Origin of the sequence: Halorubellus amylolyticus, assembly GCF_034808145.1 — an archaeon.
Taxonomy (GTDB): domain Archaea; phylum Halobacteriota; class Halobacteria; order Halobacteriales; family Natrialbaceae; genus Halorubellus.
Map to the genome: position 1 here is coordinate 1 of NZ_JAXHGM010000006.1, position 57,671 is coordinate 57,671.

Below are 57,671 nucleotides of genomic sequence, written 5' to 3' on the forward strand. Positions count from 1 at the left end.
CTGAAATGCGCCGTCAGAAACATCGAACTTAGCGTCAGCGGCTCACACCTGTGAAATCACGCGTCTAAACAAGGCCCAATAGTGTGGGACAAGGAGTCGTCCGTTTTCGTTCTTTACACGCACCCGGAGAGTCATACTTTGACGTCCGGGATAGGGGCTTTGAGGAATTGCTCAGCGACCGCTAAACGTCCTTGTTGACCCTGATAGCGATGAGGATTTCATCTCAGCGATACGAATGGTCTCCCATCTTACTTACGATTTTGAAACGCTCTCGGCTGGCCCAAGGTACTCGGTCTTGACGTTCCCCCCATCGCGGTAGACCCGGTACTTGTACGGGCCGTGGGGACACGACGAGCAGTTCTCCTTTCCACATGACACCTCTTTCGCGACGATCGTGCCGTTGTGAGTGCGTCGTACCCCTGCAATCTGGTCTTCGTCGTCCACCACCTGCGAGACCTCCTCTTCGGGAACGAACTCGCGGTGAGTGGCCAGTTCGTGAGCGTAGTCCCCAATCAACCGGAGTGTGGTCGGATCCTGTCTATCGACGGCGTCACGAATGTACTGGGCAACACCCTCCGGTGGCGACGGTGGGGTCGATTCTTGTTCCTCTCCGTCATCAGTCGACGTATCGAGACGTTGCCTTGCCGTTGCGATGTATGACTGGTTTTGATCGAAGCCCACGTAGTCTCGTCCGGTCTGCTTGGCGGCGACCGCGGTAGTTCCAGTCCCGACGAACGGGTCAAGAACCAAATCGCCGGCGAACGAGTACAGCGCGATCAGTCGCCGGGGCAGTTCCAGCGGGAAGACCGCGGGGTGGTCGGTTTCCACATCCGGACTCGGTCGTGGGAGTTCCCAGACACTCTGTGCGTACTCACGCCATTCATCGTTCGTGAGTTTCGATGCCCTGCGTCGCTCGCTGTCTACGGGTGGGAGGTCACGCCGTTCGTGGTACTCTTCGGAGACGTACTTGCGGAAGACGAGGATGTACTCGTGGCGTTGGTTCACGGGGACGTTCGTCGGGTAGGGGTACGACCCGAGGAGCGCACCGTCTCCGTGCGACGTGTACTGATCTTTGATCCAGGCGAACTCGTCGAGGAAATCGAAGCCAGCGTCTCGACATAGTTCCATGACGTGGCTCCGCAGCGGGACGCGTCGGTATCGGCCATCACCCTCAGAGTCGAAGGACGCTGCTATGTTGATGCAGACTTTCCCGTCGGGTGCCGTCGCGCGGAACAGTTCCCTGATGACATCGTCCATCAACTCGCGCCACTCCGCGATTGGCCGTCTATCGTCACCAGCCTCGTCGTAGTCCTTGCCGAGGTTGTAGGGCGGGCTGGTGATCGTCAACTGTACGGTCTCGTCGGACAATTCCGACAGTCGACTGCCGGCATCGCCCACAAAGAGGCGGTTGCGAGGCGACACTTTACTATCGTCTCACAGCCGACGCCTATGAATGTATTTGACCGTCGCAATTGTCTCGACGGCGGCCAGTCTCAGGGCCTCCGGCCATCGTACGCTTCCTCGTGGTACGCCAGAACGTCGCGCACGCGTGCTTGCGACACCACCAGGGGGAGCGAATTGTGAGAGTGCCAGTTCTCGTCCGTGATGTCGCTCATCACCTTCGTTGCAGCCCGTGCAATATCCTCCCGTTGCTCTTCATCGTTGATGTTCCGTCGGATGAAATCAAACAGCGTGTACCAGTCTGCCCCATTCAGACCGAACGCCACGTATCGATTGCCGTGATCGACGATCGGGCGTCGCTCTGCTCCCTCGAACGCGTCATAGCTCTCCTGCACGCGTTCAAGCACGCGGTAGACTTGCGTGGGGTAGAACTCCAGTGCCTCTGCCTCGCGGTGCAGTCGACTCTGGGCGTGCTGGTGGTTCGCAATCACGTCGCGAATGCTCGGGCGTGGGCTGGTCTCGTGGAATGCATCGTGCAGTGTTCGAGCGGGAATCCCATCTAGCAGTGTCTTCGTCGTCTCTGGCTTTGGAATGTCGGTTGCTTCGTCTCGGTCGTCCATTCGGAGCAGTCATGCGTCGAGGCAGTCCGGGCAATAACCATGTCGTCCGAGGGGTCTCCAATCGAACATTCCGACGGCAACAACTACCCTGTATTGGCTTGATCATCGCCCTCTTGTTAACTTTCTCAGATCGAATTGGGGCGGTAGAGGCGATAAAGGCGCGAATCAGGTTGCTTTGGGCTAAGCAGCGCACCACGTCTATGGTTTTAAGTTAACCATCAATATGGAAGAGCGCAATGTCGACAGAAGCCAACACCGCCAGCGTCGAGCGACTGAACAACATCAAACGGCAACTCGAACGGATGGTCGAACGGAAGTGGACGCCGCTCCGTGAGAAGCACGACAGTGAGCCGATGGAAGTCCGGACTGATCGAGAGACCATCCGCGTTGGGCACGTGAACAAGCTCTGGAGTTCGCTTCTTGGCGCGGACGTGATTCGGACGTTCGACAGCGGCTACTACGACTTTTGGAGCGGCACGACGGTCAGCGTCCAGCCGATCTCCGCGTCAGAGTTCTACGAGGCTCCCGAAGGGATGAATGTGCGACGCGCGGCTGCCATCAGGGCGGTCGACGATACCGGTATTCACGTCCCCGTGATTTCCGATTCTGGGAACGCGGTGCGGCTGAAGTACTTCGAAACCGAGGAGGGGGCCCAACGGGCCGCCGCGGTGCTGAAAGACCCCATCGAAACCACGTACGAAGAGATGTGGAACGGGGGTGTCGAGGAACTCGAAGTTCGAGAGGTTGAGGAGCCCCGTGAGTGGCTCGCCCCCGACTCGTGGTATTCGGTTCTCGTCCATTACGAGTGACCGGGTGTCTCATCACGCCGAGGGACGCTTTCATTCGATCCCTCCACTGAGGAGGGTCTCTACCGTCACTTCGCTCGCCAAAATCTCTGCTGCGTCGATGTGGCTGATCTCTCCTTCGACGACATCTATTCGGATACGATAGAGCACGTCTATGGTGTATCGAGCCATCCCGATGACGGATAGCGTACTGAGCCCTACTCCTACAGCGGTAGCGTGAAACAGTAATTCTCGACCTCGGGAGCTAGAGAAATGACCTGTTCACGACGCTTCAGCTCGTTCCGTCGCGTCTCAATCCGTTCTTCGAGCTTTTCGAGTCGTTCCCGCTGCCCGCGGATAGCGATGTTCATGTCTGAACCGGCCTCTGCCTTCCGTTCGTACTCCTCGATGAACGACTCGATTCGCTCTCGTTCGGCTTGCGCGTACTCGTCGAGATTCTGGAGTTCGCGACTCGTCTCCTCATGTCGACTCGCGACGAGATCGGATTTGATCTCGTTGACGCGAGCACTCACATATCGGTCTGCCGCCGATTGCATTTCTTCCTTCGCGTCAATCACCGTCCGAAGGGAATCAATGTCGGGCTTCGCAGAGACTGTTTCCCCTTCGACGACTCGCTCCCCCAGCGCCTGCTGGGCGTCCCGCTGCTCAGCATCGACGAAAACGGGAATCGTCTCCTCTCGGATCACCTCTCCTGTGCCATCTTCGAAAGCGACTCGGTAGTTGTAGGTGATTCCTGGTGTGTCGACGAAGGGAAGCAGCTTCAGCCCGATTTGTCCTCGTTCGTCATCGAGGACACGAGCCATGAGGCGTTGGAGGACGTCGGTATCTGGGGCGAGATAGGTGATTCCCTCATGCTCCATAGCGAAGTCCCGGTCGAAGGTGAATGGGCCGAACGACGCATCGCCGTTTGGCGGCCGAACACCCTCCGGTAACTCAGCGTGGTAGAGGTTGGTGCCCTGCTTCTCGAACTCGCCCCCGAAAGTCGTGACTGCACGCTCGAAGAACTCCCGAATATCTCCTTGGCTGCCGTAGACGTCCTCGGAGTCATCGACGACCTCCTGGATTTGACGGCGACTATCCGCGTCGAACGTGCTGGTTTCGACGAGGCTCCGCTCGTACCATTCTTCGAGCGTCCGCTGACGTTCCTCGATCATCTCCTCGAGTTCTTCTTTGGTCGCACTCGGTGGCTCGTCGTGCTGAATGGAATCCATTATCAGCGAGTCGACGTCGATGTCGTCCAGCATCCCCAACACGTCCGCCGTATTGCCGAGTTGCGAACGAATCTGTTCGACCTTGTTCTGGAGCATCTCGAAGATCTCGCTCTCACGGGTATCCTCGAAAAGGAAGTTCCAGACCTTGACCTCCTTGTCCTGCCCGTAACGATGGATGCGACCAATGCGCTGTTCGAGGCGGTTCGGATTCCACGGGAGTTCGTAGTTCGCCATGATGTGGCAGCTATGCTGGAGGTCGATTCCCTCGCTGGCAGCGTCAGTGGCGAACAATAGCCGGGATTGGCCGTGATTGAACTCGTCTTCGATGCGGGCCCGGTCTTCCTTGTCGACGTCGCCGTGGATGACGAGAATCTCGTCGGCCCACGGTTCGTCCTGTACGAACTCGAGAAGATAGTCGAGCGTGTCTCGATACTCCGTGAACAAGAGGAGTTTCTCGTCGGGTTGCTCTTCGAGGAGCTGGCTGATGAACCGTCGTACTTTCTGGGCCTTCGAATCGACTGGGAGACTCTCTGCGAGTGCAACGAGGTCGCGAAGCGTCTCAATCTCCTCCTGGAGCTGTTGGTCGTCCTGTGCGACAGTCAAGCCAGCAATCTCATCCTCCGCCTGTTGCTTGCCCTCCTCATCCAAGTCCTCGCCGTCGAGGTACGCCTCCGCCTCTTCGGAGAGACCATCTGCGGACGTCTCCTCGTCGAGTAAGTCGTTTAGCCGGCGGCGGAGTGTGGCGTGTATCGCGCCGACGCTGCTCACGAGACGCTTTTGCATCAGTGCCATCGCGAAGCCGACCGCTGGCTCGTTCAGTTGCTCCGAGCGATTGTAGACGTTCTTCACGTAGTCGGTGACGCCACGGTAGAACTGGCGTTCATTGTGGGTCATGCCGACCGAGATCGACTTCACCTCTCGGTCTGGGAAGACCCGATCGCCGTTCTCGTCGTAGATACCCTCCTTTCCACGACGCATCATCACCCGATCGACCGCCTCCTGCGTGAGTTCCCTGTCCTCAGCGACGAGGAACGGATCGACATACTCGACGAGAGAGCGGAAGGCTTCGCCTTTACCATCGTGGGGCGTCGCACTGAGCAGCAACAGCGAGTCAGAATTCCCTGCGACGACATCGACCATTTTTGCGGTCTTACTCGGAGAATCGCCGCGCTTGGCAGCCTTGTGGGCCTCGTCAACTACGACGACGTCCCAGAACGCGTCCTGCAATGCGGGACGGAACTCCTCTTGGCGAAGGAAGGCCATGCTCGTGACGAGCTGTTGCTGATCTTGGTTCCAGATGTTCGCCTCCTCACCGAGTCGTCGACGCTCACCTTCGACCCACGCTCGATCGGCAACAGTGAGATCGACATCGAAGAAGCGATCCATGTCTCGAATCCACTTCTTCTGGAGGTGTGCGGGGACGACGAAGAGGACTCGATCGGCACGGTTGCGGGCGGATAGTTCCTTGAGTATGAGTCCCGCCTCGATGGTCTTCCCGAGTCCGACGTCGTCACCGATGAGTGCCCGCTGGCGGAGCTTCTGCATCACCCAGTTCACGCACGCCAGTTGGTAGGGTTCCAGCCTGACGAGCGAGTTTGAGATGCTCAGCAGTTGGCCCTGTTCGTGGGCGAGTTTGAGCTTCGTCGCCTGCGTGTGGAGGTCGAACCACCGGGCTGAGACCGCATCGTGGTCGGGGTGTAGTTCGTCGAGCTGCTGACCGGAGAACGATTCGAACTGGCTTCGATGGGGTTCGACAGTTACGTCGTCGAGGCAGACCGTTTTGACGCCTTCACCGTCGATGTACACTCGAAGGTACTCGATGTCGCCGACAGTCCGCGTGTGGATGACCTCCGCGGAACTGCCATTGAGAATCACCCGTTGGCCGGGCGAAAGTCCTGTAGTGTCCGTCATCAAGTGATGGATGTGTTAACGAAGCATGGAATCATGAATCTTGTCGGCGGTGCCGTTTCTGAGTTCAGTGTGATTGTTCGAACGATCGGAGTGTCCGCTCGATCTGTGATTCGACGTGGTCGATCTCGTCGGCGTACGCGTTCGTGATAGCGGCGTACTGCTCAGGGATCCTTCCAGCGACGTTTCTGCTCTCGAACTGTTCGGAGTAGGTCTTCAGGAGCGATCCGTTGGCTGCTTCGTTGACGAGCGTTCGCTTTTCGCCTTCGACAAAGCGTGTCAGCACCGGCTTCATCACCTCGTCAGGGATGTCGTAATTACGTTCCTCGTGGAGGATTGGTTCGAACAATCCGCCGGCGAGATGGGGCACCTCTTGGAAGGATTCCGGAAGTTCAGCATCGCGACTCCGAGGCCGTTCGGCGAGGGCATCGTAGAACAGGGGCTGGAGATACTGCGAATAGAAGCTTCCACGAAACCGGTTGAGTCCGTGGTTGTGTTCACTCCATTGATCGTGAAGTGCGACATCCTCGAGGATGCCTCGATCGATCAGTAACTGGAGATACGCCAGTCGGTCGACGAAGAGACCTGCGAAGGCGAGTTCGTCATCTTCGGTGGCAGACGCTGGCGATTCGAGCGAACCGACGAGATTCAATTCGAGTTTATCATACTCTCCGCCCCCAATCAACACTTCCAGATAGAGGTCGTAGAACTCGGAGAGTCCGCCGATTTCTCGACGAACGCCGTAGTGGTTGAGCGTTTGGTAGAAGTCACCCAATACACCGTCGACCGACTCATCAGAACGAATCTTCTCGGTGTAATTCACGAGACCACTGTCTCTGGCGATGCCTCGAATGGCCGGCGTGAGATCCTGCTCGGCAACGACGTCGACGAGGTCTGCTCGGCCGTGGTCATCTGCTTCGACCTCGTATATCGCCCAGCGGAAGCCGTCGGTTGCGATACCGTACTCGTACCGTTTCGAGTCGAGGTACTCTTCGATGTCTCCCTTCGCCTCGGCGAAGTTGTTGATCGACTTGTTCTCTCCGATGACGCGAGCCGCGAGGTTATCGATGCGGAAGTCGGGGCATTCGTTCTCGTCGCCGACCGGATAATATGGGCGAGGAGTGTATTCGAAGCCCAGCGTCTCCAAAGTCGGCCAGATTAGTGCGTCTTCGATGCACCGTTCGGGCTTCTGGCCGAGGTTTTTGCTCAATAGCGTGCCATCGCCCTCGACGATTTCATCGAGTCGCGACTCTTCCATCTGTGCGTCCAATACGGAGAGCAAACTGTCGATATGCTCTCTCATCTCCGAGATTCCGTCTTCAATTTCCTGCGAGGACATATTGGATTTCTAAATCACTTTGTCTTCAACGATTTCAGGGACGATATTCTTCTCCGCAAGTGGCGTAATGTTAATCGCGACGCCGTGCTTCTGGTTGGGTTGATAGCCAGCGGTCGTAATCTCCGACAACGCCCGATCTGACCAATCAGAGGGAATCTGCTTGTAGACCGTCTGGCAACGATCGTCGATTTCTTCGGCCAACGCTTTGAACTCCCATAGCGACGGTAAATCATCGACATCTTCGACCTCTTCGTCGTCCGCGATTTGTTCGATGTACTCTTGGTCGATGATGGACGCGTCATCGATGCCCATCGCGAGCGAGGCGAGCATCCGTTCATCTTCGGTCAGATTGTCGAAGGGCTCTCCCTCCTCGTTCAGAAGGTCATCACCTTCGCGCTCGAAGTAGTAGGTCAGGAAGAGGATGCCCGTGCTGGAGTAGTGATCCGAGCCCTTGAGCCGCCAGTTGAAGTAGTCGAAGAGGTCGGCAAGATGGGCTTCGACCGAGTTGTCGTTTGGTTTGGCGTACTCCTTGCAGGCGTGTTCGAGCTCCTTGAGCGCATCGAGCCACTCATCGCGCCACTTGTCGACTTTGTCCCAGAATCCATCCGAGAACGTATCTTGGAACCACTCTTCGCCGTTCAGTTCGCGGAGTCGTTCGAGCGTCTCGATGCGTTCAGCCGTCTCCTCACGGAACGTCGCTACCTTCGGGGCCAACTCGTCGACGCGTTCGTGGGCGTCGGCGTCGAAGTTACGTTCATTCGTGGCACCGAGTTCTTGCAGTACTTCTTCGAGTTCGGCGATCTGTTCGAGGGCGCTCGAACAGAACTCGAACGTTTCGGTTGCTTCGGTACGGTCGCTCGTGGAGAGTGATTCGTCGGTGCGGCGCTGGTTCGCGGCCGACCGTCGCTTGCGGAGGTCGGCCTTCCGGGGTTCGAGATACTGGTTGCTCAGGCGGTCGAACAGGCTGGCGTCGAGTTGGTGGTAGTCGACGAAGCAGGCAAAGCCCTCGCCCTTCGCGTCGGCGAGCAGCCGTTCCGTGCTAAGCTTCCAGACGATGGGCGTGTTCTCCATCGTGTCGACGTGATACTTGAAAAGGCCGTTATTGATGAACGCCCGAAGGTTAGGGTACGCTTCATCACCCGCAGATTCGGCTCCAAGGATGTCGTCGATTTCAACGAGTCGGTCTTCGGCGTGTTCGCCGTACGTGTCTTCGAACTGCTCGATGATGCGGTCGAGCATATTGGCTTGTTCATCCGACCCTTTCACCGGGATGATACCATCCGGTTCCTCGCGGACGGCTTCCATCGCAAAGTGGTGGACAAGATCTGTGACTTGTTCGTTGAGGTTCTCCGGGATTTGGGGGACTGATTCTGGGTCGGGGAAATCGCGGTCTTCAGGATCCTCTGCAGTCCGGAGGAAGATTTCTGTACGAATGACTTCACGAGATTCTGTTGAGAGTTCCAGCTCATCAAAAATCAACTGATCAATCTCATCAGAAAGACTTTCCAATCGCCTCTGACGCCGTAAACTTTCTACTGTAGATTCCCTTGCAACCTCTCTGACCTTCTCAGATGGCTGAACATGGCCCAGATTGGAGCCAATCAAACTATTTTCGTCACTTGGGTGGGAATGATCGTAGAAAAATTCGTTTTCAGACATCCCTAATAACAGGGTGGGTTTCACATAGTATGGGCTGACAGGGTTTGAAGCCTTGTTTTGAAGCATTGTCGAATATTGCTCCTTTGCAAGCTTGTCCAACCTGTCTAACGATTCCAACTCCGTTATCCAAGGTGCGGCACCAACCTCTCCTGCATTCCATTCACGCTCCCATGTCTGGGAGAGAAATATCGAATGATAAAGATCCGAATTTAGAATCGCCAACGTCTTCCAAAGGGAGATGTCGCTACGGGGGACAAGAAGCAGTCCTTTGAGACTAAACAGTCCAGAGGGGAAGTATCCGAATCGCCGTCCAGTTCGCTTGATATACGTCCACGTTAATCCTTCGTGACCGTACCACTCTTCATTAGGATATCGAGTCTTATTCGGTGACCTTTTAACCTCTCTACCATCTTCCCCCCAGTTGATTGTGTCTAATACTTGGGGTATAACCCATGCATCCGGCCCGCCGCTGGCTATCGGTTTGAATGTGTCTTCCTCATCAGTCTCCCAATGTTTTCTGTAAAACCGACTTTTGTTGCCAGACATAATCCCCAGCAATGCATGGAAGAACGATTCTCCGTCTACATCAGCTGTATCTGCATCAATCTTCGTTTCTCGGAGGTGCAACCTCCTGACGTCAGAGGGCGTAGAATAGCTTAGAGATGCGTTCGGTATATTATCGAACTGGGACAGCTCGGTAGTAAATAATCGCTTGACATCGTCCGGCTCATTTGAAATAGTGTTGACAAATTTGTTCTGCTTATCTTTTCTATCTACATCGTGAAGGCGAATGAAATCGCCAGAAGGTCTGCTGACAGACGATCTAACTACAGTAGCTACGGTCGGAACGGTAGCATTATCCAAAATACCGTACCCGAATTCTGCTAAGAAGTCAAACCCACCTCTATCCCCGATGAAGTCTCTTCGAAATTCCTCAAACTGGTGACGATACATGAACGATCGAGGAACAAGCATCCCAATTCTACCATTATCTCTTGTGAACCCCTCGCAAACTTCAAAGAAATTAATGTAATATTCAGGGGTGTACTCATAGTGGTCGTAAACGTAATTCTGAACCAAATCAGGCATGCGGTTTCGTGACCCATAAGGCGGATTCATCAGCGCCACATCATAATCCTGTGCCAGAACGTCTAGCAGTCGAACGAAGCTCCGCAAGTCCTGCGCTAAGAACGAGTCTTCCTCCTGATGTTGGTCTACCGCCTCACGCAAACTATGGAGAATCTGACCGAGTGTATGGTCTTCACGAGGATCATCGTCCAACGTAATCTGAACACTTCCTTCGTCAACCTCGTCCTCGAAGAGGTCACCAAGCGTTCCACGTACGTCGAGTAGACTCCCGAGACCATGGACTTCTTCAAATGCATTGAGAATCTGCCGTAGGGCGCTTTCGATATCGGATTTCCCCTCTGCGACCTCGTCGAACACCTTCTCAACACCTTCGATGTCGGCCACCTTTGCATCGGCACAGACGATGCCGACCTCCGGCATGTCGAAGCCGTTCGCACCCTCGGCTTCGGCACGCGTCCGGCCCTTCAGATAGAGGTTGAACGCAGCGAGCTGGCAGGCGCGCATGTCGAGGTCGACGCCGTAGAGGTTGTTCCGCAGAATCTCGCGAGGAATCTCCGCGTGGTCAAGGTCGGTCTCCGCTCGCCAGATACGCTCCAAAACGTCGAACGCATACAGCAGGAAGTGGCCGCTCCCACAGGCCGGGTCGATGACGCGGATGTCCTCGGGGCCTTCAAATGCCGGTGGTTCGCCTTCCTCCTCTGAGGGTACGAGATATGTGCAGAAGTCCGTGATATCGGTTGACTCGTCGGGCGAGAGCGGTCGATTCTTACGCTCGTCTGGAGTGAGCGACTCCTGTGCCTCGACGGCGTCACTCAACTCGCCTGTATCTTCGAGATAAAGTTTGCCGAGTGAGTTGTCGGTGAGCATCCGCACGACCCAGTGGGGCGTATAGAACTGGTTCGCCGCCGGTACGTCTTCTGGGTTAAGCCCATCGCGGTCGCCTTTCTGACGGAGGTCGTCGAGGAGTTTGACGTTGTAGTACTCGTAGACCCAGCCCAAGACGTCGTCGGCCCGCCAGACCTCGTCGGCGACTTCGTCAAGCTTCCCACAGAGGTCTTCGTAGGTGTCGTCGTCGGGGTCGATGAGGCTGTAGGCTGTCGAGCGGTCGAAGAGGATCTCGATCTCCTCGGCGAGACCGTCGCACGCGTTCCGGTAGGCTTCCAGGACGGCCTCCTCTTCTTGCATGAACTCCTCGTTGACCAGCCGAGCGGCTGCCGGCGTGAGTCCATCCTCGCGGAACACCGTGACTTCCTCGTTCACAAAGTCTCGGACTTCCATGCAGCGGAGTGCAGCCAGCCGATTGACGATGGTGTAGCCGACACCGGTGATGTACTGTTCGTAGCCGTCATCCCAGTCGTTGCCGTCGACGGCTTCGAGCTCGATCGCTTCAACGAGGTCATCTTTTTCGTCGCCCAGGGATGCGTCCTCGCTGGGGCGATTATCAAGGTCGTACTCTTCGAGCTGGTAGCGAACGTTCGCCTCGACGCGGTCGCGCATCTCGGTGACGACATCCTCGAGATGCTCGCGCTCTTCCTTGTCGAGTTGGGCCTTTCGCTGGGTGGCAGAATTTCCGTCCATAGGAGAGTTAGTGATACTTCACTCAGAACCACGGGGACGTCTTGAAGATTGTCCATGCCCTGGGACGAATCCATCACCCCTGTGTAATGCTGATGAAATCCAGAACGAACTCCTGTGGTAGCAGTCCACCGTGATAGAAGCGGGCGTCACCGAGCCCTTGTTTGCTGAATCGTTTGAGTGGGCTTGCGAGGACGCTTACGTCGGCGTCGAGGTACCCCAATCTGGCACTCGAATCGAGCAACACGCCGGGTGCGTCTTCGTCAACGTCTTCGCCGGCGATCCAGCGTCGCCCAGAGTCCGTCGCTTCGGGTGGACGAGAGATCTTCTCCGGCGTGACGTGGTGAGGAAGGAGGACGAATCCGTGGTCAGTCAGGATGTGGGCCTGATCCCACTCGCCTTGTTTGAGCTTGCTGCTGATGAAATCGGCGAGCGTCTGGACGCGTCGTGAGAGCATCTCCTCGAGGTCGCTGAGTTCCTTCTCGCCGATGTTGTCGAGGTCGTTCTTGTAGTAGGCGACACGTGTCGACTGCCAACCATCGTTCTCGTCACGTGTGACTGTCCAACCGTCGCCGTTCAGGAGGGATTCACGACGGTTTGGTGTGACGCGTCGGTTGTTTCGAAGCGGTTGCAGCTCACCATCGACGAGAGAGATGTCGAACATCTGGACTTCGCCAGGCGTGAGCGCGGCTTTGCCGAACTCGGTCTCCGATGGGAGTGCGCCCAGCCAGACGCTCTCGTCGATGGCGAACTCGGGAACCTCGGCGGGCATGGACGCGACGTATTCGCGTAGTTCGTCCGCGAGCTGTCGAGCGAGGTCGAGTCGGAGGGCGTCGATAACGAAAATTGCGACCGTCTGGCCGCTCTCAAGTCCGGCGGACTCCTTGGCGAAGAACTGATAGGCGTGATCCTCCTCAACGAACGGAGCGCCAGCCTCGACGGTCTCGGTAACGAGGTCGCCCAAGTCTTCGAGGTAGTCGACGTACTCTGACTGGAGTTCGGCACGAATATCGTCCAAGGCTCCGGTCGCCGGATGTTCGTCCGGCAGCTCCGTTTCCGGTTCTCCGGAGACGACGAGATTGAGGACGGCGTTGTCGATCTGCCACGTGCCGTCGTCCTCGTCAGCGTATAGCGAGACGACATCGTCGGTCGCACGCTCGTCCCACGTGTCGAGACGGTGTGCCAGCCGAGCGACTTCGGTTGCTTGCTCCCACGTCTTCGTCCAGACGTTATCTGGGCCATAGGCGCCTTTGTACCCACCGTGGTATCCCTTGCTTCCCCGGAGTTCTTCGAACCGTTCTTCGGCCCATTCGAGGCACGTCTCGTAGTCCGCCGCTTCGAATCTCGTCTGCCATTCGTCCCAGATCCGATGTTCGAGTGCGCCGTCGACGAGGCAGTCAGCGAGTTCCCAGGGGTCGTCGATGTCGCTGACTACCGACGGCCAAACCTCTTCGCCTAGGTACCGGTCAGCGATGAGGTTGGGGGCGGACGTGTTGTTCAGTACGGATTTCAGTTCGGGTAACTTGTGGGCGCCGGCGGCCTCCGTTCGGAATTCCTTCGGGAAGAGGTCAGGGTCGGCGCCAGCGTGAACCAGCCATTCTGCAACGGCCCAACGACGCGTCGCCGTGACGATTCCCTCCGGATCGGTTTCGGTGGCGACTGCGTCGACGCCCTCGCTGGTCAGCAAGTCCTGCATCTGTTCGATGGTGTCGGGGCTGTCGTCGATGTCGCCCCAGCCGTTCTCCAGGACGAACGCGACCGGGTCGGTGTAGCCGCCGGTGACGATCTGCGTGCGGAGTTGTTCGAGCGTCGGGAGCTGCCCGCCTGTGAGTTGGTCGTGGAGGATTCGCGCAATCTCCCGTCGCTTCGCGGGGTCGTCAGTCTGCGTCGTGGTTTTCAGCTCCCACGCATCGAGTTGCCCGCGCTCGAACGCGTGAACGGTGAGGTCTTCGATGCTCATCTCCACCTCGCCGCCCGTATGCTCGACATCACGGAACCAGTCGTAGTCGCCCTCTGTGTGCTCTGGCTCTTTGACGTGTGGGACGTACCAGACCTGTTCGCCATCAACTGGGTCGGCACGGAGCTCCAGTGGCGTCTCCTCGGCGATCTTTAGCGGAACGTCGAGTTCGTCGCAAGCCTGCGCGATGATGTCCTCGAGGTAGTTCCCGTCGTCCCACCAGAGGACGATTGGGTCGGACGACTCGGCCCGGTCGAACTCGCTTTGGATGCTGTCTTTCGCGGCGTCGGGGAGGGTCTGTTTCGCTTGCATAGTTCAGAGAACCTTGTCCTCGACTACCTCCGGAACGATGTCCTTCTCCGCGAGCGGTGTGATATTAATCGCTACGCCGTGCTTGTGGACAGGCTGGTAACCCGCTGTCGTGATCTCAGATAGCGCCCGTTCCGACCAGTCCGAGGGAATCTGCTTATCCACCGTCTGACAGCGGTCATCGATCTCCTCAGCGAGCGCCTTGAACTCCGCTAGCGGTGGTAAGTCGTCCACATTGTCGACGCCTTCATCGTCCGCAATCTGCTGGAGGTACTCTTCGTCAAGGACGGATGCGCCGTCGATGCCCGTTGCGAGTGAGGCGAGCAGCTTCTCGTCTTCGGTGAGGTTATCGAATGGCTCACCATCGTCGTTGAGTAGGTTGCTCCCCTCGCGCTCGAAGTAGTAGGTCATGAAGAGGATGCCCGTACTGGAGTAATGATCCGAGCCTTTGAGTCGCCAGTTGAAGTAGTCGAAGAGGTCGGCGAGATGGGCTTCGACGGGCTCGCTTCTGGGCTTGGCGTACTCTTTACAGGCGTGTTCTAGTTCCTCAAGTGCGTCTACCCACTCGTCGCGCCACTCGTTGACGGCGTTCCAGAAATTATCGGAGAAGGTTTCTTGGAACCACTCCTCGCCATTCATCTCGCGGAGTCTTTCCAGCGTCTCGATGCGCTCCGCGGTCTCTTCGCGGAACACGGCGACTTTAGGGGATAGCTTGCTGACGCGTTCGCGATTGTCGTCGTCGAACTCGCGCTCAGTAGTGGAACCGAGTTCCTGCATCACCTCTTCGAGTTCGGCAATCTGTTCAAGCGCACTCGAGCAGAACTCGAACTCGTCAGTCGCCTCAGCGCGTTCGCTCGTGGAGAGTGACTCGTCGTTCCGACGCTGGTTCGTTGCCGACCGACGCTCGCGGAGATTGGCCTTCCGCGGTTCGAGATACTGGTTGCTCAAGCGGTCAAATAGGCTGGCATCGAGCTGGTGGTAGTCGACGAAGCACGCGAAACCTTCACCCTTTGCGTCGGCGAGGAGCCGCTCCGTACTGAGTTTCCAAAAGATGGGCGTGTTTTCCATTGTGTCGACGTGGTAGGTGAAGAGGTCGTCCTCGATGAACGATCGGAGGTTGGGATACGCCTCGTCTGCGGCGGATTTAGATCCGAGAATGTTGTCGACTTCGACAAGACGTTTTTCAGCGTACTCGCCGTATGCGTCTTCGAATCGATCGATGATACGGTCAAGCATATCCGCCTGCTCGTCCGTGCCATCGAGTGAAATGATTCCGTCGTCTTCCTCGCGGATAGCCTCCATTGCTAAGTGGTGAACCAATTTCTCTGTTTCTTGGCCAACGAACTCATCTAAATCATTGAAACTCTCACGTGTCAAGATCCTCTCCTCTTTGGGCACCTCAGAAGTTCTCATCAAGATTTCCTCATAGACCTGAGTCTGCGCCTCTTCACTTATTGAGAATTCTTCATACACTAACTGGTTAATTTTCTCGGATGTTTCTTCGATGGTCTGATTTCTATCTATTTTACCCTCAACTATCTGTTCGCACAGCTGTTCTATTGGCTGATCCACATTCTTGAGGCCGATGCTTAATTCGTGGGACGACGTTTTCGTATGGGGATGCGAATAGTGATATTCTGATAAATAGTTCTCTGGAAGAAGCTGCGGCCCGATATAATATGGGCTCGTCGGATTATCTGCTCTTTCTTCAATCTTTATACTATATTGTTTTTTGGAAAGACTCTCAATTTCACTCTCATCGTCCAGAGAATCAAACCAAGGAATACTACCGACTTCGCCAGCATTCCAATGTCGTCCAGTCGTTAACGACAGAAAGAGATCATGGTACAGATCGCTATTCAGAACACCCATCAGAGCCCATAAGGACTCTCCGTTTGTTGGTATGAAGATATAGCCGTTGTCACTAAATAGCCCTCCCTTAGGGAACAGACCAAACCGACGACCTGTTTGCTTAATCCTTGCCCACGTTAGTCCACTTTTGCCATAGAGCTCCTCATTCGGAGTTCGTACCGTATCACTAGTTCGCTTAAGTTCTGTACCGTTATCGTTCCATTTTGCCACCTCAGATACTCTCGGGAGAATCCAAGCATCTGATCCTCCCCTCGCAATTGGAGAATATGTATCAAAATCTACTGTTTCCCAATGGAGACGGAGGAATCGATCGTTGTTCGTCGTCGCTACACCCTGTTTTGCAACACCGACCGAGTCAGAGTCAAGACCTGCTTGCTCGGCATCCAATTTCAGTTCAGATTTATGGAGCTCTCTAACTTCTTCAGGTGTAGAATAGCATATCGAATTGCCGGGAACATCTGCAAAGGACGATAAACTTGCGTCAAACCACCTCTTAACGTCCTGATCAAGACCAGATATTAAATCAATGAATCTGGCTTCTTTTTCGCCCTTGTCTATATCATATAGTCTAAAGAAAGTCCCCTCTGTCTGTCGGTTGTCCTGTGATCTAATGACCGTCCCCGCGGTATTCACTGTCGCGTTATCCAGTATGCCAATACCAAATTCTGCTAAGAAGTCAAAAGAAGACTTACCGTTGACAAAGTCCGATCGGAAGTCTCTGAACCGATGCTTGAACATAAACGTCCGTGGAACAAGCATTCCAATTCGACCGTCTGATTTTGTGATACCTTCGCCAATTTCATAGAAATTTATGTAAAATTCTGCAGAGTATTTGTAATGAGACTCAATATATTCTTGAACCGAATCAGGCATACGGTTTCGAGTTCCGTATGGGGGATTCATTAGAGCCACATCGTAATCCTGAGCTAGAATATCCAATAGTCGGACGAAACTCCGCAAGTCCTGCGCGAGGAATGAGTCGGCTTCTTGATGCTCCTCTACAGCCTCGCGCAAACTGTGTAGTACTTGGCCGAGTGTATGGTCTTCACGTGGATCATCATCTAGGGTGATCTGGACGCTGTCATCATCCACATCGTCTTCAAACAGATCGCCGAGGGTGCCGCGCACGTCAAGCAAGCTTCCGAGCCCGTGGACTTCCTCGAAGGCATCGAGGATGCGGTCAAGCGCATGCTGTATCTCCGGGTCGTCACCAGCAACTTCGTCGAATACCGATTCAATACCCTCTACATCGGCAACCCTCGCGTCAGCACAAACAATTCCCACCTTCGGCATGTCGAAGCCATTTGCTCCCTCGGCCTCCGCACGCGTCCGCCCCTTCAGATAAAGGTTGAACGCCGCGAGCTGGCAGGCCCGCATATCGAGATCGACGCCGTAGAGGTTATTACGGAGAATTTCTCGGGGTATCTCGGCGTGATCTAATTCGGTCTCGGCCCGCCAGATGCGCTCCAGAACGTCGAACGCGTACAGCAGAAAATGTCCGCTTCCACAGGCCGGGTCGATGACGCGAATGTCCTCAGGGCCATCAAACTCCGGTGGTTCTCCTTCCTCTTCAGATGGGACGAGATAAGTACAGAAGTCCGCAATACCCGGAGATTCGTCAGGGGGTAGTGGGCGATTCTTACGCTCGTCGGGCGTCAGTGAGTCCTGTCTATCAACCGTCTCCTGCAGCGTTCCGTTGTCTTCGAGATAGAGCTTCCCCAGAGAATTGTCGGTAAGCATCCGCACGACCCAGTGTGGCGTATAGAACTGGTTCGCTGCCGGTACGTCTTCGGGATCTAGCCCCTCACGATCACCCTTCCGTCGAAGATCGTCAAGGAGCTTGACGTTGTAGTACTCATAAACCCAGCCCAGTACGTCGTCGGCTTGCCAGACCTCGTCAGGCACCTCATCGAGCATCCCACAGAGGTCTTCGTAGGTGTCGTCGTCAGGATCGATCTGGCTGTAGGCCGTCGAGCGGTCGAAGAGAATATCGATTTCCTCGGCGAGATCGTCGCACGCGTTCTGGTAGGCTTCGAGAACGGCCTCTTCTTCGAGCATGAACTCCTCGGTGACAAGCCGGTCGGCTGCCGGCGTGAGTCCATCGTCGCGGAAAGCCGTGACCTCGTCGTCGATGAAGCCCCGAACCTCCATACAGCGGAGTGCGGCCAGCCGATTGACGATGGTATAGCCAACACCCGTGATGTACTGCTCGTAGCCGTCGCCCCAATCGTTCCCGTCGACGGCTTCGAGTTCGATAGCCTCGACGAGGTCTTCCTCCTCCTCGCTCAGCGATGCGTCGTCGTTCGGCTTCTCGTCGAGGCCGTACTCGTCCTCGAGCTGGTAGCGAACGTTCGCCTCGACGCGGTCGCGCATGTCGGTGACGACGTCCTCGAGATGCTCGCGCTCTTCCTTGTCGAGCTGGGCCTTTCGCGGGGTGGCAGAATTCCCGTCCATAGGAGAGTTAGTGATGCTTTGACCAGACCCACCGAGATGTCTTGAAGATTGTCCATCACACTCTCGAAATCTGACTGAATTATAACCCGGCATGAGCGCGAATGTAATCAGGAAAGCTGATACAAAACTGACTTTGACCTCGGCATAGAACAATCCGAACCTAATGGGGCGCATTCCGAGTTGGGCCAAGATCATCCTCTTCTTGAGCTCCTACAGCCCACTCTTCGCAATCGTTGCGCTTCGCGCCCACGATGCAACCCACACGATATTCGGGTATCAACTGAACCCCATCGGGTTCGGCCCAATCGCGTTGTCATATCTAACGATCGGCTCCTCGATTCTCACCGTCGTTAGTATCGTATTCTTGGCCCTGATGATTCACATGAACCGGACGAGACAGGGCCAGCTGAGCGAGGTCAAGCACTACCGGAATCGGTCGGATATGTTCACGGAATACCTCTTAGTCTACATCTTCCCGTTCATCGTCTTCGAGTTCTCAAACATCTTCGATGTAGCAGCGTTTCTTATACTCTTCATCACTGTCGCGGCGATCGTGATTCGCTCCAACCGTCTATTCGTCAATCCGGTTTTGATAGGATTCCGCTATCGTGTCTACGAGATTGAAACCGAACACGACAGGCGAATCCTGCTAACGAAGGAGCAACTCGAGGGCAATGAGGTGACGCTCAACACCGCAAGAATAAGTAGTGGTGTCTATATCACTACAAGATAATGAGTTCAGCGAGCCGGGATGAAACCCGAGAACATTTCGACGAGTTGGTTGAATTCCTCCATCGAATCGAGGACATTGAATCCAGCGACCTTGGGATTGACCTGCTACTGGCTCGTCTGGACGAGGGGAGTTCCGAAGACTACGACTACACGTTCGAGCGCATCTCATTAGACCAGGAGTTGCCAGAAGACTTGGAGGATTTGGTGCGTGAGAAGGTTGAGCACAAGCACTCCGCGATCGAAAGCGACAATATCCGTTTCTCTGATTACGGGATCGAAAATCGGGATCGCGACCAGACGTTCGTTCAGTATGAACCGACGGAAAACATCCCTCAATTCGAGAACTTCGAACGGTTACTCGAAGGGGAGCGATTTAGTCACACGACATTTACTGAGTCGCCCAAACCAGACTTCCAAGCAATCCGTCTACGAGACGAGGACAACGAGGAGATGGCAATAGCCTTCCTACACTACAGCCGCCGCCAGATTATGGGTCGAACGTCTCGTGCTCGTATGTTGGTCGGGAGCGAGAAACACAGGAAGGTAGATGATTCGCTGATTTCGATTCCTGACCGCGTCGACTCCATCTACTACGACGGGATGATGTACATCTTCGACCAGTCCCGCTTCGAGAAGATATTCGATTATCTCGCCGAATACGAGAGATGTGCGGATGACGTCCTCGACCGTATCGAGGAGACAGACATCCCATTCCACGACTTCGACATGTTCAAGGATGCAGTATACGGAAATAATCGTGTTCTGAGGCTGATGTACAAGGTACACGAGCGCGGCGTTTACGAAGATATGGACGCAGATGATGCTACTTATATCCGCGATAACTTTGATACCGGAGTGAAATTCGAGGAGAACGATGACGGTGAGATGTCTATTAACATGGACGACAAACGAGACGTTTGGGCTGTTCTCCGCTTCTTCAACGACGACCATCTCGACTCGCCGCTCACGGACGAACAGTACATCTCCCTCTCGAAGCAAGACGCTGGATGATGTGTCGAGGCCGGATAGCCTCGTTTAGTCGAGCGACTCGATTACCACGACGGAACCATCCTCCAGTTCGTCCATCGTCTCTCGAATTTGACGCAGTTGCTTGTCGACGCCCCCGAGTAACTGCTCGGCTTCCTCGATCAGGTCACCGACGCGTTCGTCACTCGGAGGACTTTCACCTTCGACAGCGTTGACGACTTCCTCGGTGAGGTCGTGAGTGGGATACTCGGCTTGCAGTTCCCCAGCGAGTTCTTCCAGCCGCTCGTCGATCTTGAAGGGATTCTCGGCGTCGTCGATGAGCCGCTGAACCTCTTCGACTTTCGGCGGGCGTGACTGCTCGATTGTCTCCGTCACGCTGCTCGTAATCGGGTGATTCGGGAACTCGGCGTCGAGACGATTCGACGCGTCGCGGAGTTGCGACCAGAGACTGGCCGTACTCCCGGATGTCTCGAGTAGCCGCCGCGCACGCTGGTATCGCTGCGCTTGCTGGACGACCGTCGGATCGACCAGATCTGCCTCCGAGAACGAACCGCCATTCCACGCGGTCTCGAAGAGCCCGTATAGAGCATCGATGGTCACTTCCTCGAATTCGACCACCACCCGGTCGGCGGTCTCCTTACTACTCCCGTCGTGAGCGTACAGCCACGTCACGAGGCTGGAGACGACACTCTCTGGTTCCTCGTCAACTGGCGTCTCGCCCGTTATGCGCTCGTACTGCTCGCGGACGACCGTCCGTCGATGCGCATCCGCTTCGTCAATCAGCGTCCGGAGTCGGTCAGCCTCCGGGACTTCGTCGCCGCCGACGAGGGTCTGCATCCCCCCCGTGGCGTCAGCACCGGAATAGAGCCGTTGCATCTCTTTCGTGCGCCGGCTGAAGTGCTCCCAGAGGGATTCTTCGTCCTCATCCGAACCAAACAGCCCTTTCGCACGTGCGAATCGCTCGGCTTGTCGTTCGACCTCGTCGGACGCGAAGTCATCTGTTTCGAGTGTCCCACCTCCGAGTGCGGGTTCAAGAGCTGCTTCGAGGTCGTCCAGCGAAGCACCCTCACCGAATTCCCTGCTGACCCCGCGAATTACTCGCTTCACCAGGACGCTGTTGTCGTCCACCCAGGCGGCCAACTCTGAAAGCCATGAGTCAGGATCGGTTCCATCAGGCTCCTCGCCGATCAAGGTCTTCACGATCTCGCGAATCTGATCGGGGTCGAGGCCGTCCAGCGACTCGAAGCGAATCTGCACGTCGGTCAGGTTCGTCTTGTTCCTGACTGCCCGCCCGATCTCGTCCGGTTCAGTGATGTACTCGTCATCCCGACGAAGAGCGATCTTATTGGCCGTCGCGAGCGTAATCAACAGCGCCGAGATCGATTCCTGGGGCGTGCCGCGATACCTGCCGCCGCGCTGGACGGTCTGTTTGAGCAAGTCTTCGGCGCGAAGCGACTGGCTGGTCTCGTACTCGTCTAAGAACTCCTGACACCGACCGTCAGCGAGTTCAGCTCGATCAGTATCCACACCCAGTGTGACAGCATCTTCCCTCGAGAGCGGCCAGTCGTCGACACCACGGAAGAACCGCGCCATCTGCTCGGCATCGTCCACCTCGGTGATGCCGTTGGTCAGGACGAACCGCGAACCACGGAAGACGGACTGCACCTGCTCCGCCACTGATTGTTCGAAGACGTCGCTGAATCGCCCCTGCGTCCCACCAGTCCGGGCGTAGACATCCGCTTCAGCCAGTTGCTCGCGAACTGCCGACTCGAGCGCCCGCTGTTCGTCGCGGTGGTCAGACTCTAAGTCGGGATACGTCTCCGTCTCCTCAGAGAGGACTTCTTGCATGCCCATGACGTCCCGCAGGCGGTCGATTGTCGATTGCTGTAACTTGACTGCGACGAGGATGTGCTCACCACCGTCCCGTCCTTCGTTGGCTGACTGCCACGCCTCGACCTGATCGCTCACCGAATCATCAGGGCCCGCGACCAACCGCACGCGAATGGCGTCGAACTCCGGGGTCGGAGCTCGCTCGATTGGATCAAGTACTGAGTACCCGAAACGGAGGGGGACTCTGCGCTCTCCCTCGAGATCGACCTCGTGTCGACTCCCTTCAGAGAGGAGCAGACCGCTTCCTTCCTGAAGCGAGTTCTCCAACTTGGCGGAGAGCCGATGAGAGGGAATCTGCTGTGCGCGGGTCTTCGCCCGCGTCAAGATATCTTCCTGTTCCTCGGAGACCAGCAGGTACTCCTCGTCGCCACGGTCGTTCGTCTCCGTCAGCACCTTCCGATCTTCGAGCAGATCTGACAGCGCCGATTCAACGTCGTCCTCGACGGATTCGAACGACTCGTCAGTCGACTTGACCATCAACCGGGCGAGATTCGCCGGCGTCGACGGCACCTGCGAACGAACCTGATTCAGCAGGTACAGCGCCTTCGCAACACGAACGGAGAACGCACCCTCGTCACCACCCGCAGAGGGGATGAGTTTGTTCTCGACCATCTCCTGCACCCACAGCGGAACGTAGGTCGTCTCTTCGACCAGCAGGTCGTACAACTCATCCCACGTGACGAGGGCACCGACCTGCTTGTCACCCCACCCGAACCGCGTGAACAACGACCGAACGAGGATGAGCAATGCCCGACCCTGCACGTACTCTTCTTCGGTCACGCGTCCCCGAGGCATCAGTTGCTGAATCACCGTGCGGAGCAACCCGAGGTCGTACTCGCGGAACGGGTACGCTTCGACCGCGTTGGACTCCGCACTGGCGACGTCAGCGTACGCGTCGAGCGTCAGGTCGGGCATCCCTTGGAGAGCAGACTCGACGGTCTGTTTGTAGTCTGAATCCTTCTGCAGCCACCGTTTCCGGACGATGATCTCGGTGTCAGCTCCTTCCAGTGGTTCTTGCGCTCCGTACCACGGTTGCTCCGTTACCTCGGTGTCTTCGAACTCGCCGTGAATGCGCTCAATCGGGTACTGTCCAGTTCCGATAACGGGCGGGTTGGGCCCGACACCCAGCTCAGTCAACGCCTCCAACGTCTTCTGAAACTCCCTGTACCGATGACGCCCATCACCGATGAACAGCGCCACCTCGTCGAGTCCGATCAGCAACTCGATCTCCGTATCCGAGGTGCTCAGTGACGCTTGCGCGGCCTCGATCCTGTCGACAAGTTCCTCAGGGTCGAACTCGTCGGGATCGACCTCCTCGATGGCGTCGTCGATCGACTGCTTGACCGCCTCGCTGGACTCGAATGGTGAGCCATCGAGCGTCGGTACGACATCGTACAGCCAGCTTCGTAGCGAGGCCCGCTCCTCGTACACCTCGTCGAACGTCTGTCCGTCGTGCTCGACCTCCTGTAGCCGCTCCCAGCAATCGCCGTGATTCATATCGAGCTGCCACGTCCACTCGAGCAGCCAGTTCGGGTCGGTCGGGTACCCCAGTTCACGACCGATGCCCTCGTAGATCAGGTACGGGAGCGGAGGCTCCTGTGACGCGTCTCTGTTCAGCAGGTTCAGGAAGACGGGCTTCAGTCGATCGACGTGAGAGTTCGCGACGCTCTGTCGGAACGACTGGAATCCCGGCCATCTGTTCCCAAGTTCCTCGCCGAGATCGGCGTGTTCCGATTCGGCATCAGCGGCGAACCCGATGAGTTTCAACAGGTGGGTCTTCCCTGACCCGAAGGTCGCGGAGATATACAGGAATCGCGGTTCTTCGTGCGGATATTTGTCGACGAGGTTTCCGAGCGTGGTGAGTACGTCTCGGGCACTCTCGGTCTCGTGGAACTCGCGGACGTCGTTTTCGGCCTGCGCTCTGGCGTTGACCTTCTGGACTTCCTCGAGTTCGCGCGTCGGTGACTGCTGGAAGATGTCGTTGATGTGTATATCGCTCATTGGAGATGCACCTCCTCGACCCGCCCTTCGATCTGGTGAGCCGGATAGTAGTTGCGCGATTCCTCACCGAAGAAACTCAACTTCCCACCAACGATGTCTCCGGGGAACGGGATGCCGATGGTGGACTGCACGTTACAGCGGTCGAGTTCGTCGAGAAGCTCCGACGCACGCGTGAATGGATAGAGGCTCCCCAGATTCGTGAGGAGTACGACGTGCCGTTGCTGAGCTGGCGACTCGATTTTCTCGATCATCCTCGTGACGAGTTCCTCCGCTAATCGATCCTGCATCGTTTCCGTGATCGTCGCCGGCTCGCTCTTCTCCCCGAGATCGACTGCGAGTTCGAAGACGTCGGTTTCGACGAGTAGTTCATCCAACTGAAGTACCTGGACGGTTCCGTCATCCGGGAAATCCTCGGTACGATGTGGCTCTGTCGCCCATTCCGTGAGTCGGTCGGCGACGCGTCGCTCGTACTTCGGCTGGACGGGAACGATGACGAACGGGTTTCGTATGCCGCGCCGGCCATCAGCGAACTGCGCGAGTCGCTCTGTAAAGTCGTGGAAGGGGCGTTTGCTCGTCATCGGATGATCACCCCCGTTTCAGTCCGCTCTATACTGAGTTCGTGTTGTTCAACGAGCCGTTTGAGTTCGGCATCGAGCGATTCACGGTCTGATGGGAGCAGTCCGATCATGTTGATGTTCGCGGGTGACTGATCGCCGACGAGCGTCTGTAACTCCTCGAACGTATCACGTAGCTCAGTGATGTCGCTGCCAGCAACTACGTCGAGCGGTTCTCTGTCGAGTAGCGTGTTCATGGCACGGATGAAGTCGTCAGCGTCGGCGTTCATCGTCCCGCCAGTTACTGTCGAGACCGCTTCCGAGACATCCTCGTACCACGATACAGTTCGACGCAACGGTGTGATGTATTCGCTTTCGAAGGCCGGTCGAACGTTCGATTCGAATTCATCCGAGGGTCGAATCCACGGATGCTCCTGTAACTCGCCAGCAAGGGCATCTATGTCGGTCGAGTCCTGGAAGGAATCCCACGCGTTCTCGATTGCATCATCGACCGCCGGCGAGATGGTTCGGACGTCATTGAACCTGTCCCAACCGTCGTGTGTCCACCACTCGCCATCGAAGCCGTCGATGTTCTTCCGGAGGGTCTGGCTTGCTGCCTCGCACTCTTCACTCAGCCAGTCGTACGACTGTTGGGTAAGGGTTAGTTGGGCGTCTATCTGTACAATCGCGGGGAGCCGCAGGTTCCACACTTCCTCAGCGTCCTCGTACCACTCTCGTGCCTCCGTGGTTGCTTCGACGACTCCCCCCCAGTCGGTGTCACGCGATTTAACCGCCTCTCTTCGGTCGGTCGCGTTCTGATGTTCGGCTTCGAGAGCCTCCACGAACGAGTCGAGCAGGTTCCGAACGACCTGCGTTTGTATGTCACTCTCGGCGACTAACCTGACGTCTTCGACAAGACTCCCGATTCGACCGGCAATCGTGTCGTTCGCAGACTGGAGCTTGACAATCCCGTCGGGGAGGGTGTCCGTAGAGTCGATGAATCCGCCTTTCCGGAGCGTGTTTCGTACGTCACCACCCCCCGAAATCTTGAGGCGAGTCGTGGTCAGTCTGCTTAGATCGAGAACAGCGTCCAGTTCGAGGGAGTCACCGGTTTCGTCGATGGGTAGGAAATCACCCTTGCGGCAGAGTCCCCAAATGATTGCACACAACGCGGGGCGAGCATTCTCGTAGATCGGCTTTCGCTCTACGATGCCATCAAGGACTGTCGACATTGCGAGGTTCCCGCCCCGTTGCTTGAGTTGCCGACCAGTGAAGGAACGGACGCTAATTTGAATCGACCCACGATGCGTCTCTGGGTCTTCCGTCGCGACCTCGATCTGCTGGGCCCAAGTTGGTAGTGGGTCTTGTGCGGTGAGTCCTCGGAGTTCTTGCAAATGCTCGTCGCTTACTTGTCTCATTACGGGGTGAAAGCCATCCGGATAGGTGACGTCGATATACTCCTCGACGCCCGAGGCCAGCCCGCCAATCTGATCTCCGCGATCCTTGACGTCGAACGCGCCGCTCTTCAGGGCCTCGACGAGTTTACTCTGCACCCGAGCTGCTCTGTCGGAAAGATCACGCTCCACGGCCTGTGGAAGCGTGTGGTCTCCGACGGCCGCTCTGAGTGACCACCACTCGACGAGGGTGTCCCGGAGATCGTCGAGCCCGTCCTGTCCGATCGTCCATTCCAACGGGTCTCCATCGTAGTCGATCTCCGTTACAGCAGGTGAAATCCCTTCGATGGCGAGCTCGACATCGAGCGCATCTTCAGCGTCAACTGTGGTATCGAAGCCGATTCCATCAACCCGGAATTCGTAACGCACGGGGTACTGATCGCCGGTATCTTTATATTCGGCAGATGCCGGGAGCGAGAGTTCGCGAACGACGTCTTCCCAAAGATACTGGTCGACGGATTCTATAATGGCTTCCCAGTCGGGGTCGTCGAGGTTTTGCTCCGAGGCTTCGATAATCTCGCGCTCTTCGGGATGAGTGAACGCGTACTTCGGGCCAGTTTCGTCGTGTGTTGGCCGGATAAACTTTCGAAGGCGCTGGAGCGAGTCCTCAACGCGGTTCTCCATCTGGAACTGGGTCGGGCCATCGAGGTCGCTCAATACGGCAACGGCGAGATTCCGCTCAGACATCGGAATGGTGTCCGGGATGTGTTGCAGGAGCAGCACTGCCTTCGCAACGTCCACGTCAATCTGCTCCAGATTACCGGCTTCGTATTCCGCCGCTATCTCATCGATAACACCCACGTCTTGTGGCGTGATGTCCTCGAGTTCCGGTTCGATGAGGTCGTAGAAGTCCACCAACGAAATGCCGTGGCTCTCGTCGCCAGCCTCCATCCATCCTTGCAGAAGGCCGTGGACGAGTGCGAGAATCGCTCGTGCGGTTCCCGAGAAGATTGACTTCGCCGGGTCGTGCGCTTCCTGCCGGAGGTTGGAGAGGATTTCGAGGAACAGCGGCGGCTGATATGGGAGGAACGGGTAGAACTCGATGAGGCGCTCTCGCTCGATGTTGTCGAGCGGAGGCTCAGTATTCTGTTCGATTCCTGAGTACACGAGTAAGGTCTCCGGGTCGTTGCTGGTTCGTTCGAGAACGTTTTTTGTCTCTACTCTTCCCGCGTCCGTCTTTTTTAGTAACCGTTGCGTGGAGATTTCGCCGACGTGCCTGCTCGGAAGGCCGAACCGGTGCGGGAATCGATCCTTGACGATACTGAAGTCGGCCCCGCGAGCTGCGAACTGCGGTTGAACGTCTTCGATTTTGGCCTGTGCTGTCGCCACTAGTTGGATGTCGCCGTCACCGACCTCGTCGACGCTCTCTGCGAGAGTCTGTAGTTCTGTGAGGCGGTCGAAATCAGTGCCAATGAAGAGGCTCACTTCGTCGAGCAACAGAACGAGCTTGACTGGGCGCCCGAGTTCTTCTTCGCGCTTACTCCGTAGGTGTTCGAGACGCTCGACCATCGCTTCGGGGTCGAGATCGGACGGCGTCAGGTCGTCCAAGCCATCGGCTGTCCCTGTTTGTTGCTCGAAGAGCGACGGAAGCACAACGTTGGCGAGTGCGTTGTACTGCTGGACGTCTTCCCAGTCGTACTTGCTGGGGTCGTCGACAATCCCGCGGAGTGCTGACTGAGTGCGTTGCGTCCTATCATCCCAGGCGTCAGTCGTTCGATACCAGTCTTCGAAGTATGCCACATCGAGCTGACTGGAGAGTCCGCCTTCGACACCGGACAGCCGCTCGGACGTGTGGGCGGCACCGAGAAGGATCTCACTGAAACTGTATTCTTTCTGTCCCTGGTATTTGAGGAGATTCACCGAGATGGGAATCACCTCGTACTCCTCGTGAATTGATTCCCACGTCGTCGCCAACGACGACAGCTCTCGTCCGTCGGTCAGTTGTTCCCAGAGGTCGTCTTGCTGCTGAAGCCACTCGCTGTCCATCATTCCGCGAAGCACACTCAACAGGTGGCTCTTCCCGCTCCCGTAGTAGCCGTACAGCCAGTAGTTCGCTCCAGAGCGCATGTCTTCCGAGCGGCCGAGCAATCGCGAGAAGAAATCCCGCATGAAGCCTTCTGCCTCGTCGGTAACGTGGTACGTGTCGATGGATTCCAGTCTGTGGTCGCGCCCGTCGTCCTCACGGTCGATGCGCACGGACTCCTCGAAGTCGGAGCCCACCTCGGCCGCGAACCACTCCTGATCGGTCATCTTTCGTCCTCCATCGGGGGCGCCCAGTCGTACGTACCGTCAACGGGTTGGAGTCGTAGTTCTCCGTGGATACCGCTCGCTTCCCAGCCGGGGTGGTTACCGACGCGTTCGGCCAAGGATTCCCAGTATGGCTCCGATTGGAAGAGATACAGCCAGCCGACGGGATGCGTGAGCCACTCTTTGCCATCCTGTTCCCAAGAGTACCCGGATGCGATGAGTAGTGGGACGGTTCCTACGTTGGGAGCCTCTCCCTGTAGTGTCTGTTGCGTTTCGAGGACGCCAATCTCACGCATTACTGAACGAAGTCCTTCTCCCCACCGTCGGGTCGTTGACTCCGCATAGTCAAACTGGGTGCCGTCATCGTAATGGAACTCGTTCAGTAACTGAGCAACAGTCTCCTGCTCGTAGTTGAGTCCCTCCGTCCCCGACCGCTTTAGCCGTTGAACATATCGGTGTGTGATATATTTGACCAGCGGGTCGTCCTCGATTAAGTAGAAGTAGAGCACCTGTGCCTTGTCGCGGGTCGTTTCACACTGGTCGAAGACTGTTGGAAGGCGTGTGACTGCGGGTAAGTTTTCTCCAGCGGTCTTGAACCGCGAACTCAGTTCTCTATAGATACCTTTCGAACTGCCTCGCGTACTGCGTTCATCGTGCCTTCCTTCCAGCCACTCCTCCTCAACAATCGTCCAATCGCGATGATGGGAGTACAGACGGGCAATCTGTTCCGCTTTGTCCACGAGTAGGCCACATCTCGTGAGTGCCATCGACACCTCCTCATGAGAATACGTGGAGTCAAGCGACGGGAGACTCGTTCCTCCACCATCAGTACAAATAGTCATTATCCGAAGCGTCCCGCCCACGCTACTTATTTGATATGGTGAATACAGGCTCGGTTGGCGATTCCAAGATTGTCGGGCGAGGGTTTGATTTGTGAATCGAGGATTTGTGTGGAGAGGGCCGAAGATGATTTCGCGTTCGCGTCATACCTCCTACACCAATGCACGAGGTTGAGGTAGCCGAGATAGAGTCCCTGTCGATAAACGACCTCGAACCACATCCCGTGAATGACGAAGTTTACGGCGACAGAATGGAACTCGATGAGGGATTCCTTGCGAGTATCAAAGAACACGGCATCATCGAACCGATCGTAGTCGATCCACAACCGGACGCTGGAGACGATAGTGAACAGGCGACCATCCTCTCCGGTCACCGACGGTTCGAGGCCGCGAAGGAAGTCGGACTTGATCGAGTGCCAGTGCGGGTGGCTCGGTTAGATTCCGATCTCCAGCGTCGAGAACGTCTGATAGAATTCAACCGAAACAGAGAGAAGACCTTCAGCCAGAAAATGCGGGAAGCCGAAGAGTTGGAACGCATCGAGCAAGAGCGGGCGCAGCGTCGTCAAGGGACGCGTACTGACCTCGTGGAAAATCCACCACAAAGTGACGAAGAGCGACAGTCTGACACGAGCGAGAACTACGGGAAGACCCGTGACAGAGTAGGTGAAAAGGCAGGGATTGGTTCTGGTCGAACCTATGACAAGGCGAAAGAAGTGTGGGAAGCCGCAAGGGCGGGAGATACCGTCGCTCAGCACGAGATCGACAGACTCGATCGTGACGAACAGTCTATACACGGTGCGTATCAGAAGGTTCGCGGGCGGCTTGAACACGAAGAGACTGAAGATGTCGGAGACGACGGTGAACCGGGTGGAGCCGATGAGAAGTCAGACTCCTCCCCTGATAAGAACGAGGATAATCGGGAACAGGTTTCGACTGAGGACGTAGTTCTCTCCGCTCACGTTGGAAGTAATGACGAGGTCTTCCCAGAGATACTGGACTTGCACGTTGATCCTGGAGCAACTGTGGCAGATGTCACCTACGGAAAGGGGGTGTTCTGGCGACAAGTTCCAACGGGAAGGTACGATTTCACTGCGACGGACATCGACCCCTCCAGATCGCCGAACTCCACGGAGGGTGTCGACTGCCGTGACCTTCCGTACGACGACGCGTCGTTCGACTGCGTGGTGCTAGATCCGCCATATGCCGAGGGATTCTACGAGACACGTGACAAGCCTTCGGACAACGATTTCTGGATCAAAGACAGATATGTCGGCGATCACGGAGAGCAGTCCGCAACGTATCACGAGGCAGTACTGGAGATGTATGCTACCGCTGGAAAGGAAGCACACCGCGTATTGCGCGAAGGTGGCATCCTCATCACGAAACTGCAGGACGAAGTTAGTCGAAACGAACAACGGCTCACACACATCGAGGTCACGGACATCTACGAAGAGATGGGGTTCCACACGAAGGACTTGTTTGTGGTCGTTCGACAGGATACCCCGACTGTAGGCAAAATGTATGAGCAACGCCGAGCGCGAAAGAACCACTCGTACTTTTTGATTTACGAGAAACGCTCCGACGCTTGAGCCCTGACGGACAAGGTGTATGTGTGCTCTCCAGGTAGCAGTCCATATGCCGGATTTCAGTCCTCGCCAGCGCCCTTCGTTATCGGGGTGCTGGGCCGACGAGGAGGCATTCAGTGCGTGGTTGGCCGAGGAGGAGAACATTCAGTACCTGCGAGAAGTGCTTGGCCTCCAAGGACTGGTCGCCGAAGAACTTGAGCACGAGGTCGAGGGTTACTTTGTGGACATCTATGCCCGAGACGAAACCTTCGATGTAGAGGTTGTCGTGGAGAACCAGTTCGGCCGCTCCGACCACGACCACTGGGGAAAGGCGAACACCTACTCGTCGAACCTCGGTGCCGACGTGATCGTCTGGATCGCCGGCGAGTTCACTGACGGCCATCTCGAAGCGGTGCGCGACCACAACGAGACCGCCGACCGGGCCGTGTTCGCGCTCCGAGCGGAAGTGCTGGAAATCGAGGGGTGCGACCGAACGGCGTTCCACCTTGTCACAGAGGTCGAGCCGACCGAGTGGCGCTACAGCGAGGAGTTAAAGCTCGGCGTCTATCAGGAAAAGTTCTTTGAGGAGTTCGTCGCATTCGCCGACGAAGAGGATTACGCAATCTTCGCTAATGGCAGTATCAACTCGTACTCGTCGTCGACGTCGTCCGAGTACAACCTATCCATCGTTGAGGGCATCCCGAAAAGCAAGGATCGCTTCTCACTTCGAGCCACCAGAACCGGTCTCGCTGTTCGACTGGAGATCAACAAAGACGATGATCACATCGCCTTCGACGCGTTCGAAGCCAACCGACAAGAGATCGTCGAAGAACTGCGCCTTCTAATCGACAGCGATGTCGAAATCGCCTGGGAGCGTGGGTCAGAGGGCAAAATCCGGGACATCATCACGGTGAAGTACAGCGAGGATGAGTTCGATCTCCGGGACGTGAACCGATACGAAATATACCACAGATGGTTGCTGTCGGCCACAGAGGCGCTCCGCTCCGTGTTTGACGATCGAATCCGGAATCGAGAGAGATGAAGACTGGACGGATGAGGGATCTGTATACCTAAGAGAGGTGAAATCGCTTGCTTCGATACCAGCATCCAGTCCGGGATAGCGTCCAATCTCGGGACTGCGGGGGTCTGACGCTGGGAGAACCCATGGACTATGAGTGAATTGTAATCAGACCGTGAACGAATCGAGCTGTTAGGGCCGTATATCCGGAGATTACGCAAACGATTTGCCAATCCGGGAAAATGTATCGATCAGATGGCGAGCGATGACGACAACATTGAGCGACGGTCTCCCCATTCACTCTCACCACATCCTCAAAACGAAGAAATCTACGGTGATCGCGATCTCGATAACGAGGAAGACACACCGTTTCTCGAGTCGATCCGTGAGAACGGCGTGTTGACTCCAGTCATCGTAGACGAGGCCGATCAAATCATCTCTGGTCATCGTCGCATCGAGGCCGCCAAGCAGGTGGGGCTGGAAACCGTCCCAATCACTGCTCGGGAGTTCGACTCCGACTTAGAACGTACCGAGCTGCTCGTCCACTCTAACCGGCAGCGATCGAAGACTGTCTCGCAGAAACTCCGCGAGGCCGAAGCCCTCGAACGCGTTGAGCGCGAACGGGCACGGGAACGTCAAGGAGCACGAACTGACACCTCCTGTTCAGATGAACGGGAAGTGGATGACGGACTGACTCGAGATAGGGTCGCGGAGAAGGTCGGTTTCGGCTCGGGTTCGACGTACCACCGGGCGAAGACCGTCTGGGAAGCCCGCGAATCGGACGAAGAGACAGTGGCAGTGGTCGCCGAGGAACAACTTGGGCAATTGGACGAAGAGAAGCAGTCGATCAGCGCGGCCTACTCCGAGGTGAAGAACGCTCAAAACAGGGTGAACGAGTCCTCCAACGAAGACGAGTCCGAGCAGGCATCGAATGATCCAACCGGCTCGTCAGACCCACGCATAACGTTGTTACAGGGGGATGCGGGATCGCTTCCCCTTGATGACGAGACAGTCGACGTTATCATCACCTCCCCACCCTACAACCTTGGACACGAACGGTGGGCAATGGGCTGGCGCTCGCTTCGCGAGGAGGGCGTCGGCTATTACGACGACCGTCCTGAAGACGAGTATCAGGACTGGCAGCAGCAAGTACTGTCCGAGTGCTACAGAGTGGCCCGCGAGGGCGCGTCTCTGTTCTACGTTCACAAGGTACGAATCGATGGAGGCGAGGTAATCCACCCTGTGGAATGGCTCCGATCGCCGGCGAACCCCTGGTCGGTTCGACAGGAAATCGTCTGGAATCGCAAGTCGACCCATAACCACGAGCCGACGCTTTTCCGTCCACAGGATGCTCGCATCTACTGGCTGACGAAGGGTACGCCGGCAGTCCCCGACGAGGGTATTGATATGGATTCTGTGTGGGACATCTACGGGCCGCGGCCCGACACAGATCACCCAGCGCCGTTCCCCGAAGAGATTCCACAAGGTTGTCTCGAAGCAGTGGCATCTGATGGCGACGTCGTGTTAGATCCGATGGGTGGGTCGATGACGACCTGCCGAGTCGCTTCCGACCTCGGATACCAGAGTATTGGTGTGGACGCAAACCGTGACTACATCGAGGACGCCCAGCAGAAACAGAGCGATGGTTCGACCTGATAATTGGGTCTGCAGCCACCCGATCGAAACTTGAGTTAGGAGGCGTCGACTCGCTGGCGTCTTACGACGCGTCGGCCCTACTGGCCACTCTCGGCCGGCAGTTCGAGTTTGGCTCAAGTGGCTGGATTGATGATCTCTGATACCTCTCTGAGGCCATCTTCTTCCAAAGTCTTAATCGCCTGGCGAATGCTTCGCTGCAAAATTTTTGCTGACTGCGTACTCAAGAATCCGCTCTGTCCGGAAAAACACCGCCGAATTAGACGATTTCACGCGGTTGGAGCGGTATTACCGACGGCGCTTCTCGGTACCGCTGTGACTATATTACAACCCCTCAACTATGTATTTTCGTTCCGAAATTTCTCAGTGGTTGCCCTGAGGGAACTCATCATCCGGAACCGGATATGCGGGCTTGCCTTCGAATACACCAAGGCCGTAGAAGACCGCACGTCGAATAGACTGATGTCGCCACAGAAGCTTGTGGTCTGCTTCTCGTGGGTCTTCCAGTTCCACCAATTCCATCTCTTCAATAAGGTAGAACCGGTGCTCTGAGTCACCTGCTTCCGTTTCCCATTCGATGTGAACCACGTCATTCTCCTGTACCTTGGCTGTGCCCTCTCTGCCTTGTCCATACTTGGTAGAGACCCCGTCAACTTCTTCCATCTGTCCAGCAACAGGAACCGATTCACACGGACTCGATACATTCTGGTCGCGGTGAATCTTGATGAACTGATTCTCACCGTAGGTCTTTGCTCTCAATTTGCCATTCTCGAAGCCGATTTTCGGTCGATTAGTGGAATTTTGTTCGCCCATTCCATTCGAGGGTTGACACTACTCACTTATAAACACTAATCCGGCAGCCTATACCTACTATTTTCGAATACTAATATTTGAGTTTGCCATATTGAGCGTCAGAGAGCCGATTTTTTGCGACTCTTGGAATGATATTCTCCCGTAATAGACTGGTCTTATCTACAACTTCAAATCAAACCCCCGACTGCTATATGGCCTCGTGCCCACCGTCTCAAGGGTCGTACGGATCCCACATCTCGTTCGGGGAGCATCAGGCCGAACTCGTTCGACCGATGTCTAAAAAATACGGAAAGCGTGATACTTAGACTCTTTTCAATCTCAGTTCTTCTAAAGGTCATTGAACCGCCTTGACTCTCGTGTCTCGCGGTGTTCTTCGACCGCTCTTTGCAATCGTTTCGGGAGGAATTCCGAAGCCACCCGTTCGATGTATTCATCCACCACTTCGGATAGCGACTCAGAACAGGCCTGGAGAACCCGGTCTCGAGTGACGTTCTCGGCGGCGTTTAATTCTGCGCCGAGATTGAAACGCGTCTCGGCAATGCTCTGTTGTATTCTCATACTCGATGCGTTCGCTGGAGACTCGATTCGAATGGGGATGGTGAACCTCCCCGACGATGGGACGAGCGGTTCGTGACCGTCGGTTCGGAAGACCAACGTATCCTCTGGCGTTGGGAGTATCTTCGACGGGTATCCGTCACCACTCTCCTTGGCTTTCTGACGGGTGAGCGACTGCAGTTCGTAGAGATACCGGTGGTAGTCCCGTGCAATCCTCCGTACGGTACCGTCTGCTAGCCAGCCCCGGTTAAATTCTGAGATCGTCCGCAGGGGCTCTGCTTCGTCGACGAACTTCTGTAACCGTTCTGCGTCGGTCGGAACTCTCCTCGAGCGGTACACGTCGACCTCTATGTGGTCGGCCCACGGTCGAATCACGTCCGCGTACGTCCACGCGAGCCAGTACGCCTCTACGTCGCCGTTATCGACGACGTACAGTACTTCATACTCGAGGAGGTCGTTCCCGGCCAGCAACTCGTGTTCAGGCACGTTCACGGCAACCGGGCGCGGTTCGACGACGTTCCCGGTGTCCGTCGTTTCGAACCCGTATTCTGAATCCGAGCTCTCTGTGAACTGCTGTGCAATTGCTGGCGTGGTCGTTCCATTCAACTCCTCCCAGTCCACGCGTCCGTGGACGTTCAGGGAGTCTCGAAGTTCATCGAGGAGTTGGATGTTCTCTGCGCCATTCTGCGAACTGTAGATGTTGAACCGGTCGTTTCGTTGTCGCTCCGCGATGAGTGCTCGGTGACTCATTTTGCACCCCCTGCTTATCGAGTGTCACTTTTGTACGCGTTGCCTGAAGCCCCTCAGAGGGTCGTAGACGACGGATTTATCAACTTCCCGTATCGGTCTGGATTGCTTCTCGTTCCCCTGTCTCCTCGTCTCTTTGAGAGCAACCCTCTCATAAGGAAGGAAGGGAATCGATGGGTACCCAGTCTATCCGCTTATGTGCTCCCTCCCGCTACGACAGTCTGAGATGGTGACGATGCTACCGGAGGTGATCATCGAAGTCAAAAACTGCTAGTCAAGCAATGAACGAGAACAAGGCTAATACAGTGGCAGAGGACGAATGTATCGTATCAATCGAAGTCCTTGGAGAAACGTCGAAGCGATATAAAATCTGCAGAGTCAACTGCGTCTGCGAAAGCGGTGATGAAGAATGACGTATGATTTCGAGGAACTCCACGGAGGCGAGTTGCTAACGGTGGAGGTCTGGTGGGACGACACGTTCTACCCAGGACAGGGCAAACCGGACGAGTGCTCGCAGACCGAGTCCGTTGAGATGGAGTTTATCGGGTATAACCCACATTTCGATAACTTAGAACTCAAAGTTAGGTCAGTCGAGAGTGACAAGATCTATCGGCTCCCCGAGATTTGTGATCGAGAGTCGGTCGACATATGCACCGAAAAGGTGTGCCACAACTGTGGACAATCGCGCTGGATTCCGCATGGCGAAGTCGATGAAGTCGACATTCCTGGTCATCCGGAATCGGAACAACAAACGTTCGCAGACATCTCAACGGAACTCACCGACGAAGACGAAGAGTTGGTCTAACTGGTCAATTTGCAGCTCGCTGTGCAGCCTTTAATTTCTGCGAGCTCTTTCGATGGGCCCGACAATGTCTACCCAGTGCAAGGTCGATCGAATCCGTGACGCGTACGACCTTTCCAATCTGGAGGCCCGCATCAGACACCGTCGTGAAAACGAAGATGCGAGCCTTCGAAGTCTGGAAGCGTTCCTGAACCAGTTGATTCTCCAACGGTCGATGGAGAATGCGGGGATGGCCGTTCTGGACGGCGAGGCTGAAAACTACTACCGGTTGTTGACCGACGAGGAAGTGACAGAGTCCGCTCGCCGAGAGGCCGAGTCCGAACTCCAACAGGAGGGTCTCGACATCGAGCAAGTGACTGAAGACTTCGTCAGTTACCGCACGATCAAGAAGCATCTGAACGAGTGTCTCCGCATTTCGACGAGCCGCGAGTACGAACCCGATGTCGACAGCGAGCGAACGCGGTTATCGAAACTCGCCGCTCGAGTCAAGACGGTCGCCAGCAAGATATTGGATCGCTTGGAAGCGCACGAGGGCATCCACATAGAAGATCCACGTGTCAGCATCGACATCCACGTTCGATGTGGGAATTGCAACCGTCGTCACGACCTGCTCGAGTTCCTTCATGGGACTGGAGTTTGCCCATGTGTGGAAGGAGCAGTGCCCGGTCAAGAGAAGGAAGAACTGTAGTCAGTCAAAGCTAGATTTTGGATTGATTCTCCAGCCAGAACGCATGGAACAGTTCCTTCGCATTTAGACAGTGTCGTCGATTGTAATTCTGCAGCGGAGGCGGGTGAGCACTTATGTTTGTGAACGAGCAACGGCGGGCCCGCAATGACCACGGAGAGACCAGCAGATAGCAATCACGCGTCCCTCACGGTGAGCGACATCGGCGGGATCCAGCAAGCCGCAATCGAGATGACACCAGGGTTGACGACGCTCGCTGGAGCAAACGCGACCAATCGCACTTCGCTCCTCCAGGCTCTGAACGAGACTCTCGGTGGGACTATGGGCTCGGTCAGACGGGGCGCTGGGGACGAACAGGCTCACGCCGAATTGACGGTGAACGATGAAACGTGCCGTCGAACACTCGCTCAGTGGGAGGGTTCCATCACACGGGGCGGGAGTCCGTACACGACCAACTCCACCATCGTCAATCTGTACGCGTCGTTGCTGGAGCGAAACGAGATTCGCCGACTGATCGAGAGCGGGGATTCGGCGTCGGTCGACCGCAAGTTGCCGGATCTCTTGATGGCGCCAATCGACTTGGACGCTATTCAGGCCGAGATCGAGGAACGACAACAGCGTAGACGCATGATCGAGAACCAACTCGAGAAGATCGAGTCGAAAAAGGCGGAACTTCCCGGTCTCGAAGAACGCCGGCGAGAAGAGAAACGCACTATCGAAGAACTCGAGAGTGAAATTGCGGCCAAACGGGAGCAAATCACCGAGCTGGACATCGATCGCGGAGAGGCGGAAGCGGCTGAAGCGCAACTCGACGAGTTGGAAACCGCTCAAGAGGAATCCCGTAGCATCGAGGCGACCATCGAGCGCAAGGAACGTTCCCTCGAAGAAAGCCAGCAACGGCTCGGTGACAAGCGCGACGAGCTGACGGAGGTCGAACAGAGAATCGAGGAAACGTCTGCACCAGACGAGGAGACGATCCAAACGCTCGAGGAGAGACGTGATAGGGTGGCGCACGTTGCTTCCCTGCTCGACAGTTTGGCCGAGGCGAGCCGGTCACTGACGACGACCGAAGAGACATTTTCTCTCCCTGATGCACTCATACTCGATGAGGACGTGACTGGGGCTCTCGATCCAGGAGCGCAGACCATCGCATGCCCTACCTGTGGAAACACCGTCGAGCGCGAGACGGTTCACGATCGTATCGACGTCATTCGGTCGAGCGCGACGGAACACCACGAGAAAGCCGACGAGATCGAAGAGCAACAGTCGAAACTCCGCTCGAGGCGCCAGCAACTGGAGCAACTGCAGCGAGAGAAACAAGGTCTCGAAAACGACATTCAACGTCTCGAACACCGCATCGACGAGACCGACGAGCGGATCAGCGAACTCAAACACGACCTCGAAGCCAAGCAGGAGGAAATCGACGATCTGTACGATCGGGTCGAAGAGATGAGAGAGCACCGCAATCGGGAACTCGAGACGCTATACGACGAAATCGCGGACTTGCAGGGAGAGCGCGCGGATGCGGAAGCGAACCTCGACCGACTCGAATCCCAAATCGTGGAGCATGAGTCAACCGTTGACGAGGAAGACGCACTGCGTGAGGAGAAGGCCGAACTGGAGGAGGCGATCGAGGAACGGCGTGGTCGCATCAGCTCACTCGAGAAGCGCGTGCAAGAGGAAGCCTCGAACCACATGAGTGCGCTGGTCGAACGTCTCCAGTACGACCGAATCGAAGGGATTCGACTCGACCGGAAGCCATCGGAGGCACCGGCTTCGTTCTCAGAGTTCGAGCTCGTGGTGGCACGACGCCGCGAGGATGGCGTGGTGATCGAGGAGCGTGACTTGGCAACGCTCTCTGAGTCCGAAAGATCGCTGATTGGCCTCGTGGTCGCGCTCGCGGGATACATCGCACACGAGGTCGCTGACGAAGTGCCGTTCATGTTGCTCGACTCGATCGAGCAGTTCGACTCAGGTCGAATCAGCAGGCTGCTGCAGTATGTTCGCGAGGAGGTCGACGTGACGTACGTCATCGCTGCCCTGCTGCCAGAAGACGCGAGTGGAATCACCGTGGGGCACACAGAAATCGAAGCTGATAGCCTGACCTAGAATCATCGGAGCATAAGTGTCCAAGACGAACGCGTGGACTTCACCGTGTCAAAATCCTGGCAGGGCGGGGGTTGATGATTGTTTGGGATGTCATAGAATAGATCTCAAGGTAGTTGATCTCGGGAGTCCTGGCACGAACCGCCTCTTCTGTGAGTGTTCGTAACCAACAGTACTTCCGTGGAGATTTTATACGTAACCCTTCGACAGGTTTGTCTCCTCTCGACCTGGCTACCCAATAAATATTCGTAATAGGTGGTTATTATCAACGAACATGAGTGAACCGCATCGAATTCTGGGTGTGTCAAAGGATGCACCGGAAACAGTTGTAGATGCAGCATATAGGGCACTTGCCAAAGAAAAGCACCCAGACCAAGGCGGTGATCCTGGAGAATTCACGGAAATCAAGGAGGCATATGATACAATAAAGTCAGGAAGCGGAGAGACCAACACTCAAACTCCGCCCAGCTGGTTTGACTCCGTGTTTTCGTCGGATCCAGCCAATACGATTTCTGTTATTGGCGATGCTGATAGTCAACCTACAGTAGAAGGAGATATCTTCACCGTCCGGTTAAAAGCAATACTCCCCGATACGGACGCAGCGGAAATTGCAAGATTGCCGGATGATTTAGGGAAGAACACCCGCCGAACCGTTGTTCTATTTGACATTGAGAACAATACAGATGATGTTCAGAAATGGCACCGGGACAAGACGACCTATATTGATAAGCAAGGATTCACATACGAACGAGAAGAGACGACCATCGACAGTGAGAAACTAGGTTCACGCTGGACGCATTTCAGTGTAGAAATAGAAGCCAGGGCTAGAACCTACTTTGTAGCAATGGTTGAAGAACTACCGCCAAATGCCCGCTTAGGGAAAATTGTCCATTCTCAGTATTCTTACGCCGAGGGGCGCACCTCCGGTTGGACAGAAGGTAAAGAGCGATATGAATTTGTAATCGAGGAGGGGAACAGAACGTCTATTCCCTTACCTCCAGAACGCTAATTCAATTACATTTATGCTGATTGCCATTCCCGTAGGCCTCAATCTCTAATCTAATGGATAGACGCCTCGCATCTACCCCTATAATCTATAGCTGCTGATGGGTATAAGACGGATTCTATGACTCCCTCGAAGGTTAGCAAGAGGACGGCTTTGAGTTCCCAGTTCCATCCCAGCCGGGCAGCCTTCAAAAGGATGGACATCGACGATATCGCAGCCAATGGACTCACCTGATAAGATTCCCAAGCGTAACCGACTCAAGTCCCAGTTTCGTCGCCAGCGGGCGGATCGAGGAACCAACGACCATGAAGAGGGGTATTACGAGGACGATGAGGAACGGCGTCATCCAAGTGCGACGACCATCATAGAGCGAATCAATTTTGGGGACTATCCCGAGGAATCGCCACTACACGAGAGTCAAAATCAACGGCGAACGCGGCAACGACACACGTCGAAGTGGTGGGTGAAAACCTGGTACAAACAACAACTCGGCATCCTCGGCCACCACGAAATCACGAACCAGATGGATGTCACCACGCCGGATGGCAGAGTCGATGCGCGGGAGGAATTGATTGAGCCCTCGGACGAACGCGTGCGGAAGCTTTCGAAACAGGAACTGTTCGACACGCTGAGCGGGTATAATGACGTTGGACTGGCTGCGGACAACTGGGAGTACAATCGCTATCCGGCACAACATCCCCTCCTTGATGTTGCCAAGAAGGATGCCGAGGAAATCGCACATCTATGGCGAACCACCATCCGACCGGACGTGAGACTTGAGTACGAGGAGGTATGGCGTGGGGAATTGATGTTCGTCCACCTGCTCGAGGATAGCGGCTGGCCTCCGCTCGGCTACGGCGGACAGATTGATCTCGTTGCCAATCTTCGTGACAAGATTCGAGCCGTCGATCTGAAAACTGGAAGGATACGGATGGCCCATCGAATGCAGGCTGTGGCCCAACAGCAAGCCTTTTCTGAGATCGAAGGGGCAGCTCTCATCCACGTAACGCCGACCGGAGACTGGGAAATAGAGTGGTCAGAGGACTGGCCACAAGAATCACTCTGGCAGCAGTTTCAGGCCGAACTCGTCCTCGCAGAACAGGATGACGCGTTCGACTTTTGATCGAGTTCTCAACAGCGCCTGCTACGCTGCACGCAGGCCGGCATTTATCAGATACTCTGAACAACTCTGCCAGTACACCGTATGACCCAAATGAACCCGGACTCGCTCTCAGATGTCGATGTGAAGCACGTTGAACGGCACGGGAACACCGACCATTTTGCAGCGGAGTTGCGTAGCGAGGCCCGCCTACACGTGACCGTCTCCGACAATAACCAGATCTGTGCGACGCTACACGATGGAAACCAGCAAGCAGCCATCGTCGTGGGTGACGATGGAGAGTTGAGTCACGTGTACCGAGATGCAAGTGTCGACGATGAAGCACGGGAAAGCACCGGGGTTTCGGCGCTTGGAACCCACCGAGACTGAACCACACGCGGGAGAGAATCTGCAACTCTACGACGACGCGGAAGATCAACTATACCGCAGTCATGATACAACGAGTTCTTAATGGTCATGGCAGAAAGTAGGGTCACTCCCGAACGCGAACAGATTGGGACTCGTAGCGACGGTGCCACGCACTTGGAACGTTCTCGTCCTTGAGTCGCACACGACACGAACACCCCACCTCCCCCTCCACATCCTCGCCGAGTGGAGCGACGTCAGCCCCACACAGGGCGCAGACAAGCGAATTTGGACTCGACATCAGACTTACTTTATGATTGTCTTTCAACACATATAAACAACTCGCACCACCGGCCCGTCGTCCAGCGAATACAGCCTACAATAACACCCACTTACTCAAACTCCGCTACAACCAAGTCAGCGGATTCCTCGCGATCGTCCACGGACTCCATTTCATTCCACGCAACACGCCCATCAGGCTCGTACCTTCCGATGTCCTCGATGACGATCCCCTCGAGTTCTTCGTCGAAGTCTGCATCTTTCTCGCTCTGATACCAGGCCACCATCTCCTCAGCTGTGTCTACCCATTCCTCGTCGAGAACACCATTCCCACCCATCCTACCGGACTTATGTTGGTTACCACACACCTCCAGTAACGCCGACTCTATCACATCGCACGTCACCCCAGACATTTCCCCGTCTTGCGACAGATAATCCCGCATCTCCTGCCACGTGTCGCGATATTTCTCACCGACGTGAGGGCGTCCAGCAAGCCCCTCATCCAGATGCTGCGGCGCTGCGAACGCAACCCCCACGATCTTCGTGATTAACCGCTCACGATCTCTTTGCGCTTCCATCTCAGACTCCTCCATATACCGATTCCACGCATCCACAGCGGTCAGATAGCTTCCATCACGCTCAGGATGCTCTGCAGCCAACCAATCCACAACCGATGGCTCAGGCGCATCTTCACGGTTCCCGAGAACCAGACCCTGACGCACGTAGGATGTTGTATCGTTCCCCGTCACTTGCTTCGCGATTGCCACCATATCGCCCAGGCGAACGATATCTCCCTTCTGACGAAGGACGCCCGCGATTAGTGCCGTTCTCGCCGCACCCGGTTTCTGTGGGACTGTCTCGGGGATGTGGTCAGGATCGACAGCCACGACTTGTTCACCGGCGAACTCGTCGGGAGAACCAACCGGGTCAAATCGGTCGGCCATCTGCTTGATCTCCTCGCTCGGAACCTCGCCGTCGAACTCGTCGGCATCGTAGTCGTCCCAGAAGTCGCCCTCATTGTCTGTTATCTTAGTTGGATTCTCGGAGTCGTTTTTCATTTGAGAGTCCGCGCTCGAAGAGGGAGACGAGGAAGAACGGAGACGTTGGATCTCGTTCGTGAGCCGCTCGTTCTCGGCGTGGAGTCGCTCATTCTCCTGCTCGAGACGTTTCTTCTCCGTGTCCTCGTTGGCCGCGTCAGAGCCTGAACCATCCATATATTGCAGTAGTGCCGCTTCGGCCTCCTCGCTCGCGACGCCGCGCCACTTCCCTCGCTTTGCGCGGACGAAATCTTTCCATTCCTCCTTCGTAATCGTCGCCGTCTCGTCGAGCGTGATCACAATCTGTTCTGTCATCGTTCCAACGTAACCGTCGAAAGGGTAAAAAAGATCCGTCCGATTGACGGTTGGCATAGATATGTTCATCTAACCATATACATACATTATCTTATTTAATGCAATTAAGTGATTAGGTTAGTTAGGTAGAGGGGTGGTGAGGGGTGGAGGCAGCGACGTTCGTGAACCTGACACACCCTCTGCCAGGAGAGCGTCTCTACCGACGGTTCATGATTGAGACGTGGCTCCCCCGTCCTCGTCTTCCTCTTCGAGCGAGGTCTCTCAAATGAAAAACGACTTCGGCGGTAAATCGTTTAGCGCCGCCAAGACGACGAAGACGTCCATCTCGTGAGTCTCTACGAGCGAGCCACGATGGTGTCGATGTTCACGTGAGGACACGCGGTTCTCCGTGGTTCTCGGCGTGGTTCTGCGCTCTCTTCCCACCCCTCGGTTCCGATGAACTTGGCGGCCCCACGCTCGCAAAGAGTGTCTGCGAGCTGGCTGTCAGCGATGGTTGAGGGGAGTTCCCTGTCGCGTCGATAGACTGGGTGTCCTCCCTCGGCGTCGATGGTCTGGGGCCAGTCTGGCTGTCCTACGTGGCTGCTGACTGTCTCTCACGCGTGGGTGTCGCGGCGCGCACGCGATCAATGTGTAACTCCTTCTCGACACGGGGGAGTCCCTGTTCGGCGACGATGTTCGATGTTCCCTCTTTCTCGACGTTGTTCTCTCTTCGGCCCGGGGTGTGGGACTCGGCCCTTGCCTCTGAGTAGTCCCTGCTCGGTCGCACTGTGCTCCCCTCCCTCCTCGCCAGGGTTGGCCTCGCGATGCTCGCACCCTCGGAGGTTCGATGGTCAACCGTTCTGGTTGGGGGTGTGTTGTACTGTCGGCGCGGTTGTCTTCCGAGAGCGCCCCGAGGATTCACCTGAAGATTCAGCCGTGAGGAGTCCCTGGAGGATTTTCCTCCCGTTAATTATTAGCGATACTTTTTGTCCGAGTACGACCTATCACCAACTAGGTATGAATCTGGACGAACTCGATTTGGAGCGTGAGGATGTCGAGGTACTTCGAGAGGTGGCGAATCACGGCGACCGTGGCGTGACGACGGGTGAGGTGGTGAGGGTGGTTGGTTGGGCGACGGAGAATCACCACGTGACCTACCGGTTCAACAAGTTGGAGGAGCGTGGTTTGATTGCCAGTCGTCAGGAGTCTGCGCGCGGCCAGGGTAACCAGATTGACCCGCGTGTTGCGTACGCGACCGATGCGGGCGAGGAACTCGCCGAGGAGGTTGAGTTCGATCCGAGTAACGCGCCTATGGACGAGCGGTTGGAGAGGTTGGAGAAGCAGATGGGGAAGATGCGGGACACGTATGGGGCGGTGAAGCAACGGATTGTGGGGTTGGAGGACGAAGTTGAGGAGCTGGAGGACGAATTCGACCGCGATCTCGAAGAGCTCAACGACGACATCGAGGGTCTGAAGCGAACGGTGAATAATGGCGAGGACTCGCTCGTCGACGAGTTGGAGTTCGGCGACTGAGCCGTTGTTTCACTGAACTATCCGTGTTCGGGAGAAGTCTCATTGCGACTTTTCATCGGAACTCGGGGGTGTCCTTAGTCCGAGTCCAGAACCTCGATTCCGATGACGGCACTACATCCGTAGATGTCTTCATCGCTGTCGTCGAGATATTGATCTTCGACGTACCAGTCCGCCTCGGGGTCACGCCATTTTCCTGTTGTGCGGTTCTCCTCTGCGTCGATGATGGTGTAGTGGCCAGTCAGGTTGAGTCCGTGTTCTGTGGGGATTTCGCTGGCGTCAACCTTCACATCGAACGACGCACTGCCATACGACGGGTGTTCTTCATCTGATTCTTTTTTCAAAGTCCGGTAGTGTCGGACGTCTTCGCAGTTGCCTGTAATCGTGTACCCGTTTTCAAGGTGGAGTTTCACTTCGACGTCTTCTTTGCTGGCGGTTGTCCGGAGCGTCTCGACGATCTCTGCGTTGCAGTCGTGTGTTGACATCCAGTCTTAGCGACATCCTGGGTTACTTAAGAATGTTTTCGCGATTGACGTTTTCCAGCCTGGCGAGTCGGGCTGGCTGCCGGTTCGCCGTCAGAGGGCTGGTGACCACCGAATCAGTACTACACGTGGTCTCGACGTGCTTCCATCTCGTCGTAGATTGCTCCCGTGACATCCAGCATAAAGGCGCGTACGTACTCACGCATCGTGTCGTCCATCGCTTCATCGACGACATCGTGTCCCTCTGCTGCCTCGTTCACAGCGTCGAAGTCGAAGTCTAGGGCGTCCTCGACGGACTGTATTTCGCCCGTTTCTCGGGTTTCGTCGCTTAGTTGGCCGAGTACGGCGTCCACTTGTTCCTCCTTGAATTCGACTTCCTCGTTGGGGAGTTCTTCCTGGATGGCTTCAATATCTACCCCTTCGATAAGTTGGTTGACTTGTTCGATGGAGGGATTCGTCTCCCCTCGTTCTTTAGCGGACTTTTGGAGGATGTTGAGTAGTTCTGTTGGAGATTCTTCGTCACCTTGTTCGACGATGATGACGAGACCGTTGGCGATGTCGCCGAGATCATCCATCCGCTCTCTTGCTTCACGCGGAACACCGCCTGGGGCGCCGGCGGCGTGCTCCTTAATCTCCTCTGATAGAGGATCGAGTTCTGAACGGAGTTTTTCTGTGTTGGTCTCGGGTTGGAATTCGGTGACTCTGCGTCCAAGATGTTCCACACGGGCGATTAGGCCGAGTGCGTCGGCGAACCAGTCTTTGGCAGACTGTTTTCGCTCGAGCTGGTAGCGGTAGCGTTGGACGAGGATGCCGCCAGCAGCACCAATGACGATTCCGCTGGCGACGCCGAGTGGGGCGACTGGCACGGTCACTCACCACCCTCGGTTCGATTCATAGAGCAGTGTGATTGTTCGTACCATTTAGTTGTTCACGGTGGTTCTGGTGGTAGTGGTACCGGGGTAGTTCGACTGCTCGCCGAGGTTGGTTCGCGTTGATGATGACAGCACACCGCGTAAGGCATCAGGTGTGACATTCGTTCTGGGCGAGTAGGAGGGTGTCTGGGATTCCCGCGTTCGGGGACACTCTCGGTGTCAGGTTACACTTAAGGTGTCCGTTCTCTTTGGCGTTCTTTCGGTCTCGTCCGCGAAGGTGAGACTGCGGACGTCCGACTGTCGATGTTGTTCCAGTAGTCGGGAGTTTGCGACCGCCCCGTTAGTGCAAGAAGCAGTTCTAGCCGGTGTGCAAGCGGTTGCGCTACTTGCCGAATTCTTGTTCTTCGAGTGCTTCGAGGTCATCTCTCGTTCTCTCGGCGAGCCCGTCGACGGCCTGGTCGGCCATGTCCTCGTCCAACTTCTCGCCGAGGTAGATGTCACGACGTTCGACAACGCTCGGAACCGTTCGGCGAGGCACGCCGATCTGTCGCTGGATGCGTCGATCTGACCAGCCGAGTTCTTCCTTGGCGATGATCGCTTGGACGGCCTTCTCGTACTCCTCGTCGTCGGGCCGCAGGTTACCGTCCTCGCTGGTGAAGCCGTAGATGGGACGACCGATCCTCTTACCGGCCTCTTCGGCTGCTCGGAGGCCGTCGAGGGTTCGTTGCTTGATCATCTCGTGTTCAATATCGGAAGCGAAAGAGAGGCCGTAGAGGATGGCCTTTTGCTCGAGATCCAGTTCCTCGGTTCCCGGTGAGATGTTGATACCGTCGTTGATGACGGTGAGACCGACGCCGTGGTCTTCGACGATCTCGTGGACGGCCTCGTTGAGGTCACGCATGTTGCGGCCGAGGCGGGTGATGGAGCGGATGAAGACGTGATTGGTCTCGCCCTCCCGGACGCGTCGCATCATCTCTTGGTAGCCGGCGCGGTCTGTGTTACCACCGGTGGCCTCGTCTTCGAGGACGTCGATGGAGGAAGGATCGATGTCGTGTTCTTCGGTGGCGACCTTCCAGAGTTTCTCTTTCTGCTGGGCGATGTTCTGGCTGGGTGTCGATACTCGTGCGTAGAGTGTGGTGTCGTAGAGAACTGTGTCAGACTCTGTCATATTTTGTGGTGTTATGAGGGGGTGTTGGGCTGCTCGGCTGCCCACCTATCTGGTTGTGATAAAGAACGCCACTTCTCGCCCTTGAGAAGGACTCTCGGGCGAGAACCATCCGGTTCTGACCCAACACGTACTTGATAGTAGTGAGTCGTGCCGAATAAACGCCGGCCAGTCGAGAACTGTCTTGACCGAGTGACGCGTGGTATGGCCCACCCCAGATCTCACGAGAGTTGACTGACTTGCTCGTGCGCACTTAAATCGGTATTGGGGTGAGTAACGCTGCCAGCGCAGTGTAACGCCTCTATCGCCTCAAAGTATATGTCTACAATTATGTTGCTTCTCAAAAAGGAGAACTATTAATTAGCAATCGGCCGATTACATAACTGCGGTGATATGATGGCGCCGCGAAGATGAGATAGACCACACCAAAACGGTCGAACTACCGACGAACAGATCGCGAAGCAATCGAGAAATTCAACCCCATAGATACATCCATGACCAAAGCAAACCCGCAGTTCACCAAGATTACGCTCCGAGCCGAAGACAGCACCAGTGACGTCGCTGATGAAATCCTCGCCACCATCCGTGATAGTCTCCTCAATGAGGCCACCAGCGACGACACCGACCACGACGTCGGCCCCGCCGCCGTCGCCGTCGAAGTCCACAGTCGCATCACACACACTGACGAACCGCCCACCCACATCGATCCTCGAGAGGAGATTGACGATATCGAGTCCCTTGCCAACGAGATTATCCGTCGCTATACCGACGAAGTTGCCGGAGACGCCCACCGGATGGCCGAGGACGACCGTGCGATGCTGCTTGATGTGGTTGCAGAGATTGACGCACGCGAAGGAGGGTTCTGAGAACTCGGTCGAACATATCAATCTCGAGGGGTGGCACGCGTGCTGCTCATCAAAAATAACAGAGAGCACAGAGACGTTTCTTATGTGGATAGGATTTCTGAGAGAGATGATGTCCGCTATATTGGATACCGAGAACTTGGAGGGTACAACAACATTCTGTACTGTTCTATGACGTCTCGGAAGTCACTGATAAGAGCGATCGAACCCATTTAGCAATGCTTCGTGGGACGACAACCTACGAACCTTACTCCCTGCTATCGCAGCCACAACTGGCATATAAGTACCTCACCGAATCCAGATGCCTTAGATTCTCTCGAGTAATTCCGCTTTCTTCTCCGCGAATTCGTCTTCAGAAAGTACCCCTTCATCTCGTAGTTCTTTCAAACTCTGTAATTGCTCAAGGGGCTCCTCCTTAGCCCCGCTCTCCACCCCTTTTGTATTCACTTCTCGACGTTGATGTCGAATATACTCCACGGCATTGCGGCATTCTTGTTCGTTTGATAAGGTTCCAGAGGCGTGGTACGTTCGTCCATGCGTCTGTATCGATAGTCGGCTTGTGGCACCGCCTGCCCCAATGTCGAGATCAATTCCCGTAATCGAGTCGTAGGGAATGTGGCGTTCATCGGAGCCGTTCCCCTGTTGGACGACCAGGAAGACACGTTGGTTCGTAACTACGGTGAAACACCGATTGACTCCGAAAGAGAACTTTCTACTCCGGTCGTTTCCGAGCAGAGACGAGCTATCTCCACCACCTTCGACGTCGATTGTTTGCCCCTGAAGAATATGATGTGGCTGTTCGTGTTCATCGAGGTAATCAAGCAAGCAACGTCCTGAGGAACCAGTCGCCCGGAGCACCTCCTCATTGACTGTCTCACCTTCAGCCGACTCGGATAGAGCCGCGATATACTCCTCATCGTACTCCTTCCCGCCGATAGTGGAGAAACGCCGGGCCTCCGAGAAGGTGGTCTCGTGGCCGCATGCTTGGCAGACAACTTCTGAACTCGTGATTCCCCCACTGAGCTCGTCTTTTCCGCATTCTGGGCAGGACTGGAGATGCAAAGAAGAGTTCTTTATTTTATCAAAAAGACCCATAGCGACGCATCACTCTGGATGAATAAATAACCCGTCGGTGAATCGAACTGGAAGGAGATTACATTCCAATCTGATCCCTGGTTTCGCCATGTATTCGCGCCATCCCGGTGGGTGCTTTGTGGTCGATTTTCCACGAGGTATTGAGCCGCAGATGCGTCGGTTCTCGCTTCTCCTTGCGGTTGAGAACCAACCCTCAACGGATAATCCGGCCTCTTACGGAGAGCGTTAGTCTCGTCAAGTCAACTGGATTCTCTGTATAGAGAGACGAACGGGGCAGCGAATCTACGCAGATGTGGACTGGTGTGGACAAAAAAGATGACTGTGCATTCGACGAGCTACTTCTGACTCCCACCACGCCCGGTTCCTTCCGCGCGGAACGCGGGATCCTTGGGGGACTCGGCCTCGACAGCCTCCACGATTTCGGCCATCTCGTCCGAGACTTGCTCCTGGGGGAGGTGAGGCCAGACATGGTAGACCTCCCATGCCACCGCCTGCGCCTTTGCAGTGTAGTTGTTCACTGACTGCCAGACCGACTGGTAGGTCACGTCGTCGCCCAGCAGGCGGTTAATGCGCTGATAGTCGTCAATGCCGTCGACCCAGCAGGCGGCGATGTCGGCCTCGCGCGGATACAGTGCCGAATTCGCCTCGACGATCTGGGCGACCTCCTCGCGGGTCAGCTCGTCCTCGCCGTCCTCGTCGCTGGGAACATACTCGCTGGCGAGGATGGCCTCCTCGGCGTCCGAGAGGTCGGTCGCCTGCCAGAGCCGCGTGTGCGCTCTACCGTCGCCGTCCACCGCGTCGTACACGACGATGGCCTCGTCGCGCTCCGGATACCGCCAGGCGTCCGAGACTTCGATGTCGTCGGTGTCGACACCACGTCGAGAGAGGAGGCGTACAGCCTCTCGACGGCCGACTGATGAGTACCTGTACTCTGGCGGTTCGTCAGTGTAGAACGCCTTTCGCGGTGCGTCGAGAGCGACCTCGACGGGATCTCGCACGTTGGCGCGGTTAACTTCGTCCGGCCAGTAAATCGTCCACTCTTCGTCGAGCAGCGCGTCGCGAACCTTCTCTGGTGCTTTACGTTCCAGGACGAGCGCATCATCCTCGTCGACGACCGTCCACGCCTCGAATGTGGCCACCTCGTCACCGGTGTCCCATCCGACGATGCGGTCACACTGTCTGTCATCTGATGCCGGTTCGACCTCTACTGGAGAGCCCAGAATACCTAGATTTTGGCTCTGGTTCTATAAGAACCAATCGGATAATTTATAATTCTGGGTTGGGTCACTGGTAGGGGAGGATTCCTCACGCTCTCGTGATGGACTCAGTTGGGGAGTACCTTGCCGCCGGCGAAGACGAGATTGATAATGTGACTACTCTCGCGAGTAGGCGTCCTTCATAATCTCGCCACTCAACCGCATCATGTCTCTGCTGCGGCTGGCGACACGGCCAACCATCATCCGTGTATTCGCGCCCGCGTACTCGTCCATCTCGTCGACGATCCTTCGAATGTCTTTCTCTCCGTCCCACACGCCGGCATCGCTCATCCACGCGATGTCCTCGCAGAACGCGATCTTCAGGTACTCCTGCACGACTTCAAGATCAACCTCGTCCTCGAAATTGTACTCTTCGACGAGCGCGACGGCGGCCTCGTCAACCTCCTGAAATAGCTCGTACACGACTCCCCGACCGATTCCGTAATCTTCCACCAACGCGTCCTTGCCGTCCTCGCTCGTCTCGAACTCAGGGTCTCGCATACTGCGACGATGTCGATAATCGATGTTAGACGCCGGCGTACAATGGGGAATCGTACGTCGCTGTCGCGTTGGCGTTGCTGCTTGGGTTCTCGACTGGGATGAATGCAGACTACGATGCGGAAGTAGATGCTGGAGACGGGCCGCTCGCCGAGGACTGATTTTCACCGTAGAAGTCTGATGAGTGGGGTGGTGGGGTGCCCGTTCCCAATGCGGGCGTGTGACCCTCCCAACCGTGAGCCGGTCTGATGAGTCCCTTCCCAGAGGGGCTCGCCGCATCAAAGTCTTATTACGACTTTCAACTTGAATGCCGGCACGCGTGCTGCTAGTCGAGAAAGTGGACTCCGAGGCTATTCGACGCCAATCTCGTCCTCGTCGAACTTGACGACGATACGATGATGCCGGGCGGAATAAGGAGCTACTGGAAAGAGTGCTATCGACGGTCGAGGAGGGCTCGCTGAACATTCCTGAAGAAATCCATTCCGAGGATTACGGCAGTAGCGGGTACACTCGGTTCTACATCAGCCAGGGAGTTGGTCAACTGGATGATGCTCTAGAAGACGAGGAACTGAAAACGTGGGCAGTCAATCGCATGGTCGATTTCCACGAACGGCTTACGCCCGTCTTAGATCGAAACCGTGGTGAGCCTTCTTCAGCTGAGTAATCTGGTGGTGAGGTTCCAGATGTCCACAGGTGATTGTCTGTCGGTCTGCAGATGTCGATGTCAAAACCTACATGCTAAATTCGAGGCCGTCTCAGGAAAGTTCGATTCCTTTTCGAAAATCTCCTACCCTGAATCGCTCACATCTGTGAGGGACGTCTCCTGAATCTCACCGCGCTTTCGGAAGTTTCTGATATCGACCTTCACCTCTCGCTTCGTTTCTGACCGTTCCTCGGTTTCGGGGCGGAGCAATTCGAACGGATTGCGAATAGTCCGTACGTATGGATCGGAGTGAATGTCCTTCCGCAGGTTCCCAACAATATAGAGGTAGAAGTGGTCGCTAACCTCTTCAGTTCGTGCGGTCTTCCACTCGTTCCACGAGATTCCGGGAGTTCGTGTGTCATGCCCGGAGGACTTCAGCTCGATTAGACGATCTGCCTCTTCAGTATCGGGATTCACGGTGAGGATATCAAATCCGGGATAAGGGAGTGGCAATCCAACCCCCTCAACCAACTCCTCTATTACAGGGGATGCGATTGAATCTTCGCGGGCCTTTCCAATTGAGTCGTCGGTGTGGACTTCGAACACGTATGCATCGGGAGCCTCGTCACGCGTCTCGAAATCGAACTCTTCCCGGAGTCGTGCCCGCTCGTACTCCAGGGTAATCTGCATCCCGAGTTGGTCGACGACAGTGCGATATTTCATATCAGGGTCGCCTCCGCCACCTGAAGTTCCCCCATTGTCATCAGCATCATCTTCACCATTTTCGTCGGACGGTTCGACGATAATCGTCTCTTTGTCTCCAGAGATTGCTAACTCGGCCGGTTCGTAGACTGGGCGCTCTTGACGCTGTGGAGTCCGGTTTTCGAGCGGCTTTCTAGCTACGTCTTCACTATTCTCCCGTTCGTCATCTGGCTCATCCGGCAAAGGGTTAGGCTTTGGCCGGTGATTTCCGGATTCGTTGTCTTCGTACAGCGCCTGTCTCTTGCTCTCAATCTCATCACGCGAGGAAGGAGCCCCAGCCAGTCTTAGATACTCTCGTCGCTGGCGATTATCTGCTGCAGTGAGCATCGTTACCACTCCCTCGAACTGGGTGACATCTAATGCGCCGCAGATGGCACGCGCCAAGTATCGATACTGTTCGTCCTCGTTTTCAGAGGCCCTGACCACTGGTTTCGCCGGCTCCCCCTGCCCACGGTCGCGACGGTCGAGATAGAACGCGGGTTCCGAGGTAACGGGCGGCACGTCCTCATCCGGGAATTCGTAATCCACCTCGATTGAATCGACAACCTCCAACTCCTCGCAGAAGGCTCGCAATCCGTTCAGGTCGCGGGTGATCAGTTCCTGTGATTGTCGTTCCGCTTCGAGCCGGCAGAGGATGTACGGGGCAGCCCGTTCCAGTTCTGCGAGAAGGTGGTCTCTCACCTCAAGCCGCTCATCGTAGAAGACGGGGTCGGCCTCCACGCTTCGTTCTAAATCGCGCATATCGAAATGAACCCCAAATCCAACAGCGTCCGTCTCCTGTAGCACGAAGACAGGTAGGTTTGGTACCGGAACCTGCTCAAGAACGTCGGGTGCATTGACGAAGTACGCATCTTGCGCTCGAATGAATTCGAAGCTACCGTCGGTGTATCGACAGAGTACGTCAAGATCTGCCAATTCGGCTTGACTCTCTTGCCATTCGGTCTGCTTTACTTCGCGGGTCTGGTCAGTGAGGGGTGGTAATAGTTCACTCGTGTAACGGTAGGCTGACTTGATTTGGCGGAGTGAGCCTCCGACCTCCGAGGCCGATCTCAATTTGCCATCGTCGTCGGTGAAGGTGTTCGATAGCGTCCCCACCACAATACGTGCGTCACGGGGACGGAAAGTCGATTGAGAGAGTTCCCGGCGAACCCCGACCGCATCAAGGAATCCGGCTGCGTGTTTGCGTTGCTCTGCGACTTCGAGCGAGAGAACGGGGAGCAGCGAACTGCCGTTCAGTTGGAACCTCTTGCGAACACTCTCCGTGGGCATCCAAGTTTCATCAGGCCTCCTTATTCCGTGCTCGGTCGGACACCAGCGGGCATTCTTTAATTGCCAGAGCCACAAGTTCAAGCCGACACGGCGCTTTTCGGACTCCGAGGGGCAGTTCTGATTACGCCGGCCAAACGACCGGACATCGTGCGTGGCAAGCACTGGACTCTGGTAATCTTGAAAGCTCTCTTGCCACCATGCCGAGATATGATCGAGAAGCTGTTCACCGATATCGGAATTTGCCTCGCTATCTGAACTCGATGTACCCGCCTCAGCAGCCTCGATAAACTGTCCAAGGAATTCGAGACTCTGCATCTGGTAAATCGAATCGTATTCCCCGCGCTGCCCACCCGTCTGCTCCAATTCCTCGATGAGATGTTGCCTGTATCCTCTCCAGAGGTCGTCATCAAGCGCATCCAGTGCGGAGCGAGCATCCGGGCGTTCAATGCCAATCATAGAACGCAGATCTCGCCGGGTTTGCGGGTCGAACAGCGGCTTCAGTCGGACGTGTGGGGAAACCCCTAGCCACCGAAAGAAATTGCGCCATTCGTCGAACTCTGACTCCTCTCCAATATCCGTGTCCTCGTCATCTCCGACTTCCTGAATTCCCGGGAATGTGTCGGGCGGCGCAAGGTAGTGAGCCTCCTCAATCTCGGCCGCTTCAAACAGTGGCTCCACGTGCTTGGCAGTGCTCGCATCGGGCTGCCATTCCGACCCAAAGTAGACACGACACGCGGGCCGCCAGTCACCGGTCTTCGTCGGCACTGGGAGAAGACAGAGGTTGTGAAGTGTCTGTGTCCGCTCGATGTGTGGAAGTGGAGTGTCAGCATTGACCGACTCGCCGGCGAGTCGCCACACGAGTTCCAGAATCCCACGGTTTCGGAGGGGTGTGTCATCGGCATCCTGTTGCCGAGGACTTGGGAGGACAGGGAAGAGTGCGGCTTGAGCGACCTCTTCGAATCCGAACTTAGTGACATCCCATATCGACTCCAATGCAGGTTTTAGCTCCGAGACCAGCTCGCTTTGGGTTTGCGAGTTTACGCTGGCTTCCGGGCGGTAGAGCGGCGGACTCAGGAAGGCGACTCCAGGGAGGTCGACATCGGGGATATCATTCTTCGGCGGGAAGAACAACTCTCGGCTGTCCTCACTGTCTCGTGCAACATGCCTAACGACGCCGTCGGTATCGGGTCGACCAACCGGGAAGACGCGTGCCTCCCGGCACGCCGATTTGAACTCACTGAGAACGTCGTCCTGATCGCTAATCGTCTCGTAAACCCAGATCAGGACTTGCAGAATGGGATCGATAGCCAACTCGTCTCCCCGGTTTGGGTGGTTGTTGAGCGGTGAGCGGTGGTCGGCGACGGATCCCAACACTGGTGGAATTTCTGGTGCGGATAACACTGAGGTATCGAGCGAGTCCAGAATCCGTGCGTGGGTCGGAGTAAGCAAGTCGGTATCGGGGAAGTAGCCCTCCGAGTCAAGATTGGTGAGTTGGAGCGGTTCTTCCCCGTGAATTCGTGCAACGTAGGCAGCAATCTGCGGACGCGTCTCGGCATAGTATGGCACGACTATCTCTCGAAGGGGTAGTGGGGACGAGCGACGATCGGCGGCCGAGAACCGTGGAAGGAATGGAACGTCTAAGAACGTACTCTGAAGAGCGCCGACGAGTCGTCCCTCAAGTGAGCCCGTCTCGTTGCGGGTCTCTTCGGGGAGATGAGTAAAGTCGAGCCAATCGAGGATCTCATCGGCGCTGGTGGCCGTTTCTTTGGCGTAGGATAGTGCATCTGTTGCTAACAAGTCGGCGATTTGTTGGAGAAGAAACCCGTTGTAGTTCTCCTCGTCAGCGGTCACGTCCACACTTGTTCTGGATATCTTCGTATAGAATGCACCATTCGCGAGAACCGGAATAGGACACTGCTCCTCGGTTGGGAGGAAGACGTGGAGATATGGCCGTTCAGTCAACCGCTTGAGATGGGTACCATCGGATTCATTCGTAACACGTAGTGCGACTCCGATTCGTGTATGGTCGACCTCTCCCCACGTGTTAACGTCGATTCCACCCGTGTGCTCGGCGATGGGGATTCCTGACCTTGAGAAGAGTGCGAAGGTCGAACTGGTGGCCTCCTGATTTCCGGTCTCGTGTTCGACAGTGACAAACTCAAGAGTTGTCTGGTCGCTCCCGAGCGATTTGGATTCGCGTTGGATTCTCCACTCATTGGTCGATCCATCGAGGCTGATTTCTAGCTTATCGAGGTTCTGTAGGAAGACTGCAGTGTGCTCATCAAGTTCCGAGATGGCGGTGATGGCGTCCTTCCGGATATCGGCACTCTTCAAATCGAACCGGAAGACGGTGTTGTAGCCCTGCTCGAGTAATGCTTCGACACGCGACGGTGTCTCGTCGGGAGAGTAAGGGAGTCGCATCAAAGGAATCCCGTCGATCTGGTTTTGTGACCAGTTGTCGTGCTCGTCGACGACTTCGAAGATTGACTCACGGGATTCGTCGCGGTCGAACTCGAACGAGATTCCGGTGGAGAACACCTGTGGCCGGTTGGTCAGGTCGAGGACGGAACTGAACCCCCGGCCTTTGTGGCCGATTGGTGCCTCTTGGTCGTCCTCGCTGCTGGCATCCTTGGTCGTATAGCTCATGGTGCAGAGGGCCTTGACGTCCTCTTCGTCGATCGCCCTGCCAGTGTTTGCGACGAGTAGAGTATTCCCGTTCAGTTCGAACCGGACTTTCCGCTCCCCGGCTGTCTCCGACATTGCATCGTCAGCGTTCTGAATCAGTTCAAACGCGAACCGTCGATGATAGTCCGCCTGGATCTGCCCTTCGTCACTGTAGTGAGCGTTGATATCCTCGGGGGTGCTTCGATACGAGCTGAGGCGTCGTTGGCGAAATCCCGAAAGGAATTCAGAGTCATTCAAAAGGTCAAGCGACATGTTCTCTTGACCTCACACAGCGGGGATAAAACTGCTGGCACCACCGATCGTACTGGTCATATTATGGATAATTCTTATGGGGCCGTCTCTCCAGTCCACGAACACCATGGATTGGGCGACGACGATTAATTTGGGCGGGTTCGGGGACGCGGCGGAGATGGAGTGGCAAACGGTGAAAAGCTGGGAGTCGTTTACTGATTTCTTCGAGGGTGCGATTCACGTTGATGCGGTGACGTACTGTGAGTCACCAGAGTTACTGCTCGATCTGTTTGAGAAGGAAGAGGCGAAGTTGGAGACGATGGACGTGCTCGTCGGCAACCGCGAGGAGTACCAGTCCTCCGTTGATGACGCCACGATTGCCCGCCAACTTGAGCGCCACTATCGCGAAGATAGCTTGATCGTCCGACTGAAGAATCGGAAGGTCGTTCACTCGAAGCTCTATCGCATCGTCAAGCCAGACGAGGAGGTCGTCCTGATTGCTGGGAGTGCGAACCTCTCGTACAACAGTTGGAAGAACCAGACCAACAGCGTCGTTGTGTTCAACACGAGCGTGGGGAGCCAGCTCGATGAACGGTTTCTCGAATGGATCGAAGACCACCGCGACAGCTATGCGAACGAGATCTTCATGGAGAACCTCGCTGAAGAGCTGGAGCAACTTGATGACGAGGAGGAGAAGGAGCGACGGATCGAGCTTTGGATCGACAACCGGGATACGCAGCTCTCGGAACAGGGAGAGATTCACTCGAGTATCGGCGAAGAGTTAGACGACCTCGGTGACAAGGTGGACAAGGTCGTCGGTGTGTCGGATGATGTGGATGAAGCAGATGAGGTCGTTACTGTCGAACACGTCGAAGCCGAGGAGACTGACAGAGAGGAGACGGTGAGTGCGGAGGATGGATCTTCTGGCGAGACTCCCGAGGGAGTGACAGCGGCGAAGACCCCCGAATATTCGATCACGCTTCCAACACAGGGCTTCGAGACGGACGGTTACCTTGACCAGATGGAGACCGATCTCAAGCGGCGTGGCGCTGACGTCGGCGCAGATGCGATTACGACGCCCGTCGAGGGCTACACGAACTACCTCGAAACTCGGTACGATGTGCCGAAGATGTGGGTCGACACCGAGGCCGGACGCGTCCACCTCCAGCATGGAGAACACCACCGGATTCTAACCGCCGAGGAGGAGGCCGACCCCGCAGTGCTCGATGCTGCGCTTGCGAACATCGAAGAATACGTCGAGACGGTCGACAAGTGGGGAGAGACGAACAACCCGCAAGCAGTGATGGCGCACATGTACGAGGCGATTCTGTACGGGCTGTGGGCGCCCTTCGTGAACCTGTACGCGTGCCAGTTCTATGGGGACGTCACGC

General features: G+C 56.0%; 36 protein-coding genes (1 of these 36 running past the window's edge). 15 read left to right on the top strand and 21 right to left on the bottom strand.

The genetic code is table 11. From position 1 onward, the window contains the following. Window positions 1-252 precede the first annotated feature (252 nt). Together SM754_RS14040 and SM754_RS14045 are read right to left on the bottom strand one after the other, a co-directional pair. On the bottom strand, window positions 253-1,368 hold the full coding sequence (locus tag SM754_RS14040) for a DNA-methyltransferase (RefSeq protein ID WP_323676870.1): 1,116 nt from the start codon (window positions 1,366-1,368) through the stop codon (window positions 253-255). A gap of 125 nt (window positions 1,369-1,493) precedes the next feature. Continuing rightward, window positions 1,494-2,021 carry a hypothetical protein gene (locus tag SM754_RS14045; RefSeq protein WP_323676871.1) on the bottom strand — a complete coding sequence of 176 codons (528 nt, stop codon included), beginning with the start codon at window positions 2,019-2,021 and terminating at the stop codon, window positions 1,494-1,496. A 236-nt stretch (window positions 2,022-2,257) separates the two neighbouring features. Between SM754_RS14045 and SM754_RS14050 the strand changes: the two genes are divergently transcribed. Further along, complete coding sequence (locus SM754_RS14050; RefSeq protein ID WP_323676872.1) at window positions 2,258-2,830, top strand: hypothetical protein; 573 nt, start codon at window positions 2,258-2,260, stop codon at window positions 2,828-2,830. A 200-nt stretch (window positions 2,831-3,030) separates the two neighbouring features. Here the strand turns inward: SM754_RS14050 and SM754_RS14055 are convergent, their stop codons facing one another. From SM754_RS14055 to pglX (SM754_RS14075), 5 genes are all read right to left on the bottom strand, one after another. Beyond that, the gene (locus SM754_RS14055) at window positions 3,031-5,949 is read right to left on the bottom strand and encodes a helicase-related protein (protein WP_323676873.1); all 2,919 of its coding nucleotides are present in this window, start codon (window positions 5,947-5,949) and stop codon (window positions 3,031-3,033) included. Window positions 5,950-6,013: 64 nt separating this feature from the next. After that, entirely contained in the window at window positions 6,014-7,285 is a 1,272-nt protein-coding gene (locus SM754_RS14060) for a hypothetical protein (RefSeq protein ID WP_323676874.1), read from the bottom strand. 9 nt (window positions 7,286-7,294) lie between these two features. Continuing rightward, complete coding sequence (gene pglX, locus SM754_RS14065; protein WP_323676875.1) at window positions 7,295-11,611, bottom strand: BREX-5 system adenine-specific DNA-methyltransferase PglX; 4,317 nt, start codon at window positions 11,609-11,611, stop codon at window positions 7,295-7,297. Between the two features lie 73 nt (window positions 11,612-11,684). Further along, complete coding sequence (gene pglZ, locus SM754_RS14070; RefSeq protein WP_323676876.1) at window positions 11,685-13,877, bottom strand: BREX-5 system phosphatase PglZ; 2,193 nt, start codon at window positions 13,875-13,877, stop codon at window positions 11,685-11,687. A 3-nt stretch (window positions 13,878-13,880) separates the two neighbouring features. Next, entirely contained in the window at window positions 13,881-18,200 is a 4,320-nt protein-coding gene (pglX, locus tag SM754_RS14075; RefSeq protein WP_323676877.1) for a BREX-5 system adenine-specific DNA-methyltransferase PglX, read from the bottom strand. Window positions 18,201-18,363: 163 nt separating this feature from the next. Between pglX (SM754_RS14075) and SM754_RS14080 the strand changes: the two genes are divergently transcribed. Beyond that, on the top strand, window positions 18,364-18,933 hold the full coding sequence (locus SM754_RS14080) for a KwaA family protein (RefSeq protein ID WP_323676878.1): 570 nt from the start codon (window positions 18,364-18,366) through the stop codon (window positions 18,931-18,933). Then, entirely contained in the window at window positions 18,933-19,943 is a 1,011-nt protein-coding gene (locus SM754_RS14085; RefSeq protein WP_323676879.1) for a Kiwa anti-phage protein KwaB-like domain-containing protein, read from the top strand. Before SM754_RS14080 ends, SM754_RS14085 begins: the two co-directional genes overlap by 1 nt. A gap of 24 nt (window positions 19,944-19,967) precedes the next feature. On the opposite strand, the gene SM754_RS14090 is transcribed toward SM754_RS14085, so the two are convergent. From SM754_RS14090 to SM754_RS14105, 4 genes are read right to left on the bottom strand one after another with little or no spacing between them, the layout of a single operon-like run. Further along, the gene (locus SM754_RS14090; RefSeq protein WP_323676880.1) at window positions 19,968-23,810 is read right to left on the bottom strand and encodes a hypothetical protein; all 3,843 of its coding nucleotides are present in this window, start codon (window positions 23,808-23,810) and stop codon (window positions 19,968-19,970) included. Then, window positions 23,807-24,388, bottom strand: a complete 582-nt coding sequence (locus SM754_RS14095; RefSeq protein ID WP_323676881.1) for a BREX protein BrxB domain-containing protein — start codon at window positions 24,386-24,388, stop codon at window positions 23,807-23,809. Before SM754_RS14095 ends, SM754_RS14090 begins: the two co-directional genes overlap by 4 nt. Further along, a complete protein-coding gene (locus tag SM754_RS14100) occupies window positions 24,385-28,068 on the bottom strand; it encodes a hypothetical protein (protein ID WP_323676882.1) in 3,684 nt (1,227 codons plus the stop codon). Before SM754_RS14100 ends, SM754_RS14095 begins: the two co-directional genes overlap by 4 nt. After that, the gene (locus tag SM754_RS14105) at window positions 28,065-28,832 is read right to left on the bottom strand and encodes a BrxA family protein (protein ID WP_323676883.1); all 768 of its coding nucleotides are present in this window, start codon (window positions 28,830-28,832) and stop codon (window positions 28,065-28,067) included. Before SM754_RS14105 ends, SM754_RS14100 begins: the two co-directional genes overlap by 4 nt. A gap of 233 nt (window positions 28,833-29,065) precedes the next feature. Between SM754_RS14105 and SM754_RS14110 the strand changes: the two genes are divergently transcribed. The 3 genes from SM754_RS14110 (at window position 29,066) to SM754_RS14120 (ending at window position 33,143) form a co-directional block, all read left to right on the top strand. After that, window positions 29,066-30,493: a ParB N-terminal domain-containing protein gene (locus SM754_RS14110; RefSeq protein ID WP_323676884.1), complete on the top strand. Its 1,428-nt coding sequence runs from the start codon at window positions 29,066-29,068 to the stop codon at window positions 30,491-30,493. A 46-nt stretch (window positions 30,494-30,539) separates the two neighbouring features. Next, window positions 30,540-31,511: a DUF4268 domain-containing protein gene (locus SM754_RS14115; protein ID WP_323676885.1), complete on the top strand. Its 972-nt coding sequence runs from the start codon at window positions 30,540-30,542 to the stop codon at window positions 31,509-31,511. A 231-nt stretch (window positions 31,512-31,742) separates the two neighbouring features. Then, window positions 31,743-33,143 (top strand): DNA methyltransferase, encoded by a 1,401-nt coding sequence (locus SM754_RS14120; protein WP_323676886.1) that lies wholly within the window; start codon window positions 31,743-31,745, stop codon window positions 33,141-33,143. Between the two features lie 360 nt (window positions 33,144-33,503). On the opposite strand, the gene SM754_RS14125 is transcribed toward SM754_RS14120, so the two are convergent. Together SM754_RS14125 and SM754_RS14130 are read right to left on the bottom strand one after the other, a co-directional pair. After that, window positions 33,504-33,953, bottom strand: a complete 450-nt coding sequence (locus SM754_RS14125) for a hypothetical protein (protein WP_323676887.1) — start codon at window positions 33,951-33,953, stop codon at window positions 33,504-33,506. Between the two features lie 327 nt (window positions 33,954-34,280). Then, the gene (locus SM754_RS14130) at window positions 34,281-35,258 is read right to left on the bottom strand and encodes a DUF6735 family protein (protein WP_323676888.1); all 978 of its coding nucleotides are present in this window, start codon (window positions 35,256-35,258) and stop codon (window positions 34,281-34,283) included. Between the two features lie 406 nt (window positions 35,259-35,664). Here SM754_RS14130 and SM754_RS14135 point away from each other — a divergent pair, with 406 nt between their 5' ends. The 6 genes from SM754_RS14135 (at window position 35,665) to SM754_RS14160 (ending at window position 41,343) form a co-directional block, all read left to right on the top strand. Next, window positions 35,665-36,060, top strand: a complete 396-nt coding sequence (locus SM754_RS14135) for a hypothetical protein (RefSeq protein WP_323676889.1) — start codon at window positions 35,665-35,667, stop codon at window positions 36,058-36,060. Between the two features lie 64 nt (window positions 36,061-36,124). After that, complete coding sequence (gene rdfA, locus SM754_RS14140; RefSeq protein ID WP_323676890.1) at window positions 36,125-36,745, top strand: rod-determining factor RdfA; 621 nt, start codon at window positions 36,125-36,127, stop codon at window positions 36,743-36,745. 144 nt (window positions 36,746-36,889) lie between these two features. Next, window positions 36,890-38,851, top strand: coding sequence for an archaea-specific SMC-related protein (locus SM754_RS14145; protein ID WP_323676891.1), 1,962 nt, complete (start codon window positions 36,890-36,892; stop codon window positions 38,849-38,851). 271 nt (window positions 38,852-39,122) lie between these two features. Continuing rightward, entirely contained in the window at window positions 39,123-39,857 is a 735-nt protein-coding gene (locus SM754_RS14150) for a DnaJ domain-containing protein (RefSeq protein WP_323676892.1), read from the top strand. Window positions 39,858-40,074: 217 nt separating this feature from the next. Next, the gene (locus SM754_RS14155) at window positions 40,075-40,977 is read left to right on the top strand and encodes a hypothetical protein (protein WP_323676893.1); all 903 of its coding nucleotides are present in this window, start codon (window positions 40,075-40,077) and stop codon (window positions 40,975-40,977) included. A 90-nt stretch (window positions 40,978-41,067) separates the two neighbouring features. Beyond that, the gene (locus tag SM754_RS14160) at window positions 41,068-41,343 is read left to right on the top strand and encodes a hypothetical protein (RefSeq protein ID WP_323676894.1); all 276 of its coding nucleotides are present in this window, start codon (window positions 41,068-41,070) and stop codon (window positions 41,341-41,343) included. 368 nt (window positions 41,344-41,711) lie between these two features. Here the strand turns inward: SM754_RS14160 and SM754_RS14165 are convergent, their stop codons facing one another. After that, window positions 41,712-42,950, bottom strand: coding sequence for a hypothetical protein (locus tag SM754_RS14165; RefSeq protein ID WP_323676895.1), 1,239 nt, complete (start codon window positions 42,948-42,950; stop codon window positions 41,712-41,714). A gap of 996 nt (window positions 42,951-43,946) precedes the next feature. Here SM754_RS14165 and SM754_RS14170 point away from each other — a divergent pair. Further along, window positions 43,947-44,462, top strand: a complete 516-nt coding sequence (locus tag SM754_RS14170; protein WP_323676896.1) for a hypothetical protein — start codon at window positions 43,947-43,949, stop codon at window positions 44,460-44,462. 74 nt (window positions 44,463-44,536) lie between these two features. Here SM754_RS14170 and SM754_RS14175 read toward each other — a convergent pair whose 3' ends face one another. The 3 genes from SM754_RS14175 to SM754_RS14185 all read right to left on the bottom strand — a co-directional run bounded on the left by SM754_RS14175 (window position 44,537) and on the right by SM754_RS14185 (window position 46,981). Then, complete coding sequence (locus SM754_RS14175; RefSeq protein WP_323676897.1) at window positions 44,537-44,944, bottom strand: hypothetical protein; 408 nt, start codon at window positions 44,942-44,944, stop codon at window positions 44,537-44,539. 119 nt (window positions 44,945-45,063) lie between these two features. Beyond that, entirely contained in the window at window positions 45,064-45,813 is a 750-nt protein-coding gene (locus SM754_RS14180) for a hypothetical protein (RefSeq protein ID WP_323676898.1), read from the bottom strand. A 382-nt stretch (window positions 45,814-46,195) separates the two neighbouring features. After that, window positions 46,196-46,981, bottom strand: coding sequence for a recombinase family protein (locus tag SM754_RS14185; protein WP_323676899.1), 786 nt, complete (start codon window positions 46,979-46,981; stop codon window positions 46,196-46,198). A 491-nt stretch (window positions 46,982-47,472) separates the two neighbouring features. Between SM754_RS14185 and SM754_RS14190 the strand changes: the two genes are divergently transcribed. Beyond that, on the top strand, window positions 47,473-47,844 hold the full coding sequence (locus SM754_RS14190) for a hypothetical protein (protein ID WP_323676900.1): 372 nt from the start codon (window positions 47,473-47,475) through the stop codon (window positions 47,842-47,844). Between the two features lie 303 nt (window positions 47,845-48,147). Here the strand turns inward: SM754_RS14190 and SM754_RS14195 are convergent, their stop codons facing one another. The 4 genes from SM754_RS14195 to SM754_RS14210 all read right to left on the bottom strand — a co-directional run bounded on the left by SM754_RS14195 (window position 48,148) and on the right by SM754_RS14210 (window position 56,301). Continuing rightward, on the bottom strand, window positions 48,148-48,936 hold the full coding sequence (locus SM754_RS14195) for a PH domain-containing protein (RefSeq protein WP_323676901.1): 789 nt from the start codon (window positions 48,934-48,936) through the stop codon (window positions 48,148-48,150). Between the two features lie 335 nt (window positions 48,937-49,271). Then, a complete protein-coding gene (locus SM754_RS14200; protein WP_323676902.1) occupies window positions 49,272-50,075 on the bottom strand; it encodes a hypothetical protein in 804 nt (267 codons plus the stop codon). A gap of 234 nt (window positions 50,076-50,309) precedes the next feature. Continuing rightward, window positions 50,310-50,693 (bottom strand): hypothetical protein, encoded by a 384-nt coding sequence (locus SM754_RS14205; protein WP_323676903.1) that lies wholly within the window; start codon window positions 50,691-50,693, stop codon window positions 50,310-50,312. A 784-nt stretch (window positions 50,694-51,477) separates the two neighbouring features. Beyond that, window positions 51,478-56,301, bottom strand: coding sequence for a sacsin N-terminal ATP-binding-like domain-containing protein (locus SM754_RS14210; protein WP_323676904.1), 4,824 nt, complete (start codon window positions 56,299-56,301; stop codon window positions 51,478-51,480). Between the two features lie 106 nt (window positions 56,302-56,407). Between SM754_RS14210 and SM754_RS14215 the strand changes: the two genes are divergently transcribed. Next, window positions 56,408-57,671, top strand: partial view of an Aq_aa27 family P-loop NTPase gene (locus SM754_RS14215; RefSeq protein ID WP_323676905.1) — the 5' portion only. Its footprint extends 872 nt past the window's final position; 1,264 of the gene's 2,136 nt are visible here — the first part of the coding sequence; it begins with the start codon at window positions 56,408-56,410; the stop codon falls past the right edge of the window.

Coding starts and splice junctions, on each gene's coding strand:
- SM754_RS14045 (WP_323676871.1), bottom strand. CDS start 2,021: ATGGACGACCGAGACGAAGCAACCGACATTCCAAAGCCAGAGACGACG.
- SM754_RS14050 (WP_323676872.1), top strand. CDS start 2,258: ATGTCGACAGAAGCCAACACCGCCAGCGTCGAGCGACTGAACAACATC.
- SM754_RS14055 (WP_323676873.1), bottom strand. CDS start 5,949: ATGACGGACACTACAGGACTTTCGCCCGGCCAACGGGTGATTCTCAAT.
- SM754_RS14060 (WP_323676874.1), bottom strand. CDS start 7,285: ATGTCCTCGCAGGAAATTGAAGACGGAATCTCGGAGATGAGAGAGCAT.
- pglX (WP_323676875.1), bottom strand. CDS start 11,611: ATGGACGGAAATTCTGCCACCCAGCGAAAGGCCCAACTCGACAAGGAA.
- pglZ (WP_323676876.1), bottom strand. CDS start 13,877: ATGCAAGCGAAACAGACCCTCCCCGACGCCGCGAAAGACAGCATCCAA.
- pglX (WP_323676877.1), bottom strand. CDS start 18,200: ATGGACGGGAATTCTGCCACCCCGCGAAAGGCCCAGCTCGACAAGGAA.
- SM754_RS14080 (WP_323676878.1), top strand. CDS start 18,364: ATGGGGCGCATTCCGAGTTGGGCCAAGATCATCCTCTTCTTGAGCTCC.
- SM754_RS14085 (WP_323676879.1), top strand. CDS start 18,933: ATGAGTTCAGCGAGCCGGGATGAAACCCGAGAACATTTCGACGAGTTG.
- SM754_RS14090 (WP_323676880.1), bottom strand. CDS start 23,810: ATGAGCGATATACACATCAACGACATCTTCCAGCAGTCACCGACGCGC.
- SM754_RS14095 (WP_323676881.1), bottom strand. CDS start 24,388: ATGACGAGCAAACGCCCCTTCCACGACTTTACAGAGCGACTCGCGCAG.
- SM754_RS14100 (WP_323676882.1), bottom strand. CDS start 28,068: ATGACCGATCAGGAGTGGTTCGCGGCCGAGGTGGGCTCCGACTTCGAG.
- SM754_RS14105 (WP_323676883.1), bottom strand. CDS start 28,832: ATGGCACTCACGAGATGTGGCCTACTCGTGGACAAAGCGGAACAGATT.
- SM754_RS14110 (WP_323676884.1), top strand. CDS start 29,066: ATGCACGAGGTTGAGGTAGCCGAGATAGAGTCCCTGTCGATAAACGAC.
- SM754_RS14115 (WP_323676885.1), top strand. CDS start 30,540: ATGCCGGATTTCAGTCCTCGCCAGCGCCCTTCGTTATCGGGGTGCTGG.
- SM754_RS14120 (WP_323676886.1), top strand. CDS start 31,743: ATGGCGAGCGATGACGACAACATTGAGCGACGGTCTCCCCATTCACTC.
- SM754_RS14125 (WP_323676887.1), bottom strand. CDS start 33,953: ATGGGCGAACAAAATTCCACTAATCGACCGAAAATCGGCTTCGAGAAT.
- SM754_RS14130 (WP_323676888.1), bottom strand. CDS start 35,258: ATGAGTCACCGAGCACTCATCGCGGAGCGACAACGAAACGACCGGTTC.
- SM754_RS14135 (WP_323676889.1), top strand. CDS start 35,665: ATGACGTATGATTTCGAGGAACTCCACGGAGGCGAGTTGCTAACGGTG.
- rdfA (WP_323676890.1), top strand. CDS start 36,125: ATGTCTACCCAGTGCAAGGTCGATCGAATCCGTGACGCGTACGACCTT.
- SM754_RS14145 (WP_323676891.1), top strand. CDS start 36,890: ATGACCACGGAGAGACCAGCAGATAGCAATCACGCGTCCCTCACGGTG.
- SM754_RS14150 (WP_323676892.1), top strand. CDS start 39,123: ATGAGTGAACCGCATCGAATTCTGGGTGTGTCAAAGGATGCACCGGAA.
- SM754_RS14155 (WP_323676893.1), top strand. CDS start 40,075: ATGGACTCACCTGATAAGATTCCCAAGCGTAACCGACTCAAGTCCCAG.
- SM754_RS14160 (WP_323676894.1), top strand. CDS start 41,068: ATGAACCCGGACTCGCTCTCAGATGTCGATGTGAAGCACGTTGAACGG.
- SM754_RS14165 (WP_323676895.1), bottom strand. CDS start 42,950: ATGACAGAACAGATTGTGATCACGCTCGACGAGACGGCGACGATTACG.
- SM754_RS14170 (WP_323676896.1), top strand. CDS start 43,947: ATGAATCTGGACGAACTCGATTTGGAGCGTGAGGATGTCGAGGTACTT.
- SM754_RS14175 (WP_323676897.1), bottom strand. CDS start 44,944: ATGTCAACACACGACTGCAACGCAGAGATCGTCGAGACGCTCCGGACA.
- SM754_RS14185 (WP_323676899.1), bottom strand. CDS start 46,981: ATGACAGAGTCTGACACAGTTCTCTACGACACCACACTCTACGCACGA.
- SM754_RS14190 (WP_323676900.1), top strand. CDS start 47,473: ATGACCAAAGCAAACCCGCAGTTCACCAAGATTACGCTCCGAGCCGAA.
- SM754_RS14195 (WP_323676901.1), bottom strand. CDS start 48,936: ATGGGTCTTTTTGATAAAATAAAGAACTCTTCTTTGCATCTCCAGTCC.
- SM754_RS14205 (WP_323676903.1), bottom strand. CDS start 50,693: ATGCGAGACCCTGAGTTCGAGACGAGCGAGGACGGCAAGGACGCGTTG.
- SM754_RS14210 (WP_323676904.1), bottom strand. CDS start 56,301: ATGTCGCTTGACCTTTTGAATGACTCTGAATTCCTTTCGGGATTTCGC.